The 53,329-nt window shown below is 66.9% G+C and carries 46 protein-coding genes and 2 tRNA genes (1 of these 48 only partly in view); 42 read left to right on the top strand and 6 right to left on the bottom strand.

Going from position 1 to position 53,329, the window contains the following annotated elements; genetic code table 11:
• Positions 1 to 1,043 (top strand): hypothetical protein (locus tag ACTQWE_RS03945; RefSeq protein ID WP_441921263.1); only part of this gene is annotated, 1,043 nt, incomplete at its 5' end.
• A gap of 86 nt (positions 1,044 to 1,129) precedes the next feature.
• Here ACTQWE_RS03945 and ACTQWE_RS03940 read toward each other — a convergent pair.
• A complete protein-coding gene (locus ACTQWE_RS03940; RefSeq protein ID WP_170103490.1) occupies positions 1,130 to 1,315 on the bottom strand; it encodes an FmdB family zinc ribbon protein in 186 nt (61 codons plus the stop codon).
• Between the two features lie 155 nt (positions 1,316 to 1,470).
• On the opposite strand from ACTQWE_RS03940, the gene ACTQWE_RS03935 reads away from it, so the two are divergent.
• Positions 1,471 to 2,820: a thiamine diphosphokinase gene (locus ACTQWE_RS03935; protein ID WP_441855562.1), complete on the top strand. Its 1,350-nt coding sequence runs from the start codon at positions 1,471 to 1,473 to the stop codon at positions 2,818 to 2,820.
• Between the two features lie 117 nt (positions 2,821 to 2,937).
• On the opposite strand, the gene rpmB is transcribed toward ACTQWE_RS03935, so the two are convergent.
• Positions 2,938 to 3,138: a 50S ribosomal protein L28 gene (gene rpmB / locus ACTQWE_RS03930; RefSeq protein WP_090861829.1), complete on the bottom strand. Its 201-nt coding sequence runs from the start codon at positions 3,136 to 3,138 to the stop codon at positions 2,938 to 2,940.
• Between the two features lie 281 nt (positions 3,139 to 3,419).
• Here rpmB and ACTQWE_RS03925 point away from each other — a divergent pair, with 281 nt between their 5' ends.
• From ACTQWE_RS03925 to ffh, 14 genes are all read left to right on the top strand, one after another.
• On the top strand, positions 3,420 to 3,767 hold the full coding sequence (locus ACTQWE_RS03925) for an Asp23/Gls24 family envelope stress response protein (protein WP_090845749.1): 348 nt from the start codon (positions 3,420 to 3,422) through the stop codon (positions 3,765 to 3,767).
• 46 nt (positions 3,768 to 3,813) lie between these two features.
• Positions 3,814 to 5,484 (top strand): DAK2 domain-containing protein, encoded by a 1,671-nt coding sequence (locus ACTQWE_RS03920; RefSeq protein WP_441855564.1) that lies wholly within the window; start codon positions 3,814 to 3,816, stop codon positions 5,482 to 5,484.
• Between the two features lie 16 nt (positions 5,485 to 5,500).
• Entirely contained in the window at positions 5,501 to 7,663 is a 2,163-nt protein-coding gene (recG, locus tag ACTQWE_RS03915; protein WP_441855566.1) for an ATP-dependent DNA helicase RecG, read from the top strand.
• Complete coding sequence (locus ACTQWE_RS03910; protein WP_441855568.1) at positions 7,660 to 8,241, top strand: RsmD family RNA methyltransferase; 582 nt, start codon at positions 7,660 to 7,662, stop codon at positions 8,239 to 8,241. Before recG ends, ACTQWE_RS03910 begins: the two co-directional genes overlap by 4 nt.
• Entirely contained in the window at positions 8,234 to 8,773 is a 540-nt protein-coding gene (gene coaD / locus ACTQWE_RS03905) for a pantetheine-phosphate adenylyltransferase (protein WP_170103495.1), read from the top strand. Before ACTQWE_RS03910 ends, coaD begins: the two co-directional genes overlap by 8 nt.
• A 126-nt stretch (positions 8,774 to 8,899) precedes the next feature.
• Positions 8,900 to 9,397, top strand: coding sequence for an ATPase (locus ACTQWE_RS03900; protein ID WP_090845741.1), 498 nt, complete (start codon positions 8,900 to 8,902; stop codon positions 9,395 to 9,397).
• A 5-nt stretch (positions 9,398 to 9,402) separates the two neighbouring features.
• Complete coding sequence (locus tag ACTQWE_RS03895) at positions 9,403 to 9,972, top strand: YceD family protein (RefSeq protein WP_441855570.1); 570 nt, start codon at positions 9,403 to 9,405, stop codon at positions 9,970 to 9,972.
• 209 nt (positions 9,973 to 10,181) lie between these two features.
• Positions 10,182 to 10,361, top strand: coding sequence for a 50S ribosomal protein L32 (gene rpmF, locus ACTQWE_RS03890; protein WP_090845737.1), 180 nt, complete (start codon positions 10,182 to 10,184; stop codon positions 10,359 to 10,361).
• Between the two features lie 99 nt (positions 10,362 to 10,460).
• Entirely contained in the window at positions 10,461 to 11,456 is a 996-nt protein-coding gene (gene plsX, locus ACTQWE_RS03885; RefSeq protein WP_441855572.1) for a phosphate acyltransferase PlsX, read from the top strand.
• A 73-nt stretch (positions 11,457 to 11,529) separates the two neighbouring features.
• Complete coding sequence (locus ACTQWE_RS03880) at positions 11,530 to 11,781, top strand: phosphopantetheine-binding protein (RefSeq protein ID WP_441855574.1); 252 nt, start codon at positions 11,530 to 11,532, stop codon at positions 11,779 to 11,781.
• A 10-nt stretch (positions 11,782 to 11,791) separates the two neighbouring features.
• Positions 11,792 to 12,496, top strand: a complete 705-nt coding sequence (gene rnc / locus ACTQWE_RS03875) for a ribonuclease III (protein WP_170103499.1) — start codon at positions 11,792 to 11,794, stop codon at positions 12,494 to 12,496.
• 37 nt (positions 12,497 to 12,533) lie between these two features.
• Complete coding sequence (smc, locus tag ACTQWE_RS03870) at positions 12,534 to 16,070, top strand: chromosome segregation protein SMC (protein ID WP_441855576.1); 3,537 nt, start codon at positions 12,534 to 12,536, stop codon at positions 16,068 to 16,070.
• A gap of 1 nt (position 16,071) precedes the next feature.
• Entirely contained in the window at positions 16,072 to 16,977 is a 906-nt protein-coding gene (gene ftsY / locus ACTQWE_RS03865) for a signal recognition particle-docking protein FtsY (RefSeq protein ID WP_441855578.1), read from the top strand.
• 6 nt (positions 16,978 to 16,983) lie between these two features.
• Complete coding sequence (gene ffh, locus ACTQWE_RS03860; RefSeq protein ID WP_441855580.1) at positions 16,984 to 18,363, top strand: signal recognition particle protein; 1,380 nt, start codon at positions 16,984 to 16,986, stop codon at positions 18,361 to 18,363.
• A 673-nt stretch (positions 18,364 to 19,036) separates the two neighbouring features.
• Here the strand turns inward: ffh and ACTQWE_RS03855 are convergent.
• Positions 19,037 to 20,722: a L,D-transpeptidase family protein gene (locus ACTQWE_RS03855; RefSeq protein WP_441855582.1), complete on the bottom strand. Its 1,686-nt coding sequence runs from the start codon at positions 20,720 to 20,722 to the stop codon at positions 19,037 to 19,039.
• 107 nt (positions 20,723 to 20,829) lie between these two features.
• Between ACTQWE_RS03855 and ACTQWE_RS03850 the strand changes: the two genes are divergently transcribed.
• The 8 genes from ACTQWE_RS03850 (at position 20,830) to ACTQWE_RS03815 (ending at position 32,547) form a co-directional block, all read left to right on the top strand.
• Positions 20,830 to 21,672, top strand: coding sequence for a TrmH family RNA methyltransferase (locus tag ACTQWE_RS03850; RefSeq protein ID WP_441855584.1), 843 nt, complete (start codon positions 20,830 to 20,832; stop codon positions 21,670 to 21,672).
• A gap of 84 nt (positions 21,673 to 21,756) precedes the next feature.
• Positions 21,757 to 23,640, top strand: coding sequence for an ATP-dependent zinc metalloprotease FtsH (gene ftsH / locus ACTQWE_RS03845; protein WP_170103505.1), 1,884 nt, complete (start codon positions 21,757 to 21,759; stop codon positions 23,638 to 23,640).
• 483 nt (positions 23,641 to 24,123) lie between these two features.
• Positions 24,124 to 26,937: an isoleucine--tRNA ligase gene (ileS, locus tag ACTQWE_RS03840; RefSeq protein WP_441855586.1), complete on the top strand. Its 2,814-nt coding sequence runs from the start codon at positions 24,124 to 24,126 to the stop codon at positions 26,935 to 26,937.
• A 7-nt stretch (positions 26,938 to 26,944) separates the two neighbouring features.
• A complete protein-coding gene (lspA, locus tag ACTQWE_RS03835) occupies positions 26,945 to 27,460 on the top strand; it encodes a signal peptidase II (RefSeq protein ID WP_441855588.1) in 516 nt (171 codons plus the stop codon).
• 91 nt (positions 27,461 to 27,551) lie between these two features.
• Complete coding sequence (locus ACTQWE_RS03830) at positions 27,552 to 28,571, top strand: RluA family pseudouridine synthase (protein WP_441855590.1); 1,020 nt, start codon at positions 27,552 to 27,554, stop codon at positions 28,569 to 28,571.
• Positions 28,572 to 28,600: 29 nt separating this feature from the next.
• Positions 28,601 to 29,899, top strand: a complete 1,299-nt coding sequence (locus ACTQWE_RS03825; protein WP_441855592.1) for a glycosyltransferase family 2 protein — start codon at positions 28,601 to 28,603, stop codon at positions 29,897 to 29,899.
• A 96-nt stretch (positions 29,900 to 29,995) separates the two neighbouring features.
• Positions 29,996 to 31,510, top strand: coding sequence for an IMP dehydrogenase (locus ACTQWE_RS03820; RefSeq protein ID WP_441855593.1), 1,515 nt, complete (start codon positions 29,996 to 29,998; stop codon positions 31,508 to 31,510).
• 137 nt (positions 31,511 to 31,647) lie between these two features.
• On the top strand, positions 31,648 to 32,547 hold the full coding sequence (locus ACTQWE_RS03815) for a serine O-acetyltransferase (RefSeq protein ID WP_441855595.1): 900 nt from the start codon (positions 31,648 to 31,650) through the stop codon (positions 32,545 to 32,547).
• 13 nt (positions 32,548 to 32,560) lie between these two features.
• Here ACTQWE_RS03815 and ACTQWE_RS03810 read toward each other — a convergent pair whose 3' ends face one another.
• Positions 32,561 to 33,001, bottom strand: coding sequence for a hypothetical protein (locus ACTQWE_RS03810; RefSeq protein WP_441855597.1), 441 nt, complete (start codon positions 32,999 to 33,001; stop codon positions 32,561 to 32,563).
• A gap of 277 nt (positions 33,002 to 33,278) precedes the next feature.
• Between ACTQWE_RS03810 and leuS the strand changes: the two genes are divergently transcribed.
• The 10 genes from leuS to rpoD all read left to right on the top strand — a co-directional run bounded on the left by leuS (position 33,279) and on the right by rpoD (position 47,458).
• Positions 33,279 to 35,843 carry a leucine--tRNA ligase gene (leuS, locus tag ACTQWE_RS03805; RefSeq protein WP_441855599.1) on the top strand — a complete coding sequence of 855 codons (2,565 nt, stop codon included), beginning with the start codon at positions 33,279 to 33,281 and terminating at the stop codon, positions 35,841 to 35,843.
• A 215-nt stretch (positions 35,844 to 36,058) separates the two neighbouring features.
• Positions 36,059 to 36,529: a ribosome maturation factor RimP gene (rimP, locus tag ACTQWE_RS03800; RefSeq protein ID WP_170103513.1), complete on the top strand. Its 471-nt coding sequence runs from the start codon at positions 36,059 to 36,061 to the stop codon at positions 36,527 to 36,529.
• A gap of 61 nt (positions 36,530 to 36,590) precedes the next feature.
• The gene (gene nusA, locus ACTQWE_RS03795; RefSeq protein WP_441855600.1) at positions 36,591 to 37,838 is read left to right on the top strand and encodes a transcription termination factor NusA; all 1,248 of its coding nucleotides are present in this window, start codon (positions 36,591 to 36,593) and stop codon (positions 37,836 to 37,838) included.
• A gap of 54 nt (positions 37,839 to 37,892) precedes the next feature.
• Positions 37,893 to 40,529, top strand: coding sequence for a translation initiation factor IF-2 (gene infB, locus ACTQWE_RS03790; RefSeq protein ID WP_441855602.1), 2,637 nt, complete (start codon positions 37,893 to 37,895; stop codon positions 40,527 to 40,529).
• 4 nt (positions 40,530 to 40,533) lie between these two features.
• Positions 40,534 to 40,947: a 30S ribosome-binding factor RbfA gene (gene rbfA, locus ACTQWE_RS03785; protein WP_373576643.1), complete on the top strand. Its 414-nt coding sequence runs from the start codon at positions 40,534 to 40,536 to the stop codon at positions 40,945 to 40,947.
• A gap of 7 nt (positions 40,948 to 40,954) precedes the next feature.
• Positions 40,955 to 42,058: a DHH family phosphoesterase gene (locus ACTQWE_RS03780; RefSeq protein ID WP_441855605.1), complete on the top strand. Its 1,104-nt coding sequence runs from the start codon at positions 40,955 to 40,957 to the stop codon at positions 42,056 to 42,058.
• Positions 42,059 to 42,997: a tRNA pseudouridine(55) synthase TruB gene (gene truB, locus ACTQWE_RS03775; protein WP_441855606.1), complete on the top strand. Its 939-nt coding sequence runs from the start codon at positions 42,059 to 42,061 to the stop codon at positions 42,995 to 42,997.
• Positions 42,994 to 44,061 (top strand): riboflavin biosynthesis protein RibF, encoded by a 1,068-nt coding sequence (ribF, locus tag ACTQWE_RS03770; protein WP_441855608.1) that lies wholly within the window; start codon positions 42,994 to 42,996, stop codon positions 44,059 to 44,061. The genes truB and ribF overlap by 4 nt, the downstream gene beginning before the upstream one ends.
• Positions 44,058 to 46,040, top strand: coding sequence for a DNA primase (gene dnaG, locus ACTQWE_RS03765; protein ID WP_441855610.1), 1,983 nt, complete (start codon positions 44,058 to 44,060; stop codon positions 46,038 to 46,040). The genes ribF and dnaG overlap by 4 nt, the downstream gene beginning before the upstream one ends.
• A gap of 50 nt (positions 46,041 to 46,090) precedes the next feature.
• Complete coding sequence (gene rpoD / locus ACTQWE_RS03760) at positions 46,091 to 47,458, top strand: RNA polymerase sigma factor RpoD (RefSeq protein WP_441855611.1); 1,368 nt, start codon at positions 46,091 to 46,093, stop codon at positions 47,456 to 47,458.
• Between the two features lie 144 nt (positions 47,459 to 47,602).
• Here rpoD and ACTQWE_RS03755 read toward each other — a convergent pair whose 3' ends face one another.
• Together ACTQWE_RS03755 and ACTQWE_RS03750 are read right to left on the bottom strand one after the other, a co-directional pair.
• On the bottom strand, positions 47,603 to 47,824 hold the full coding sequence (locus tag ACTQWE_RS03755; protein ID WP_441855613.1) for a hypothetical protein: 222 nt from the start codon (positions 47,822 to 47,824) through the stop codon (positions 47,603 to 47,605).
• Positions 47,821 to 47,994 carry a hypothetical protein gene (locus tag ACTQWE_RS03750; protein WP_441855615.1) on the bottom strand — a complete coding sequence of 58 codons (174 nt, stop codon included), beginning with the start codon at positions 47,992 to 47,994 and terminating at the stop codon, positions 47,821 to 47,823. Before ACTQWE_RS03750 ends, ACTQWE_RS03755 begins: the two co-directional genes overlap by 4 nt.
• Positions 47,995 to 48,266: 272 nt before the next feature.
• Between ACTQWE_RS03750 and ACTQWE_RS03745 the strand changes: the two genes are divergently transcribed.
• The 8 genes from ACTQWE_RS03745 to ACTQWE_RS03710 form a co-directional block, all read left to right on the top strand.
• A tRNA-Asn gene (locus ACTQWE_RS03745) sits at positions 48,267 to 48,341 on the top strand.
• 3 nt (positions 48,342 to 48,344) lie between these two features.
• Positions 48,345 to 48,419, top strand: a tRNA-Asn gene (locus ACTQWE_RS03740).
• A 131-nt stretch (positions 48,420 to 48,550) separates the two neighbouring features.
• Positions 48,551 to 49,399 (top strand): ABC transporter permease, encoded by an 849-nt coding sequence (locus ACTQWE_RS03735; RefSeq protein WP_441855617.1) that lies wholly within the window; start codon positions 48,551 to 48,553, stop codon positions 49,397 to 49,399.
• Between the two features lie 23 nt (positions 49,400 to 49,422).
• A complete protein-coding gene (locus tag ACTQWE_RS03730) occupies positions 49,423 to 50,205 on the top strand; it encodes an ABC transporter ATP-binding protein (protein ID WP_170103523.1) in 783 nt (260 codons plus the stop codon).
• A 9-nt stretch (positions 50,206 to 50,214) separates the two neighbouring features.
• A complete protein-coding gene (locus ACTQWE_RS03725) occupies positions 50,215 to 51,276 on the top strand; it encodes a glycosyltransferase family 2 protein (protein WP_441855619.1) in 1,062 nt (353 codons plus the stop codon).
• 2 nt (positions 51,277 to 51,278) lie between these two features.
• A complete protein-coding gene (locus ACTQWE_RS03720; protein WP_441855620.1) occupies positions 51,279 to 52,334 on the top strand; it encodes a glycosyltransferase family 2 protein in 1,056 nt (351 codons plus the stop codon).
• Between the two features lie 210 nt (positions 52,335 to 52,544).
• On the top strand, positions 52,545 to 53,117 hold the full coding sequence (gene pyrR, locus ACTQWE_RS03715) for a bifunctional pyr operon transcriptional regulator/uracil phosphoribosyltransferase PyrR (protein WP_170103526.1): 573 nt from the start codon (positions 52,545 to 52,547) through the stop codon (positions 53,115 to 53,117).
• On the top strand, positions 53,118 to 53,329 hold the beginning of the coding sequence (locus tag ACTQWE_RS03710; protein WP_090845656.1) for an aspartate carbamoyltransferase catalytic subunit. The gene runs 727 nt beyond the window's last position; the window shows 212 of its 939 coding nt (coding positions 1–212); it begins with the start codon at positions 53,118 to 53,120; its stop codon lies off the right edge, out of view.

The raw sequence follows: 53,329 nt of genomic DNA, 5'->3' as shown, positions 1-53,329 counted from the left end.
GTCGCCTGCGGGCGGCGCGCGACGCGGGCGGCGCGCCGTCGGTCGCGGACGTCGCGCTCGTGGGTGCGCTTCCGGAGTGGCTCGCGCGGGAGCTTCTCGCGTCGCTCGGCACCGGCGCGTGCGCGCTTGCGCTCGACGCGATGGAGCCGCCGGCGCCTGCGGTCGCGGCGAACCTGAATCTCAACGCCGAGGACCAGGCGCTCGCGCTGCTCAAGGACGCGGGACTGCGCCCGTCAAGGCTGCCGTGGCCAGGCTGCATCGCCTTGGGCGCGCAGGCTGGGCTTGCGGCGTCCGGGTTCGTGGAGCGAACGGCCGTGCTGCCGGCGGACCCCGCGGCGCAGATGGTGTCGTGGCTCGCGGCGCCTGCCGCGGACGTGGACGCCATGCTCGAGGTGGGCCAGGGTCGCGCGACGAAGACGCTGCTGCTTGCGGGGGCAAACCGGCGGCTGGGAGGAAGCGTCCTTCTCGCCTGCGTGGACTCCGTCGCGTTCAAGTCGCGCCTCGCGCGGGAGCGCGTGCGCACGGGCGGGCTCGGCGGCCGCGCGACGTGCCTGACGCTTGACGCCACGCGGCTGGACGCACCGGACGTGCCGCCAGAGCTGCGCCGGACGTTTGGCCAGGTGTTCGTGGACGCGCCGTGCTCCGGCACCGGCACGATGCGTCGCCACCCAGAGGTCGCGTGGTCGCTCGGGCAGGGGTCCGTGTGCGGCGGCTCGGCCACGCTGCCGGCGCTGCAGCTGCAGATGCTCTCGGCCGCGTCCGCGCGCGTCGCCGCGGGCGGCACGCTCGCGTACTCCACCTGCTCGGACCTCGCGGCAGAGGATGAGGACGTCGTGCGTGCTTTCCTTGCAAGCGATGCGGGCCGCGGCTTTGCGCCGCTTCCCGTGACCGAGGCCCCGTGCGCGACCTTGCTCGGCCCGGAGGCGTCGCGCATCCTGCGCGCCATGACCGGCCGGGACGGCTTCCTGCGCACGGAGGGCGGCCGCGCGCTTGGCCTGGACTGCGACGGGCACTTCCTCGCGCTCATGCGCCGGGTGCGATAGGCGCCGCATGGCATGGGCTCGCGACGCATGAAGAAGGGGCCTCCCGCGAGGGAGACCCCTTATCACAAGCCTGGCGAAAGCCCGGGCTACTTCTTGCCCTTCTGGTCCGTGTTGTAGAAGCCCGACCCAGAGAAGACGATGCCGGACGGCACGAAGACGCGACTGGCCTCGCTTCCGCACTTGGGGCAGTTCACCTCGGGATGCTCGCTCATCGGGTGCTCGACCTCGAACTCGGTCCCGCACGCCTTGCACTTGTAGTCGTAAACAGCCATCTTGCCCTCCGGAAAAGCCTACATAAAACAAACCGCTGCCTGTATCGGCCACAGCCGTTCTTACCCAACGTCGCAAGAATCTAGCACGAAGTTCTGCGCTACGATGGCATTCGTCACGTATTCTGCTATATACCATAACTTTCCTAGGAGGAGACATGCCCTTCTCTGCCGCCATCTTCGACTGCGACGGAACGCTCGTGGATTCCATGCCCATGTGGCACCGCGAGACGGTCGGCCTGCTGAGGCGCCACGGCGTTGCGGACCCCGAGACGGTGTTCTTCGAGAGCGAGCCGCTCCCGCTGCACGAGATGTGTGCCTACCTGCACGAGCGCTACATACCGGACGCCACGGGGGAGGAGCTTGCCGCGGAGCTCCTTTCGGGCGTACGGCGCGGCTACGCGCACGACGTGAGGATGCTGCCCGGCTGCCGCGCATTCCTGGACGAGCTTCGCGCCGCGGGCATACCCATGGTGATCGTCTCGGCCACGTCGCGCCCGGAGCTCGAGGTCGCGCTGGAGGCGCAGGGCATCGCCGGCTACTTCAAGGACGTCATCTCGTGCGGCGGCAGGCTCCGCAGCAAGGAGTACCCGGACGCGTGGGAGGAGGCGCTGCGGGTGCTGGGCACGCCCGCGGGCGACACGTGGGTCTTCGAGGACGCGCCGTTCAGCACCCGCGGCGCGCGCAAGGTAGGCCTGCGCACCGTGTGCCTGTTCAGCCCGCACGGCGACCGCGACGAGGCGGAGTGCCGCGACTCCTGCGACGTGTTCGTGCACGGCTACCCCGAGCTCTCCGTCGCGCTCCTCGGCGACTTCGCGCCCGCCTCGCCTGCGCCGGCGTCTTCTGGCGTGCTGCGTGCGCTCGTGGTCGCCGGCTCGCCCGAGCCCAGCTCCGCGGACCTCGTACGGCGTCTCGCCGCGCGGGCGGACTACGTGGTGGCTGCGGACGCCGGTGCGAACGTCCTGATGGCAGCCGGCGTCGAGCCGGACGTGTTCTGCGGCGACGCGGACTCCGCCGCAGACGACGCCGCCCGGTGGGCGCGCTCCTCAGCCCGGCGAGACATCCGCTTTCCAAGCGAGAAGTACGCGACGGACCTCTCGCTGGCCATAGACTGCGCCCGGCATGAGGCCGCCCGCAGGTCCGCGCGGCTGGAGCTCACGCTCACCTGCGCCACCGGCGGTCGCCCCGACCACGCGCTCGCCGTGGTGGGCCAGCTCGCGCACGCGGCGGACGCCTCGCCGGAGCTCGTGGAGGACGCGTTCACGTGTCGCGTGCTCGCCCCTGAGGGACGTCCCCGCTGGCAGCTGCCCGCGGGCTCCGTGGGCAGGATCTTCTCGGCCGTCGCCGTCGCGGAGGGTACGGTCGCAAGCGAGAGGGGCCTCAAGTGGGAGCTCGACCGCAAGCGTCTGCCGCTCCTGGGTGACGAGGGCATCTCGAACGTGGTCGCGTCAGACGAGGCCGTCGTGGAGTGCGAGGCGGGAAGGCTCGCGGCGTTCCTGCTGCGCTAACTGAGGGCACCGCGGCACGTTGTAGCTGCGGGCCCGTGCGGTCCGCCGTCGCCGCACATGCACAAAAAAGAGGACCTCCGCGGAGGTCCCCAGAAGCTACGCTCTGTGTGGCTGCACTTACGCCTGCTGCGCGGAACGCGCGACGTTGCCCTTCTTGAGGCAGCGGGTGCACACGTTCTTCTTGACGGGCTTGCCGTCCTCGAATACGGTAACGCGCTGGATGTTGGGCTTAAACTTGCGGATGACGGTGCGGTGGGAGTGGCTAATAGAGCGACCAGCAACGGCGTGCTTACCGCAGATATCACAAACCTTCGACATTATTACGACCTCCAACGAGCGGCGCAGTGCGCCTGTAATTTCTCAAGTGCCGTGCTAATATAGCACAGCGCCACGTTTGTGCAAGTTGAAACCCCGCGGTGTTGTGGTGGTTTTGTAGCGAAGCCCCAGGCATCGCGTCGGCGGGCCGCCTCGCATGCCGCTTGGTGGCTCATGCAGTATGCGTGGGAATTAGGCACGTGGCGCCAAGTGCCAACTGCGGTATTATAATGCGAGACTCATGCTCTTACCGAGTACGTGCGGTGTTCGAGAGGAGATTCAACATGGCAAACGTCGTTCCGGGGGCCCTCAAGGTGTCCAACGACTGCATCGCAGACCTTGCCGGGTATGCGGCGCTAGAGTGCTATGGCGTCGTCGGAATGGCCGTGACCGACCAGCAGGAGGGCGTCGCGCGCATCCTCCCCACGTATCGCCTGCGCAGGGGCATCGGCGTCTCCAGCGAGGACGGCAGGGTCGTGATCGACCTCCACGTGGTGGTGGAGCAGGGCATTAACATGAGCTCCGTCTCGGACAACCTCGTGAGCTCCGTCAAGTTCATCCTGAAGAAGATTGCGGAGCTCGACGACGTCGAGGTACGCGTCCACATCGAGGGCATGCGTACCCGCGCCTAGCGGTGGCGCACGCACAACCAGAAGAGGAATTAGAGGTTTCCAGACTATGATTGCCAACGTCGTTCGCAACTGCTTCCCCGTCGCCGCCAAGGTCGTCGCCGACAAGGCGGACGAGATCAACAAGCTCAACGTCTTCCCCGTCCCCGACGGCGACACCGGCACGAACATGTCGCTCACGCTCGGCACCGTCGTGGGCGAGATCGAGTCGCTGCCCAAGGACGCCTCGATGGCGGACATCGCCAAGGCCATCACGCACGGCTCGCTCATGGGCGCCCGCGGCAACTCCGGCGTCATCACGAGCCAGATCCTGCGCGGCGTCGCGGAGGGCCTCGTGAACGCGAAGGGCGCCCAGGCCACGACGGCGGACATCGCGGCGGCGCTCCGCAACGGCGTGAAGGTCGCGTTCAAGGCCGTCCGCAAGCCCGTCGAGGGCACGATCCTCACCGTGCTGAAGGACGTCTCGGCCAAGGCCGACCAGATGGAGAAGAGCAAGGCCACGCCGCAGGAGACGCTGGACGCCATCGTGGTGGAGGCGTACGAGTCCGTGGCGCGCACGCCCGACCTGCTGCCCGTGCTGAAGGAGAACGGCGTCGTGGACTCCGGGGCCTTCGGCCTCGCGACGTTCATCGAGGCGTTCGTGAACGCGTACGAGGGCAAGGCCGGCGAGGTGAGCGACTTCAAGACCACCGTGGACTCCTCGGACGCGAAGGCCCAGGTCGCCAACGTCGTCGACATCGAGATCAACGACGACTGGGCGGGCTCGCAGTACCGCTACTGCACGGAGTTCCTGTTCCACGCGGACAGCCCGGACTTCGACGAGGACGCCAACCTCAAGTACCTCGCGTCCATGGGCGACTGCGAGCTGCTCGTGGGCTCGAACCCCGACTACAAGATCCACGTGCACACCAACAGGCCGGACCGCGTGCTTCGTCACATGCTGCACCGCGGCCAGATCTACAACGTCTTCGTCCACAACATGGACCTCGAGGCGCAGGAGCGCACGGAGTCCATCCGCGAGGACAAGCAGGCCGCGAAGGCGGACGAGCCGCGGAAGCACATGGGCTTCGTCGCGGTCGCGGCGGGTTCCGGCCAGGCGGAAATCCTGAAGTCTCTCGGCGTCGACGTCATCGTGTTCGGCGGCCAGACCATGAACCCCTCCACCGCCGACATCCTGGGCGCTATCGAGAAGTGCAACGCGGACAACGTGATCGTCCTTCCGGACAACGGCAACATCCGCATGGCCTCCGAGGCGGCGGTCACGGCCGTCGAGGGCGTGAACGCGGCCGTCGTCCCCACGAAGAGCGTGCTGCAGGCGTTCGCCGCGATGTTCGTGGCAGACCCCGACGGCGAGCTCGACGCCAACGTAGAGGACATGAACGACGCCATCGCCGAGGTTCGCGACGGCGAGGTCACCACGGCCGTGCGCGACTCCCAGGCCGCCGACGGCACGCCGATCCACGACGGCGACGTCATGGGCATCGAGGGCGGCGCCATCGAGGTCGTCGGCAACGACGTCCAGAAGGTCACCGTGGACCTCATCAACCACATGCAGGAGGAAGAGGAGGGCGACACCCTCACGATCCTCGCGGGCGAGGACCTGGACGACGACGCGTTCCAGAGCCTGCTCGACGCCATCGAGGAGGCCCAGCCCGACCTCGAGATCGACTCGCACCGCGGCGAGCAGCCCCTGTACCCGGTCGTGTTCTCGATCGAGTAGGAAAGAGCTGGCCTAGGTGGGCAGCGTGCCGACAACGGCGGGTGTGGGCGAGAGGCTCTCGCGCACCTGCTCCATGACAGACGACGTCTCGCGCCTCCGCTATGTCTCGGGCGCGAGGCGCTCTGCTGTTGAGCGGCTCGGCATCAGGAGCGTGCGCGACCTTCTCCTCCACATCCCCCACCGCTACCTGGACTTCACGCACGTGACGGACATCGCCCACGCCGACGTGGGCCAGGAGGCGACCGTCGTCGCGACCGTGGACAAGGTGACGCTGAAGCGCCCCCGCCCGAGGATGCAGGTGGTCGAGGTGTACCTGCTGGACGACACGGGCGTGATCGAGGCGACGTTCTTCAGGCAGCCGTGGATAGCGGAGCAGCTGAGCCAGGGCGACGTGGTCGCGCTTTCCGGCAAGGTGACGTTCTCGTACGGCTTCAAGCAGATAAAGGCCCCGTTCTACGAGGTCGTGGGCTCGAATGGGCAGGTGGGTGACTACGCGCGCATCCTGCCGGTGCACCCGGTGGGCGAGGGAGTCTCGGCCGCGTGGATGAGAAGGATCGTGTCCGCCGCGCTCGCGGACGTGGGCGACGTCGCGGACTTCCTGCCGGCCGAGGTGCGCGCCGCGCGAGGTCTCATGTCGATTGCCCGCGCCCTGCGGCAGATACACTTCCCGCTGACGATGGAGTCGAAGGAGGAGGCGCGCCGCCGGCTTGCCTACGACGAGCTGCTGTGCCTGCAGCTGGCGCTCCTCGCGAGGCAGAGGCTCGAGCTTCGCGGCGTCACGCCCTTCTCGCACAGCGTGGACGGGCCCCACATGCGGGCGCTCCTTGCCGCGATGCCGTTCGACCTCACGCGGGAGCAGCGCGCCGCCGCGGACGACATCCTGCGCGACATGGCGTCCGACCACGTGATGAACCGCCTGCTCCTGGGGGACGTGGGCACGGGCAAGACCGCCGTCGCGGCCGTGGCCATGGCCGCGGTGGCGGACTCCGGCACGCAGGCGGCCGTCATGGCGCCCACGTCCGTGCTCGCGGCCCAGTACGCCCAGAAGATCGGGCCGCTTCTGGACGAGGCCGGCGTCACGTGGCGGCTCGTCACGGGCTCGACGGACGCGGACGCGCGCGCGGAGGCCGCGGCGGGGCTCGCGTCCAGCGAGGTGTGCGTCGTGTTCGGCACGACGGCCATCATATCGGACGACCTCGAGTTCCGCCGGCTTACCCTCGTGGTGATAGACGAGCAGCACCGCTTCGGCGTCAGCCAGCGCGCGGCGCTCAGGAGCAAGGGCGCCGGGGCGGACCTGCTGGCGATGACGGCGACGCCCATCCCCAGGACGCTCGCTCTCACGGCGTACGGCGACATGGAGTGCTCGCGCATCCGGCACCGTCCGAAGACGGGTGCGGGCGTCGTGACCACGTGCATCCCTCCGGAGAGCGCCGACCTCGCGTACGGGGCGATCCGCGAGGCGTGCGAGGAGGGCCACCAGGCCTACGTGGTGTGCCCGCTCATAGACGAGAAGGACGACGGCTCCGAGCTGGACGACGTCCCGGAGGCCTCGCGCTCCGCGGCCACGAGGATCCACTCCGCCGAGGCGACGTACGAGGAGCTGTCGCGGCGAACGCTGAGGGGACTTCGCGTGGGGCTGCTCACGGGCAGGATGGGCGCCGCCCAGAAGGACGAGGCGATGGAGGCGTTCCGCCGCGGGGACGTGGACGTTCTCGTGTCGACCACGGTTATCGAGGTGGGCGTCGACGTGCCGAACGCCACGGTCATGCTGGTGTACGACGCGGACCGCTTTGGACTCGCGACCCTGCACCAGCTGCGCGGCCGCGTGGGCCGCGGCGACTGGGAGGGCCACGTCTTCCTGGAGTGCGCCGCGAAGAAGGGCGCGCCCGCCCGCACACGGCTCGCGGCGCTGGAGCGGACGTCGGACGGGTTCGAGCTCGCGGAGCTCGACCTGAAGCTTCGCCACGAGGGCGAGGCGCTGGGGTACCGCCAGCACGGCGGCCCCTCGCTCAAGGTGGTCGACCTCGCGCAGGACGAGGAGCTCATGGGCTGGGCCCGCGAGGACGCGCTCAAGATCTTCTCGCAGGACCCAACCCTTGCCGAGGACGTCCACCGACCGCTTGCGATTGAGCTGCGCGACCGCTTTGGCGCGTACTTCGAGGAGGTTCTGCACGCATGAGGATAGTTGGCGGCATGTGGAGGGGGCGGCCGATCGAGGCGCCGGACGGGCGGGACGTGACGCGTCCCACGACGGACCGTACGCGCGAGTCGATGGCATCCATGGTGCTCTCGGCGTTCGGGCTCGACCTGGGCGGCGTGAGCGTGCTGGACGCGTTCGGCGGCTCGGGCGCCATCGGCTTCGAGCTCCTGTCGCGCGGCGCCGCGGGCTGCACGTTCGTGGACAGGGACCGCGGGGCCGTCGCGCGCATCCGCCGCAACGCGCGGGCCCTGGGCGCGGGCGCGTCCGCGCGCGTGCTGCAGGGCGACGTGTTCAGGCTGGCCGAGCGGGGGCACGTCGCGGGGGCGCCCTTCTCGCTCGTGGTGCTCGACCCGCCGTACGCCGTAGGCTCGCGCGAGGTGGAGCGCCTGGTGGAAGCCCTGCGGGCGGGCGGCATGCTCGCCGGCGGCACCGTCGTGCTGTACGAGCACGCGTCCAGGGAGCCGGGGATCCGCCCGGCGGGCGCGAGCGTCATAAAGGAGAAGAGCCACGGCATCACCACCGTGCAGCTTCTGAGGATGGGGGATGCCCATGAGTGATTCCAGGATAGACCGCGTGGTGGTGCCGGGCACCTTCGACCCGGTGACGTTTGGGCACCTGGACGTGATCGGGCGCGCGCGGCGGCTGTTCCCGCACGTGACCGTGGGCGTCGCGGCCTCCGTGGGGAAGAACGGCACCGGCCCCACGTTCTCGCTCGACGAGCGCGTGGACATGCTGCTCGCGGCGCTTGCGGAGGAGGGCCTTGCGGACGGCGTTGAGGTGCGGCCGTTCTCGGGCCTGCTCGTGAGCTTCTGCAAGGAGGTCGGCGCCGGCGGCGTGGTGAAGGGCCTGCGCGCCATGACGGACTTCGAGTACGAGCTGCAGCAGGCAGACCTCAACAGCAACATGGCACCTGACATCGAGTCCGTGTTCGTCATGTCGAACCCCAAGTACGGCTACGTGTCTTCCTCCATCGTGAGGGAGCTCGCGTCGCTGGGGACGGACGTGTCGTTCCTGGTGCCGTCCGTGGTCGAGCGCCGTCTGGAGGAGCACTACCGCGGACGAGGGGAACGAGGCGCCCGCCGCGAATAATTTGCGTGACGGCGGCAAAAGTGCCGCCGGTTTCGCCCATTGCGGGTAATCTGGTACTATAAGTCGATGCAACCTCGGCAAACGCACGTGCAACGCGAGGTGGCGGCGAATCGAAAGGAGACCCGTATGCAACCGGGTGAGGAAATAGAGAGCCTGGTTGGCGAGCTCGAGCAGATCGTGAGCGAGGGCAAGACCCCGTTCACCGGCGGCGGACAGAAGAAGATCGTGGACGCCCAGGACATCTACGAGATCCTGGATGAGATTCGTCGCGTCTTCCCCCAGGAGTTCGCGGATGCCCGGCGCATCGTCAAGGAGGAGGCCGAGACCCTCGAGCGCGCCCAGCAGCAGGCCGACGCCATCATCGCGGACGCCCAGCAGCAGGCCATGATCCTCGCGGGCGACCAGGAGGTCGTGCGCCTTGCCCAGCAGCAGGCCGACGACATCCGCGACAAGGCCGCGCAGTACGAGCGCGACACCCGCTACAACGCGGAGGAGTACGCGGACACCGTGCTCGCGCACCTGGAGGACAACCTGAAGTCGCTCACCGGCTCCGTCTCGCGCGTGCGCCAGACGCTGGACGAGAACTCCGGCCCCCGCAACCAGACCAACAACGTCCCCTGGTAGGCGCCATGCAGCAGATTAAGCAGATTCTGGACACCCGCCTCGCGAACCCCGGCGACACCATGCCGGTATCGGGCCATGTGGACGAGAAGGGCTACTCCCTCGGCGGTCACGACTTCGTGCTGCCTGACGGCATCGACTACGACCTCGTGCTCACGAACGCCGGCGAGGGCATCCTCGCCACCGGCATGCTGAAGGCGCACGTGGAGGGCACGTGCGACCGCTGCCTGGGCAAGGCGGAGTTCGACGTTGCGGGCGAGGTGGACGAGTACTACCTGTTCAAGGCACCCGCGGAGCCCATGGCAGACGACGAGGACGACGACGTCGACTTCGCCCTGGTGGGGGACGACAGCACGATAGACCTCACGGACGCGCTCAGCTCGGCCCTGTTGATGGAGACGCCGTTCGTGGTACTGTGCCGCGAGGACTGCAAGGGCCTGTGCCCCGTATGCGGCGCGAACCTCAACGAGGTCGACTGCGGGCACGCGGCGCAGGTCGAGGCGGAGCGCGAGCAGGACAGGCTGGACGCGAGCCCGTTCGCGGCGCTCAGGAACCTGGACCTGGGCGACGGCGAGTAGGGTGCCTCTCGGCCCGGCGCGAGACGCCCTGCCGGTGATATGTTGGGCCGGCGTGTGGCAAGGACGTGTCGTAGAAGTTTTTTGACGTGAAGAATTGCTGTTCCGTCGACCAATTGCCCTCGTCGTGGTATAGTCTCTTCTCGTGTGTTTTACGGAAGACCGCTCAGGTGTAAGCGCCTGACAATAAGTGAGTCTAAGAGAGGTTCAAGATGGCAGTACCCAAGCAGAAAAAGGGCCGCGGCGCCACGCACACTCGTCGTTCGGCCAACAGCAAGCTCGCCGCTCCGGCACGCTCCGTTTGCCCGCAGTGTGGCGCACCTAAGCTTCCGCACCACGTGTGCCCCAAGTGTGGCTACTACAAGGACCGCGAGGTCGTTGTCACCGAGTAGTTGCGTTGAAAGACGAGGCCTAGGAGGCCGGTCCCTTCTGGGGGTCGGTCTCCTTTCGTATGCAGGGAATGCGCAGCCGCAGGACCGCGAGGAGGACACATGACAACTATCTGCATCGACGCCATGGGCGGCGACTGCGAGCCCGAGGTCGTGCTTGGGGGAGTGGCGGCCGCGCTCGAGGCCGACGGCGAGCTCAGCGTGCTCGTCGCGGGAAACGAGGACGTTGTCGTGCCGTTCTGCGCGAAGCACGAGCGCGCGAGGGCGCTCGTGACGACGCAGACGATTGAGATGGGCGAGCATCCCACCGAGGCCATCCGCGCCAAGAAGGACTCGAGCATCGTGCGCGGGCTTGCCGCGGTGCACGCGGGCGAGGCGGACGGGTTCTTCTCGGCCGGCTCCACGGGCGCCATCTTTGCGGCCGCCACGTTTGGCGTGGGCAGGATCCGCGGCATCAAGCGCCCGGCCATCGCGTGCCCGGTGCCGGGGCTGGACGGCAGGCACTCCGTGTTTCTGGACATGGGGGCGAACGCGGACGTGCGCCCGGAGATGCTGGTGCAGTTTGCGCACATGGGGCGCGCGTACTCGAGGATCACGCTTGGGGTGGAGGACCCGAAGGTGGCCCTGCTCTCCAACGGCTCCGAGGACACGAAGGGCTCCGAGGCCGTCGTGGCGGAGCACGAGGCGCTCGCAAAGGCGGGCGGCGACACGTGGTTCGCGGGCAACTGCGAGGGCACGGACATCCTGACCGGTCGCTTCGACGTGATCGTGACGGACGGGTTCGCGGGCAACATCGCCGTGAAGACCATCGAGGGCACGGCGAAGTACATCCTGGCCGAGGTGAAGCGCGCGACGCAGGAGTCGAAGCGCGCGCTTCTGGGCGCGGGCCTGCTGAAGCCCTCGCTCAAGAGGGTCGCGGCCGGGCTCTCCGGCGACGAGTACGGCGGCGCGGCGCTCCTGGGCGTGAAGGCCCCGGTGTTCATCGGGCATGGGGCGACGTCCGTGGACGCCGTGAAGCACGGCACGCTGGCCTGCGCCGCTGCCGTGCGCGGCGAGCTTGTGGACAAAATCGCACGCGCGGTGGCCGAGGACCAGTAGGGTTGCCGGGCGGGGTACAATTGGCCCCATAGGCTTTTCTCGCATAGGGAATTTTGCAACGTAAGGAGCGAACATGGAACGCGCCGAGATTACCGAGAAGGTCATCGCCTGCGTCAAGGACTCGCTGGGCCTGGCGGACGACGCCGAGCTCTCCGAGGCGACGACGCTGAAGGACCTGGGCGCCGACTCGTTTGACCAGCTCGAGATCATGGTCGCGCTGGAGGAGGAGTTCGGCATCTCGCTGGAGGACGCCCTTGACGGCGGCGACATAAAGTCGGTGGACACGATCGGCCAGACGGTCGACCTCGTGCAGGCCCAGCTCTAGGGAGCGGCGCTTGAAGATGCATCAGAGGGTCGCGGCGGCGGAGAAGATCTGCGGCCACGAGTTCAAGGACAGGACGCTCATAACTTCTGCAATCACCCACCCCTCGGCCGTGGAGGGGCAGCCCGTGAGCGCCTCCTACGAGCGGCTCGAGTTCCTCGGGGACTCGATCCTGGGCGCCATGGTGGCGACGGACCTGTTCGAAGCGTTCCCGGCCCTGGACGAGGGCGGGCTCACGCGGATGAAGATTTCGCTCGTGAGCGGGAAGACGCTCTCGGAGGTCGCCGGCAGCTTGGGCGTGGGCGACGTCATCGTGTTCGGCGAGTCCGAGAAGGGCACCGGCGCGCGCGGCATGCACTCCGCGCTCGAGAACGTGTACGAGTCCATCGTGGGCGCGCTGTACCTGGACGCCGGCTACGAGGCGACGCACGACTTCGTGCGGCGCACGCTGTCGCCGTACATCTCGCCGAAGCTGGCCGAGAGGCCGATATCGCCGAAGTCGCGCCTGCAGGAGGTGACGCAGCGCGACATGCGCTGCGCCCCGGAGTACAAGCTCGAGGGCGAGGAGGGCCCGGCGCACAAGCCGACGTTCACCTCCGTCGTGCTTGTGGACGGCAAGCGCGTGGGCCGCGGCACGGGCTGCTCGAAGAAGGAGTCAGAGTCCGCGGCGGCGCTCGACGCGCTCGAGCGCATGGGCTACCAGCAGGCAGGGGAGTAGGCGCCGCGGACCGCGGCCCGGAAAGGCCAAGCACGACGTGTATCTGAAGTCGCTCACGCTCAAGGGATTCAAGTCCTTCGCGGACAAGACGCAGCTGGTGTTCGACCCCGGCCTCACGGTCGTGGTCGGGCCTAACGGCAGCGGCAAGTCGAACATATCGGACTCGATCCTGTGGGTGCTGGGCGAGCAGAGCGCGAAGATGCTGCGCGGCCAGGCGATGGAGGACGTGATCTTCTCGGGGTCGTCCGGCAGGCAGGCCGTCGGCCTGGCCGAGGTGACGATCGTGCTGGACAACACCGACCACACGCTGCCGATCGACTTCTCGGAGATCGCGATCACGCGCAGGATGTACCGCTCCGGGGAGTCCGAGTACCTCATCAACGGCGCGCCGTCGCGGCTACGCGACATCACGGACATCCTGCACGACTCCGGCCTCGGCAAGGACACCCACTCCATCATCAGCCAGGGCAAGCTGGACTCCATCCTGGCGAGCCGCCCCGAGGAGCGCCGCGAGCTGGTGGAGGAGGCCGCCGGCATATCGAAGCACCGCCGCCGCAAGGAGCGCTCGGAGCGCAAGCTGAAGGCGATGCAGGACAACCTGACGCGCGCGAAGGACATCGAGCGCGAGATCAACCGCCAGCTGCGCCCGCTGGAGCGCCAGGTGGACAAGGCGCGCCACCACCGTGACGTCACGAGGCAGCTGCAGGAGCTCGAGACAACGCTTCTTGTGGACGACCTGCGGCGGCTGCAGGACCGCTACGGCACGCTCGCCGCGCGCGGCAAGGAGGCGGACGCCGCGATCGAGCTGGCGCAGTACCGCCTGGACGAGAAGAACCGAGACCTCGAGAAGTACCAGTCCCTCCTCGAGCAGAAGGGCATCTTCGTGGGGGACCTGGGCGAGCAGCGCCGCCGCATGCAGGACCTGCTGGGACGCATGGACTCCGACATGCGCCTTCTGGAGGAAAAGGGCAAGAACATGGTGGAGCGCCTCTCCGAGATGCGCATGAACCTGTCTGCCATGGAGCGCCAGTCGCGCGAGGCCGCCGAGGAGCACGAGCGCGTGGAGGGCGAGTACTCAGACGCGCGCGTGGAGGCGGACGACCTGCAGAAGCGCGTGAGCGAGCTTGGGCCCGCGGCTCGCGAGGCGGCGGAGCGCCGGCGACAGCTGGGCAAGCGCGTGGCGCAGCTCACGGGAGACGTGCGTGCGTCGCAGCGCACGGCGGACGCCGAGACGCTCGCGTTCGCGAAGCTGCGCGACCAGATCTCGAACGCCGAGGTCGAGGACCAGATGTTCCAGAGCCGCCTGAAGCAGATCGAGGACGGCGCCCAGACGGCGACGGAGGCGCTCGAGAGCAGGCGCGCGGAACGGGATAGGACGGAGGCGGCGCTGGCAGAGGCCCGCGAGCGGGAGGAAGGCGTTTCTCGGCGCATCCGCGAGTGCAAGGAGGCGGTGTCGAGGGCGCGCTCCGCCGAGGGCGACGCGCGGGGGAGGCTGTCCTCCTCAAAGGCGACGCTTTCCGCCCTGGAGGCCGTGGACCGCCAGACTCAGAACGCGAGCGCCCTTGTGGCGGCGCTCGCGAAGGCGCGGCCGGACGCGATCGAGTGCCGCGTGGCGGACCTGTTCGAGGCGCCGGCCGAGCTGGAGGGCGTCGTGGAGTCGCTTTTGGGCGAGGACCTCTCCGCACTCGTGGCGCGCGACGCCGACGGCGTGGTGGGCCTTGTGGAGGAGGCCCTTGGCAAGAGCGCGAAGGGCGCGGCCACGATCGTGTCGCTCGACGCGGCGCCGGGGACGGCGGACGCTTCAGGTGCCCCGGGCAGGGGCGTCGCGGAGGCGCTCACGGTGAGGGACGGCGCGCACGCCCTGGTGGACGCCCTGCTGGGGGACGTGAGGCTCGTGGACGGCGTTCGCGAGGCCGTGGAGGCGCACGCGGAGGCGCCCGCGTTCACGTACGTGACGCCGCAGGGGGTGACCGTGCTGCCGGACGGGCGCACGACCGTGGGCGCGGCCTCCGGCGCGGAGCAGGGCGCGCTCGAACGCAAACGCAGGATCCGCGCGCTGCGCGAGGCGATGCCGGGGCTCGAGGACGCGCTGTCGAAGGCCGGGGAGTCCATCGCCGTGGCCGAGCGCGAGCTTTCCGATGCGCGCGACGAGAGCGCGCGCGTGAAGGGCGACGTCGCGAGGTTGAACGGCGAGCTCTCTTCTGCCACGTCAGAGGTGGGGCGCCTCGAGGCGCAGCTGAGGCAGGCGGAGAGCGAGCGCGCGCAGGTGAGCAAGAACCGCGCCGCGGCAGCGGAGCGCGCGAGCAAGGCGCGCGAGGAGGTCGAGCGCCACAAGCGAGCCGCCCAGGAGGCGGAGGAGCGCACGAGCGACCTGTCGCGCCAGCTTGAGGAGGCGAGCTCCGAGCGGCAGAGGGCGTCTCGCGAGGAGAGCGAGACGGAGGGCAAGCTCTCCGACGCGAAGCTGAAGCTCGCGACCATAGTCGAGCGCAGGAACCACCTGGCCGTGCGCGAGGAGCAGCTTGCCCGCCAGGTGGCGGACCTGGAGAGGCGGCGCAGGCAGACCGAGGAGAGCTCGCGCGCGCTGGACGTGCTGCGCCTGCGCGTGGAGCCGCTGCACGCGCGCTACGAGGCCGTGCAGGAGCGCGCACTCGCGTGGGCCGCGCGCCTGAAGGACCGTGCCTCTCTTGCCGAGGCGGACTCCGACTCGCTGAAGAAGACCATCGCGGACGCGCGCGAGGCCGTGAACCGCGCCTCGACGGAGCTCGAGGGCGCGAAGACGGCCGCGAGTGACGTGAGGGTCGAGGTGGGCAAGGTCGAGGTCCAGGTGGAGAACGCCATCAACGACATAGTGTCCCGCGGCTACGTGCTCGAGGACGCGCTCGCGCTTCCCGAGCCGGAGGACCGCGCGGAGACGGAGCGCGTCGTTTCTCGCCTGAGGCGCGAGCTCCAAAACATCGGGCCCGTGAACGAGGTCGCGATGGACGAGTACGAGCGCCTGAAGAGGCGCAGCGACTACATCGGCGAGCAGGTGGCCGACCTGGAGCAGGCGCGCAAGGCGCTCACGAAGATTACCGCGGCCATCGAGCGGAAGATGCGCCGGCAGTTCCTGATTGTCTTCGACCAGGTGAACGCGAACTTCTCGGAGATATTCTCGCTCCTCTTCCCGGGCGGCAAGGCCCACCTGGAGATGACGGACCCGGACCATCTGGACGAGACGGGCGTCGAGATCGTTGCGCAGCCGCAGGGCAAGCGCATCCAGAAGATGACACTCATGAGTGGCGGCGAGAAGTCGCTCACGGCGCTTGCGCTCCTCTTCGCGGTGTACCGCACCAGGACGGTTCCGTTCTACGTGTTCGACGAGGTCGAGGCGGCGCTGGACGACTCGAACCTCTCGAAGCTGCTCGACGCGATCGAGCGGCTGAAGGAGACGACCCAGCTGATAGTCATTTCCCACCAGAGGCGCACCATGGAGCAGGCCGACGTGCTGTACGGCGTGTCCATGCAGGCGGACGGCGTGAGCCACGTCGTGAGCCAGCGCCTGGACAAGGAGACAGGAAAGGTGGTCGAGGCCTGACATGGGCATGTTCGACAGTCTTAAGCGCGGCCTTGCGCGATCGCGCGAGGCGCTCTCGGAAGTGTTCTACATGGGCGGCGAGGTGGACGAGGACTTCTGGGAGGACCTCGAGGACCGGCTGGTCATGGGCGACATAGGTGCCGAGGTCGCCATGCAGGTGACCGACGACCTGCGCGAGCAGGCGGCGCGCGAGGGCCTGAAGTCCGCGCGCCAGCTGCGCGACGCGCTCGCGAGGCGCCTGGCCGCGGAGTTCGCCAAGGCGGAGTGCGACCCGTTCGAGGACGTGCCGTCCTGCGTGCTGTTCGTGGGCATCAACGGCGCTGGCAAGACCACGACGGTCGGCAAGCTCGCCGGCGTCGCGAGGTCCGAGGGCAAGAGCTGCCTCATCGGCGGCGCCGACACGTTCCGCGCGGCCGCGATCGAGCAGCTCGAGGTGTGGGGCCAGCGCTCCGGCGTCGAGGTCGTCACGCGCGAGCGCGGGGCCGACCCCGCGAGCGTGTGCTACGACGTGCTGGACCGTGCCGAGAAGGACGGCACCCAGCTGGTGCTTATCGACACGGCGGGAAGGCTCCACACGAGCCCGGAGCTCATGCGCGAGCTGGAGAAGGTCGTGCGCGTGACGCGCAAGCGCGCGAGCATCCCCGTGCGGGTCGTGCTCGTGATCGACGCGACGACCGGCCAGAACGGCCTGAACCAGGCGAAGGAGTTCAACTCGGCGCTCGATCTGGACGGGCTCATCGTCACGAAGCTGGACGGCACCGCGAAGGGCGGCATCGCCGTCGCGATATCGCACGACCTCAGCCTCCCCATCTACCGCATCGGCGTGGGAGAGGGGATCGACGACCTTCAGACCTTTGACGCCATGGACTTCGCCCGCGCACTCGTGGGCGAGGGAGAGGGGGAGTAAGACCTCATGTTCAACAGCCTTTCCGACCGACTCCAGGACACGTTCGGCAAGCTACGCGGCAAGGGCCGACTGACGGAGGACGACATCAACACCGCCATGCGCGAGATCCGCATGGCGCTTCTCGAGGCGGACGTGAACTACCGCGTCGTGAAGAAGTTCGTGGCGGAATGCAAGGAGAAGTGCATGACCGCCGAGGTGCTCGACTCGCTCTCGCCCGCGCAGAACGTCGTGCGCATCGTGCTGGACCAGCTGACCGAGCTCCTGGGCACGACCGAGTCGAAGCTCGTCCTCGCGCAGAACCGCACCCCGAACGTGATCATGCTCGTGGGACTGCAGGGCTCCGGCAAGACGACCGCCGCGGCGAAGCTCGCGTTCCTGCTGAAGCGTCAGGGCCACAGCCCGCTTCTGGCCGCGTGCGACGTGCACCGCCCCGCAGCCGCCGATCAGCTCGAGACCCTTGGCAATGAGATTGGCGTGAAGGTCTATCGCGGCGACGGCAAGGACGCGGTCAAGGTCGCCCGCGAGTCCATCCAGAGCGCCGTAGACGGTTTGAACGACATCGTGATCGTGGACACGGCCGGCCGCCTGCAGATAGACGAGCAGATGATGCAGGAGGCCGTCGACATCAAGAACGCGGTGAAGCCCGACCAGGTCCTCATGGTGGTGGACGCCATGACCGGCCAGGACATCGTGAACGTGGTGAGCGAGTTCGCGAACCGCGTCGACTTCGACGGCGTCATCATGTCCAAACTCGACGGCGACGCCCGTGGCGGCGGCGCCCTCTCGGTCCGCGAGGTCACCGGCAAGCCCATCAAGTTCGTCTCGATGGGCGAGAAGCCCGACTCCCTCGAGGTGTTCCACCCCGACCGCATGGCGAAGCGCATCCTCGGCATGGGCGACGTCGTCAGCATCATCGAGGAGGCCCAGAGGGTAACGGACCAGAAGGACATCGACGACGCCGAGCGCATGCTGCGCGAGGGCTTCACGATGGACGACATGCTCACCCAGATGCAGCAGATCCGGAAGATGGGCGGACTCAAGAAGATCCTGGCATCACTCCCGGGCGGGGAGCGCGCCCTCGAGCAGGCGGGCGGCGCCGTCTCCGACGAGCAGATCACGCGCATCGAGGCCATGATCCACTCCATGACGAAGCAGGAGCGCGCGAAGCCCAAGACCATAAACGGCCAGAGGCGCAAGCGCATCGCAAAGGGCTCCGGCAGGTCCGTCCAGGAGGTGAACCAGCTCCTGAAGCAGTGGTCCGAGATGGACAAGATGATGGGCAAGATGCGGCAGCTCACCAACGGAGGCGGCAACTCCCGCAAGGCGCGCCGCCAGATGACCAACATGATGCGCAACATGGGCATGGGCGGAAAGATGCCGTTCTAGTTCGGTGCGCTCCCAAAAGTTCAGCTGCTATGGCGGACCGGATCTCCCGTTGGGGGGTCGGTCCGTCTTTTGTTGTGAGTGTCACGCAAGGTCATCCGCGGGTGTGCGTGCGGGGGCGCCGGCGCCGCGGGTACGCACCCGGCCCAAGTTCGCACGATTCCGTAAGCTCGCCCCTGGTGTGTGCGGGGGCGGCTGGGACGCGGGTACACACCCGGCCCCAGTTTGCGCGAACCTGCAAGCTCGACCCCGGTGCGTTGCGTAAAAAGGGGTCCCGTGCCACGAAGTCGCGGGTGTGCTTCGCGAAATGCGAGAATCCCCCGGGTGTGCTACGTCCGCGTTTGGTTCGATTCCACATGATCGCAGGTAGGTTGGCCGAGCCATAAATCGTTTAACCATCATGGGGTCACACACCACGGGGTTTCCGCCACGGCGGCCCCAGGGGCGCAACGCACCCGGCCCGAGTTCACACGATCTTGCAAGGTCGCCCCTGGTGTGTGCGGGAACGCCAGTGCCGCGGGTGCGCACCGTGTGTGAGTTCGCACGATTCCGCAAGCTCGCCCCTGGTGCGTGCGGTGCTGGCGGGCCGAGACGCGGGCTTGGCAAAAGAGGCGGTCGGAACCTTATGGATCCGACCGCCTCGCTGGGCTCGCAGCTCGTCCTGCGTAACCTTCTTCTAGGAGTGCACCACCACGACGTCGCCAACCTTAGTCATGTCGTACAGCTGCTTTGCGGCGGCAGCGGGGAGGTTGATGCATCCGTGACTACCGTTGCCCTGGTAGACGGTGCCTCCAAACGTAGCCCTCCACGGGGCGTCGTGGAATGCCACCAGGTTGGTTATGAACGGCATCCAATAGTTCACGTGGCTCGTGTAGTCGGGCTCTCCGTCGTGGTTCTCGTCCAGTCCCTTCAGCGTCTGGTTCGTGCCCTTGTTGCCGTTGATGGAGTAGACGCCGGTGGGGGTTGCGTGGTCCTCGGTCGGGTCACCAGAGACGAAGTCGCTCTCCCAGATCACCTTGCCTCCGTCATAGAAGCGCACGTGCTGCTCGGTGAGGTCGACGTCCAGGTACCTGCTTCCCCAGTCGGCTCCGCCGGGATTCCATTCGGAGGCCTTCTGGGACCACGGCACGTCGAAGCTGGCTTCCTTCGCGCCCTCGATGTTGGACGCGAGCGTGGAGGCGAGCTTGTCGCCGTCGACACTCCATCCGTAGGTTCCCCCGGAGACCGTGACCTGCTTGCCGTCCGCGCGCTGGTACTTGCGCTCCGCGCCGACGGTGTTGAGCGACTCCGCGAGGTCGCCGGAGGCCCACTGCTTGATGGCGTCGGTGTTGAGCGAGACGGACAGGTCGTCGCCGAACGTAATCCATTGCGCGATGGTCTTGGGCTCCACCGTCGTGACGTCCTTGCCGTTAGCGGTGAGCGTCTGCTTCGCGGCGACGTACTTGTTCGCGGTCTCGACGGCCTTGGCGAGCTCGGTGCTCTCGGAGGTGTACTTCGGTTGCACGAGCTCGGACTCGCCAAGCCCGAGGTCGGACTTGCCCTGCAGGATCGCCTTGCGAACAGCCTTCGAGACGGCGTCCGCGTCCACGGCGGTCCCGGCCTTCTCCTTCACGATGACGAACTTGCCCTGCTTCTCGTCGAAGGACGCGGTGGCACTCTGCGGCTGCGTCGCGCTCTGGTTCGCGGAGTCGACAGCCGCCTTCACGATCGCCGCGAGCTTCTCCTTGCTGTAGCTCACGTCCGCCTTCGCCGAGAGGTCGTTTCCGGTGAAGATGCTCACGGGCCATGCCCAGACGTTCACCTTCGACATGGTGTCCGCGGCGTACGCCGAGGTGTCGAACTTAAGGTCGATGTCCTTGCCCGTGAGCGAGAGGCTCACGTTGTCCCCGCTGGCGGAAAGCGAGTAGCTGCTCAGCTTGTCGGACATCTCCTTCGCGACGGCATCCGTGGTCTTGAACGCGACGGACTCGCCGTTGATGGTGGTGTTCGGCATGTAAATGTGGGACCAAAGGGCGCATCCGCCCAGATAGACAGCGCAGACGGCTCCCAAGGCAATCGCCACCGCCTTTCCGTGGCCGCCTTTGCGGCCGCGCGAGGCAGCGCCCTGCTCGTGGATGCGCATCGCCTCCTGGTCAAGGTGCGGGTCATGCGCCGCGACGGCGCCCGTCGCGGGCATCGCGGGTGCCGGTTTCGTGGCGGTCCTTCCCGCCCGGGTCCCGTTTGCGGGCTGGCTGAAGTGCGAGCCGCGCGCTGCCCTGCCAGAGGGCTTGGCTCCTTGCCGCGACGAGGGTTGTACGACCTTCTCGCCCCGCGCGTTGATGACGTCGATGCGCTGGCGCTGAGGTCTCTGCTTGTCGGTCACGTTATGCCTCTGATTCCATGGTCGATGCGGCTCCTTTGGGGCCGCGGATTCTCAGGGTTACAATTCTATCCAAACGGCCCGGCCTCTAACGAATGGTGACGAACTCAATGGCAATTTCACGCATCAAAGACCTCTCCGACAGTCGGCTCGATCCCTACCTGCGCCTTTCCGAGCGTCAGCTCAGGAGCGTCCTTCATCCGGACGAGGCCCTCGTGATACTGGAATCCCTGTTCGTGATCAAGCTCGCGTTCGAGAGGGGGCTGGACGTGGTGTCGGTCCTGGTGGATGAGCGCCACGTGGACGCGCTGGCGTCCGCCGTCTCCGGCCTGGGCGAGAAGGACGTGGACGTCCTGGTTGCGGATAGGGGCCTGCTGAGCCAGGTGACGGGCTTCAACGTCACCAGGGGCTACATGGCGGCCGTGCGCCGGCCGGCCGCGAGGGGCCTTCGCGACGTGCTCGAGGGCGCGCGGTCCGTCGCGGTGCTCGAGGGCCTTGTGGACGTGAGCAACCTGGGGGCGATCTTCAGGAACGCGGCCGCCCTGGGCGTTGACGGCGTCGTGCTCGCGCCGGAGTGCGCAGACCCCCTCAACAGGCGCGCGGTGCGCGTGTCAATGGGGAACGTGTTCCTGGTGCCATGGGCCGTCGCCCCTCGCCCGTGGCCGGGGGCGCTTCTGGGCGAGCTTCGCCAGAGGGGGTTCGAAACGGTTGCGATGGCGCTGGACGAGAGGGCCGTGCGCATGGACGACCCGTCGCTTCGGAACCCGTCGCTTCGGAAGAGCCAGGGGACGGCGCTCTTCTTCGGGACGGAGGGCACGGGGCTCACGCGGCCGGTGCTCGACGGCGTGGACCGGACCGTAATCATCCCCATGGCGCGCGGGGTGGACTCGCTCAACGTAGCGGCAAGCTCCGCGGTTGCGTTCTGGGAGCTGTTTGCGCGCCGTCGTGGCTAAAGACCCTACCTTTGGGTATGAATGGGGAAAGTCGTGCGGCCCGCAGGGTGGCCGCACAGTGCGGACAAACCGATTAGGACGGATATGGACGACAAGAAGAAGCGACAATCGATGATCGTGTACCTGATCATCGCCATCGCGCTTGCAATCGGCCTGCGTGCGTACCTGTACCCCAGCATCACGCAGTCCCAGGTACAAGAGGTGAGCTACAGCCAGTTCATCGACATGGTGGACGACGGGGACGTGAAGACCGTCAAGCTGAACACCGGCGACAGCAAGATCAGGTTCACGACCGACAAGGAGGGCGTGACCTACGAGACCACGCAGTTCCCGAACGACTCGGGGCTCGTGAAGCGCCTGCGCAATGCCGGCGTGAAGTTCTCGGCCGAGATTCCCGACGACAGCGACGACCTGTGGCTGTACATGATCTTGAGCTACATCCTTCCCATCGCGATCATCTTCGGCGGCGGCTACCTCCTGAACAGGAGGCTGCGCAAGCAGATGGGTGACGACGGACCCTCCATGAACTTCGGCGGCGGCTTCGGCATGGGCGGAGGGCTCGGCCGCTCGAACGCCAAGGAGGTCAAGGGCAAGGAGACCGGCGTCACGTTCAAGGACGTCGCCGGGCAGGACGAGGCGAAGGAGTCGCTGCAGGAGATCGTGAACTTCCTCGCCCACCCCGAGAAGTACGCGGCCATCGGCGCCCGCTGCCCGCGCGGCGCGCTGCTCGTTGGTCCTCCGGGCACGGGTAAGACGCTGCTTGCGAAGGCGGTCGCCGGCGAGGCGGACGTCCCGTTCTTCCAGATCTCGGGCTCCGAGTTCGTCGAGATGTTCGTGGGCCGCGGTGCCGCGAAGGTGCGCGACCTCTTCAAGCAGGCCAACGAGAAGGCACCGTGCATCGTGTTCATCGACGAGATCGACACCATCGGCAAGAAGCGCGGCGTCTCGATCAACTCGAACGACGAGCGCGAGCAGACGCTCAACCAGCTCCTGACCGAGATGGACGGCTTCGACAACCACAAGGGCATCGTCGTGCTCGCCGCGACGAACCAGCCCGACGTGCTCGACCCGGCGCTGCTGCGCCCCGGCCGCTTCGACCGTCGCATCCCCGTCGAGCTACCGGACCTCGTGGGCCGCGAGGCGATCCTGAAGCTTCACGCGAACGACGTGAAGATGGAGCCCGGCATCGACTTCGGCTTCGTGGCGCGCACCACGCCGGGAGCCTCCGGCGCCGACCTCGCGAACATCATCAACGAGGCGGCGCTCAGGGCCGTCCGCATGGGCCGCTCCCGCGTGACGCAGGAGGACATCACGGAGTCCGTCGACGTGGTCATCGCGGGCGAGAAGAAGAAGTCCACGGTGCTGAACGACCACGAGAAGGAGGTCGTCGCGTATCACGAGACCGGCCACGCCATCGTCGCGGCCGTCCAGGACGGCAAGACGCCCGTCTCGAAGATCACGATCGTTCCGCGCACGTCCGGAGCGCTCGGCTTCACCATGCAGGCGGAGGAGGACGAGCACTACCTCACGACGCGCGAGGAGTACGAGCAGCGCATCGCGGTGCTGTGCGGCGGCCGCGCAGCGGAGGAGCTCATCTTCGGACACATGACGTCAGGTGCCGCGAACGACATCGAGAAGGCGACGAAGATCGCGCGCGCCATGGTGACGCAGCTCGGCATGTCCGACAAGTTCGGCATGGTGGCGCTCGGCGAGTCCCGCAACCGCTACCTCGGCGGAGGCACGGAGCTCACGTGTTCCGACGCGACGGCGACCGAGATCGACAACGAGGTGACGGCCATCGTGGAGAAGGGCCATCAGACTGCCCTGAAGACCCTGCGCGACAACCGCTTCAAGCTCCACGAGATCGCGCACTACCTCCAGAAGAAGGAGACCATCACGGGCGAGGAGTTCATGAACATCCTCAACCGCGACGACGGCTTCGCACCGAAGTACGGAAGCGAGCAGTAGCCCGGATCCCTCGGCAGGGGGGCGCAGGCGCAGAGACTTAGACGGGGCCCCGCGGCGTGCGGGACCCCGTTTTTGTCTGGACGAGATGGACAGTCCTTCTCGCCCGGCGCTAGCCCCGGGTATGCAGAATGTCAATTTAGTTGTCGGCCCGCGCCACGATTGTTCCGCGAACGGCCGGCAAGTGCTATCATTCGGCGTGCTGCGTTGATGGGGAGAGTACCTTGGACGGGGCGGCCCAGAGAGAGCGGGGACGGTGGGAGCCCGCGGTCGCGTTCAGGGGAAGATCACCCCGGAGCTGCGGTCCGAAAGCCGGTGGCGCCGGCAAGTAGGCGCCGCCGGAGAGACCGCCGACACAGGTCTACCGAGTAAGGCGGAAATCCGCTCGCTGGGTGGTCACAAGCGAAGTGTAATCGGAGCGCTTCGTCCCAGCAGGAGGGACGGGCGCTCCTTTTCGTGGGTGCCCAGGAAAGGGAAGGACACGAGGTGGCAAACAAGTACAAGAAGACGATGAACTTGCCCAAGACCAAGTTCTCGATGCGGGCCGGCCTCGCCCAGCACGAGCCCGAGAGGCTCAAGGACTGGGACGAGAACGACGTCTACGGCCAGCTGCTCAAGAAGAATGAGGGGCACGAGAAGTTCGTGCTCCACGACGGACCCCCGTACGCCAACGGCCCGATCCACCTTGGCCACGCCCAGAACAAGATCTCTAAGGACATCATCAACCGCTACTGGTCGATGCGCGGATACCAGACGCCGTACGTGCCCGGCTGGGACTGCCACGGACAGCCGATCGAGCACAAGGTCGAGCAGATGCTCGGGACCGATAAGTTCAACCAGCTCCCCACGGTGAAGATTCGCGAGCTGTGCCGCAAGATGGCCGTAGAGCAGGTCGACACCCAGCGCCAGGGCTTCAAGCGCCTGGGCGTCCTGGGCGAGTGGGGAAACCCCTACCTCACCTACACGCACGACTACGACGCGACCGACGTGGAGATCTTCAAGGCGATCTTCGACAAGGGCGCCATCTACCGCGGCCGCAAGCCCGTGCACTGGTGCACGCACTGCCACACGGCGCTCGCCGAGGCCGAGATCGAGTACGGCGACGAGGTCAGCCCCGCCATCTTCGTGCGCTTCGAGATGACGACGGTCCCCGAGGGCCTCGAGGCCTACGAGGGCAGGCTCTGGGTCGACATCTGGACGACGACCCCGTGGACCCTTCCCGCCGACGACGCCGTCATCCTGCACCCCGAGGCCGACTACGTCGCGGTCGTCGTGGACGGCCGCGCCGAGATCATGGCGGAGGCGCTCGTCGAGAAGGACTGCGAGAAGTTTGGCTACGAGTCCTTCGAGCTCGCCCGCCGCGCCGACGGCGAGGTGTGGCGCATGTCCGGAACGGACCTCTGCCACAACAAGTACAAGCAGCCGATCTTTGGCGACCAGGGCGTCGAGGGTGAGTTCATCTACGCGGACTACGTCACGCTCGACGACGGCACCGGCATCGTCCACACCGCGCCCGGCCACGGCGTCGACGACTACAACGCGGGCATGCGCTTCAACATCCCCGTCGTGATGCCCGTCGACGACGACGGCAACTTCTACAAGGGCGACGGCATGGGGACCGGCGGCCCGTGGTCCGGCATGAACGTGAACGACGCGAACCCCAAGATCATCGAGTGGCTCCAGGAGCGCGGCACGCTCATCCTGCACGAGGACATCACCCACAGCTACCCGCACTGCTGGCGCTGCAAGCAGCCCGTCATCTTCCGTGCCACGAGCCAGTGGTTCGTCTCGATGGACAAGACCGGCCTTCGCAAGCAGGCGCTCGACGAGCTCGAGAAGGTCAAGTTCTATCCCGCCCACGCCGTTAAGCGCATCGGCTCCATGGTCGAGGGACGTCCCGACTGGTGCATCAGCCGCCAGCGCAACTGGGGCGTTCCTATCCCGGCGTTCACCTGCGAGGACTGCGGCGAGACCGTCATGAACGACGACACGCTCGACAAGGTGATCGAGCTCTTCCGCAAGGAAGGTTCTGACGCCTGGTTCACTGAGGACCCTGCGAGCTACCTGGGCGACGCCTGCGTATGCCCCAAGTGCGGCAGCCACCACCTGAAGGCGAACAAGGACATCCTCGACGTCTGGTGGGACTCCGGCGTCAGCCACACCGCCGTCTGCAAGCACCGCGGCTACCTCAAGTTCCCGGCGGACGTGTACCTGGAGGGCTCCGACCAGCACCGCGGCTGGTTCATGAGCTCGCTCATGACGTCGGTCGGCGCGTACGACAAGGCGCCGTACAAGGCCGTCATCAGCCAGGGCTTCACGCTCGACGGCCAGGGCCGCAAGATGAGCAAGTCGCTCGGCAACGTCATCGACCCGAACAGCGTGTGCGACAACGAGGGCGCCGACGTCCTGCGCCTGTGGCTCGCGTCCGTCGACACCTCCGTGGACGTCCCGTGCGATGACACGATCCTCTCGCACGTCGGCGACGCGTACCGCAAGATCCGCAACACCCTGCGCTTCCTGCTCGGCGAGCTCGAGGGCCAGTTCGACCCGGCGACGGACGGCCTGCCGTTCGACGAGCTCGAGCCGTTCGACAAGCTGACGCTCGCCCACATGTGCGAGGTCCACGACGTCGTGACGAAGGCATACTCCGAGTACCGCTTCAACGTGGTGTACCGCAACCTGTACGACTACGTGACGGAGCTGTCCAACGGATACCTCAACGCCACGAAGGACCGCACGTACTGCGGCGGAAAGGGCACGCACGAGCGCCTGTCCGCACAGACGACGTGGGCGCACATCCTCACGATGCTCGTCCACGACCTGCAGCCCGTCCTCGTGTACACCACGGACGAGATTATGCAGTACCTGCCGGAGTCCATGCGCGACGGCCAGACGTACGCCGCCCTTCTGGACTGGTACCAGAACCCCGTCGACGAGGACGTGTACCAGGGCCTTCTGCCCGCGTACCGGGCGCTCGTCGAGGCGCGCGGCGCGTTCACCAAGGCCTACGAGGAGGTCGCGGCGTCCGGCGTCTTCGAGGAGAAGACGACGCAGGCGGCCCGCGCGGAGCTGACGCTCCCGCAGGAGCAGTACGACGTGCTCGCGCAGACCGGTTGCGACCTGGCGGAGGCCTTCGTGTGCTCCGACGTGTGCATGCACGCCGGCGAGGAGCTTTCCTGCGAGGTGCTTCCCGCCAACGGCGAGAAGTGCCCGCGCTGCTGGAACTGGCGCGAGCTCGGCGAGGACGGCCTGTGCGAGAGGTGCCACGACGTCGTGGCGCAGCTCGCGGACGAGGAGTAGCGGTAGCGTGGTAGCGACGAGCAAGGTTTCGGCAAGGGGCACCCGGGCGATCGTGTTCTGGGTCGCCGTGTGCCTCGTGCTGGTGCTTGACCAGACCACAAAGCTCGCGGTGCGCTCCGTCCTGCGCGTGGGGGAGCGCCAGACCCTCATCCCGGGGGTGCTGGACCTCCTGTACGTGAAGAACGACGGCGCGGCCTTCAGCCTCGGTCGTGGGGCGGGACCGCTGTTCGTGCTCATCGCGGCCGCCGTCGTGTGCGTGGCGTTCGCGTACGTGTGGCGCGAGGACATACCCCTGTCGCTCGTGCTGCCCATCGCGTGCGTCGCGGGTGGCGGCGTCGGTAACATGGTCGACAGGCTGTGCGCCGGCTACGTCACGGACTTCCTCGCGACCTCGTTCGTCGACTTCCCGGTGTTCAACGTCGCCGACATCTTCGTGACGTGCGGCATCGTGTGCGCGCTTGTCGCGTACAACGTGTGGGAGTCCGGGCGCGAGCGCGCCAAAGCGGACGCCGGCGGCAGGTAGCGGGCGCCAAGACACAACGCAAGCCCAAGGCGTGGGTCCGGCTTCGTCCGGGCCCACGCCCGTGCAAAGGAGAGGAACGGGTGAGAAGGACATGGCCGTCATCGTGAACGCCCTCGTGGGCCCGGAGTCAGACGGGCTGAGGCTCGACACGTTCCTCGCGAGCGTGGACGGATGCCCTTCTCGCAGTGCGTGCGCAAAGCTCGTCGCGGCAGGCGAGGTCACCATAAACTCGACGCTCGCGACGTCCAAGAGCGAGACCGTGTGCCTTGGGGACCGCATCCAGGCGCGCCTTCCCGATCCGGAGCCCGAGGACGGGGCGCTCGCGCCCAACCCGTCCATCCCGCTCGACGTGCGCTTCGAGGACGATCACCTCATCGTGCTTTCCAAGCAGGCGGGGCTCGTGTGCCACCCCAGCCCGGGCCACGTGGACGACACGCTCGCAAACGCGCTCGTCGCGCGCTGCGGCTACGGTCACCTCGGCATGCTGCAGGGGGACGACAGGCCCGGCATCGTGCACCGGCTCGACATGGACACCTCCGGCCTCATGGTGTGCGCGAAGGACGACGCCACGCAGAAGGCGCTTCAGGACCTCATCCGCCTGCGCGTGCTCGACAGGCGCTACGTCACGCTCGTGCACGGCTACGTCGCGCCGGACTCCGGTACCATCACCACGGGCATCGCGCGCTCGCGTCGCGACCGGCTCCGCATGACGGTCTCGGACGACCCGGGCGCGCGCGAGGCCATCACGACGTTCCGCACGCTCGAGCACTTCGAGGCCGGCAGGTTCGACGAGGGCTTCTCGCTTCTGGAGTGCCACCTCTACACCGGGCGCACGCACCAGATCCGCGTGCACATGCGTCACGCGGGCCATCCCTGCGTTGGGGACCAGCTCTACGGCCGCGGCGACGACCGCACCAACATGGGGTTGCGTCGCCAGTTCCTGCACTCGTGGCACATCCGCTTTGACCACCCCGTTACTGGAGAGACCATCGAGCTTGCGGACCGCCTGCCCCCCGACCTCTCGTCTGTACTAGAATCGCTACATGACCGCTCTATGGGCCGCACCCAAGCGGGGGAGAAGATCTGTCCCCTGCTCGTGGCAGGGTCCTAGGGCCACCATCAGTTGTGGAAGGATGCCGCGTGGAACTGGCCAGGCTCGGGACGACCCCCATCACAGTCTTCAACAACCTCGTGGGGATCCTCTTCACGCTCGCATACCTCTACCAGGTCTTCTATACCATCTGGGTCATGATTCGCGGAGAGGTGAAGCTGCCCGTCGCGAAGAGGAGCCACTCGTACGCGTTCGTCATCGCGGCGCACAACGAGGAGTCGGTCATCGGCAACCTCGTGCGCTCCATCAAGGCGCAGCGCTACGACGGCCTCATAGACTGCTACGTCGTGGCGGACGCGTGCACGGACCGGACGGCGGAGGTCGCCCGGGAGGCCGGCGCCATCGTGTGGGAGCGAAACGACCTCGCACGACGTGGAAAGAGCTGGGTGCTGGACTTCGCGTTCGACAGGATACTGAACCAGCAGGAGTGCCCGTACGAGGGCTTCTTCGTGATGGATGCCGACAACGTGATCTCGCCGGACTACGTCGAGATCATGAACAAGGCCTTCGACCAGGGGTTTCTCGTCTGCACGAGCTACCGCAACTCCAAGAACTTCGACTCAAGCTGGGTGAGCGCCGGCTACTCGCTCTGGTTCATGCGCGAGTCGCGCTACCTCAACAACGCGCGCATGCTGCTGGGGACGAGCTGCGCAATCTCGGGGTCCGGCTGGCTCGTCTCGGCGTCCATCATCCGCGGGATGCACGGCTGGATGTTCCACACGCTCACGGAGGACCTCCAGTTCACGGCATTCTGCGCTTCTCACAACATCAGGATCGGCTATGCGCCGGCGGAGTTCTTCGACGAGCAGCCGACTGACTTCAAGACGTCGTGGACGCAGCGCATGAGGTGGTCGCGCGGCGGATACCAGGTGTTCTTCTCGTACTGGCGAGACCTCGTGCGCGGCATCTTCAAGGGACACTTCTTCGCGTCGTACGACATGCTCATGACCATGTCGCCCGCGATGTTCCTCACCATCATCTCCGTGTTCGTGAACCTCGCGTACCTCATCATCGGCACGGCGAGCCGCGGCTTCATCGCGACGCAGAGCGAGCTCGGCGCGTGCGTGGGGTCTATCGTGACCACGCTCGTGTCCTCGTATGGGATGTTCTTCCTCATGGGGCTCGTCACTACGATATCGGAGCGCAGGCACATCCATGCGCGTAGCCGCTGGCGAGTGATCGCGAACGTCTTCACGTTCCCCATATTCGAGCTCTCGTACATTCCCATCAACGTGGTGGCCCTGTTCAAGAAGGTCGACTGGGTGCCCGTGAAGCACGACATCGCGGTTAACTTTGATGAGGTGGTGAGTGAGGGCGGCACAAGGTAGTTCGTACCTGCCACAAGGTGCTACAATCGGTCAAATCGTATCGGCGGCGTGAGCAAACGAGTCGACAAACGGCATATGGAGTAAAGGAGATAGCGCATGGCAACGTTCTTCGAGGGGGAATCCCACACCTTCTCTGAGTACCTACTCGTCCCTGGTTATTCCTCTCGGGAGAACATCCCGGCAAACGTCTCGCTCGAGACCCCGCTCGTGAAGTTCAAGCGCGGCGAGGAGCCGGCCATCAAGATGCACATCCCCATGGTGTCCGCGGTCATGCAGGCAGTTTCCGGCCCGCGCCTGGCCATCGCCCTCGCCCAGCAGGGCGGTATCTCGTTCATCTACCAGTCGCAGACCCCGGAGGACGAGGCCGCGATGGTGCGCGAGGTGAAGACGTACAAGGCCGGCTTCGTGGTGTCCGACTCCACGCTCACCCCTGACATGACGCTGCAGGACGTGCTCGACATCCGCGACCGCACGGGTCACACCACGATGCCCGTCACCGCGGACGGCACGCCGCACGGCAAGTTCTGCGGCATTGTCACCTCCCGTGACTACCGCGTCTCCCGCGACGACCGCAACAAGAAGGTCGCGGAGTTCATGACGCCGGCGGCCGAGTGCGTGACGACTGACACGAGCACGTCGCTCAAGATCTGCAACGACATCATCTGGGACCACAAGATCAACACGCTGCCCGTCGTCGACAAGGAGGGCAACCTGTCCTCGCTCGTGTTCCGCAAGGACTACGACTCCCACAAGTCCCGTCCGGACGAGCTGCTCGACGAGCACAAGCGCTACGTAGTCGGCGCCGGCATCAACACGCGCGACTACGAGGAGCGCGTGCCCCTGCTGGTGGAGGCCGGCGCAGACGTGCTGTGCATCGACTCCTCCGAGGGCTACTCCGAGTGGCAGAAGCTCACCCTGGACTGGATTCGCGAGCGCTACGGCGACGCGGTCAAGGTCGGCGCGGGCAACGTCGTCGACGCCGATGGCTTCCGCTACCTCGCTGAGGCAGGCGCGGACTTCGTAAAGGTCGGCATCGGCGGCGGCTCCATCTGCATTACCCGCGAGCAGAAGGGCATCGGCCGCGGACAGGCGTCCGCCCTCATCGACGTGTGCCGTGCACGCGACGAGTACTTCAAGGAGACGGGAGTGTACGTCCCCGTTTGCTCCGACGGTGGCATCGTGTACGACTACCACATGACGCTCGCGCTCGCCATGGGCGCGGACTTCCTCATGCTCGGCCGCTACTTCGCGCGCTTCGACGAGTCCCCGACCCGTCGCCTGAACGTGAACGGCAACTACGTGAAGGAGTACTGGGGCGAGGGCTCCGCACGTGCCCGCAACTGGGCCCGCTACGACATGGGTGGCGCGAAGAAGCTCTCGTTCGTCGAGGGCGTCGACTCCTACGTCCCGTACGCCGGCCCGCTGAAGGACAACGTGGACCAGTCGCTCACCAAGGTCCGCTCCACGATGTGCAACTGCGGCGCGCTCACGCTCGAGGAGCTGCGCGACAAGGCGAAGATCACGCTTGTCTCTTCCACCTCGCTCGTCGAGGGTGGCGCTCACGACGTCATCCTGAAGGACTCCGACTCCAGCACGAACTTCAGGTCGTAGCGCAAACCCGCGTCTAGCCGCGGGCGCCCGACTGATGTAGCATTGACCCACCGCCAACTCATAGTGTGGCGGTGGGTTTTTGTTTGCGACTACGTCCGCATGTGGACCATGGGGTGATAGGTATGAAGAGTTGCGGAGTGGCGGAACGACTGGCCGCCATGAACGTGGAGTACGCTGCCGAGAAGAGCTTCTTCGGCGGCACGCGGCGTCACTTTCCCAGCAGGAGCGCCTGCGTCGAGCTGATCTCGGACATACGCCGCCTGCTGTTCCCCGGCTACTTCGACAACGAGAGCGCAGCGGGCGAGAGCAACGATTACCTCACGCGCGAGCGCATCCTGCACATCGAGCGCGTGCTGCAGGGGCAGGTGCTCGAGGCGCTGCTGTTCGACGACGGCGACCTGAGCCGCGACGAGGCGGGCAAGCGAGCGTCCCACGTGGCGAACGTTTTTCTCGACAGCCTGCCCCAGGTCCTCGAGCTCCTGATGACGGACATCCAGGCGCTCTACGACGGAGACCCCGCGGCAGGAAGTCTCGAAGAGGTGCTCGTCGCATATCCCGGCCTGTACGCAATCTTCGTCTATCGCATCGCCCACGTTCTGTACGGGCTGAACGTGCCCCTCATCCCGCGCCTGATGAGCGAGCACGCTCACAGCAAGACGGGGATCGACATCAATCCCGGCGCGAACATCGGCAAGTACTTCTTCATCGACCACGGCACGGGCGTCGTCATCGGCGAGACTACCGACATCGGCGACCACGTGAAGATCTACCAGGGCGTCACGCTCGGCGCGCTCTCCACCCGCAAGGGCCAGCTCCTCTCGGGAAAGAAGCGTCATCCCACCCTTGGCGACTATGTCACGGTGTACTCGAACGCATCCATCCTGGGCGGCGAGACCGTCATCGGCAGCGGCGCCGTCATCAGCGGCTCAGCCTTCGTTTGCGAGTCCGTCCCGCAGAACGCCCGCGTCATCCTGAACCAGGAGACCATCGTCCACAAGCCGGACGACGCGGAGCCGGCGTGGTGCTACGTGATCTAGGCATACGCGCACATCAGCTGTAGGACCCGTCGTCGGAGCTCGCGGGCCTCACCTCGACGGCGCGCTCGCTCTCGTATGCCATGAGGTCGATGTAGTACTGCTGGGTGTCAGTGTTCCAGTCGTCCTTCGCGTCGTACACCTTGTTCAGCTTCTCCAGCGACTTGCTCAGCGCCTCGAGCTTCGACCGCGTCTTCGTCGCGAGCTCCATGCTCGTGTCGCCGGACGCGGCCTCCTGCTTCTTGTACGCCTCGACGTAGGCGTCGGTGTCGTCCATGACCCTCTTGCCGGCCTTCGCGACCCTCTCGTCGACCTTCGCGGGGTCATACGGCACCCTTACGGAGGCCTCCACGGAGCCGTCGGACCCAGAACCCGGCGAGATAACACCTCCCGAGCACGCCCCAAGCGACAGGGCGATGGCCGCGGCCGACACGATGGCAATGGCGTTCCTTGACATGCGCTTCTCCTTTGATCGGGCGTTTGCTGCGCCATGCAGCCTCCAGGCCAACGAAACCCGTTCAGAAATTGAACAGCAACCGCGCGCGCGGGGTCGTCGCGCAGCGGTGCTAATTGGTCTGCGAGCGGCAGGGCCGCAGCGGTTGGGGCGTCCCGGAGCCTTCGGTGTGGCGACAACGTTTACGCCGCGTAACGCGCCGGCATGCCACGCTGCGCGTTTCGCTATACTAGGGCGTGCTAAATTGCAGCTAGAGGTGTATTGCTAGGAGAGGAACCAAATGGCTGACAACAACGACGCCGCCGAGGGCACGTTCCCGGCGTACGACGCGCAGGCGATAGAGACCAAGTGGCAGAGGATCTGGGAGGAAGAGGACCTCTACAAGACGGACACGGACCCGGCGAAGCCGAAGAAGTACGTGCTCGAGATGTTCCCGTACCCCTCGGGCGACCTGCACATGGGTCACGCGCGTAACTACACCATCGGCGACGCGATGGCGCGCCAGGCCCGCATGCGCGGCTACGACGTGCTGCACCCCATGGGCTTCGACGCGTTCGGCCTCCCCGCCGAGAACGCGGCCATCAAGCACAACACGCAGGCGTCCAAGTGGACGCACCAGAACATCGCCCAGGCCGTCAAGACCATGAAGCGCATGGGCTTCAGCTACGACTACGACCGCATGTTCAACACCTGCGACCCCGAGTACTACAAGTGGGGCCAGTGGATGTTCATCCGGATGTGGAAGAAGGGCCTGGCGTACCGCGCCACGAGCCCCGTGAACTGGTGCCCGACGTGCAAGACCGTGCTCGCGAACGAGCAGGTCGTCGAGGGCAGGTGCTGGCGCTGCGGCTCCGTGCCCGAGAAGCGCAACCTCAGCCAGTGGTACCTCAAGATCACGGACTACGCGCAGGAGCTGCTCGACGACCTCGACAAGCTCACCGGCTGGCCGGAGAACGTGAAGGCGCAGCAGCGCAACTGGATCGGCCGCTCCGAGGGAGCCGAAATCGACTTCCGCCTCGCCGCCGAGGACGGCGTGACCCCCACGGACCGCAAGGTGACCGTGTTCACCACGCGCGCCGACACACTGTTTGGCGTGAGCTTCATGGTTCTGCCGCCCGAGAGCGACCTCGCGGCGGAGCTGGTTGCCGGCACGAAGTACGAGGCCGACTTCAAGGCGCTAAAGGCCGCGACCGAGAAGGTCTCGGCCGTCGACCGCCAGGGCTCGGAGCGCGAGAAGCACGGCGTCTTCACCGGCCGCTACGTCATCAACCCGATCAACGGCCGTCCCGCGCCCGTGTGGGTCGCGGACTACGTCCTCATGGACTACGGCACCGGCGCCGTCATGGGCGTGCCCTGCGGCGACCAGCGCGACTTCGACTTCGCCCGCAAGTACGGCCTGGAGATCGCGCCGATCATCTGCGAGAAGGACGACCCCCTGTACGAGGAGCTCAAGGACGAGAAGGAGCTCCGCGTACGCTCCGTGGACTGGGACAAGGCCATGGTGGCCGAGGGATACCTCGTGCAGTCCGGCGAGTTCACGGGCCTGAAGGGCGGCAAGCACTCCGAGGCGGTCGACGCGATCACCGCGTGGCTGAAGGAGCACGACTGCGGCCGCCCGACGGTGCAGTTCCGCCTGCGCGACTGGCTCATCAGCCGCCAGCGCTACTGGGGCAACCCCATCCCCATGATCCACTGCGACCACTGCGGTGACGTGCCCGTCCCCGAGGACGAGCTCCCGGTCCTTCTCCCCGAGAACCTCGACCTGGGCGCCGGCGACACGCTGGCGGAGTACGCGCCGTTCTACGAGACGACGTGCCCCAAGTGCGGCCGCCCCGCGAAGCGCATCACGGACACGATGGACACGTTCACGTGCTCCAGCTGGTACTACCTGCGCTACTGCGACCCCCACAACGACGAGGCGCCGTTCTCTAAGGAGGCCGTGGACCGCTGGATGCCGGTGGACAACTACATCGGCGGCATCGAGCATGCCATCCTTCACCTGCTGTACAGCCGCTTCTGGACGAAGGTCCTGCGCGACCTTGGCATGGTCGACGTGGACGAGCCGTTCACGAACCTGCTGTGCCAGGGCATGGTGAAGGACGAGAACGGCGACACCATGAGCAAGTCCAAGGGCAACGTCGTGCCGCCCTCAAGCGTGATCGACCCGTACGGCGCTGACACCATGCGCCTGGCGATCCTGTTCGTGGCGCCGCCCGAGAAGGACTTCGACTGGGACCCCGAGGCCGTTGCCGGCGCGAACCGCTTCATCAAGCGTGCGTGGCGCGTGGTGTGGCAGCTCGTCGACGGCGCCAAGGCCGGCGAGGTGGACGGGAAGGCGCTCGACGCGGACGCGAAGGAGCTGAACCGCGTCCTGCACGAGATGGGCATCAAGTGCACGAACGACTTCGACCGTGGCCAGTTCAACACCGCGATCTCTGCGGTGATGGAGCTGACGAACGCCGCGAGCAAGTACGTGAACGACGTGGACGTCGAGAAGCGCGACGGCGCGCTGTGCCACCGCGTCGGCCACGACATCGTGACCATGCTCGCGCCGATCTGCCCGCACTGGGCGGAGGAGCTGTTCCACGAGGCGCTTGGCATGACGGGCTCCGTGTACAACGAGCCCTGGCCCGAGTTCGACGCCGCGCAGGCGAAGAGCGACACCGTCGAGATCGCCGTGCAGATCAAGGGCAAGGTGCGCGCCCGCATCAACGTCCCGGCCGACGCGAAGAAGGACGAGCTCGAGGCGGCCGCGAGGGAGGCCGTAGCCGCGCAGCTCGAGGGCAAGGACATCAAGAAAGTCATCGTGGTGCCCGGAAGGCTCGTGAACATCGTCGCGCTGTAGCGCGTGTCCTGCCGCGCTGCGTCCGCGGCAGCCGCGGACGGCGACGGACGCGCCGGGGTTGCGAAGAAATTGTGTCGGCCCGACGCGTCTGGCGGGCGCGGGGCCGACGTGCTAGAGTTTCTATAGCTTAATCGTGATTGTTCGAGGAAGTGGGGTGGATCTTCTCGCCCCGCTTCCTTTCTGTATGTCGGGCCGCAGCCCGGGAAGGAGGACCCATGGCGTCCACGGATATCGAGAGGGAGCTGCTTGCCGCGCTCGAGGCGGCCGCCCCGGAGCACGGCATCGACGTGGTGGACGTCGAGGTCGTCGGCGCGTCGAAGGCGCCGGTCGTGCGCGTGAGGCTCGACCATGCGGACGAGTCACTGCCCACGATCACGCTGGACGAGGTCACGGCCCAGAGCGACTGGGTGAACGCGGTCATCGACGAGAGGGACCCGTTCCCGGGCTCGTACACGCTCGAGATATCGAGCCCCGGCCTGTCGAGGCCGCTGCGCCGCGCGCACGACTTCGAGCGCTTCGCGGGCGAGGACGTGTCGCTGAACACGTTCGACCGCGAGGGACGAAGGCACTACACGGGCACGCTGAAGGGGCTCGTGGACGGCAGGGTCGTCGTGGAGTGCGACGGCGAGGAGTTCTCGTTCGGGCTTGACGACATCAAGAGCTGCAAGATAAAGCCAAGGTTCTAGGCAACGCGGCCGGTGGGCGCCGGCATTGGATTTCGAATCTTAACTCGTGAGAGGAAGCACCATGGCATCAGAGATGATGGAAGCACTTATGGCACTGTGCCAGGAGAAGCACATCGACGAGCTGTACCTGATCGACCAGCTGGAGCAGTCCCTGGCGAAGAGCTACGCCGAGGTCATGCACCTGCAGGACGGCGCGCGCGTGACGATCGACCGCGAGACGGGCAAGGTCTACGTGTACAAGCTCGTCCCGAAGGAGGAGTCCTGGGACGACGAGACCGGCCTGTACACCGACTTCGACGAGGTGGACGTGACGCCGAAGGACACGAGCCGCACCGCGTACACGCACGCGAAGTCCGTCATCAACGATATAGTGCGCAACGCCGGGCGCCAGCAGATCTACGAGGAGTTCTCGAAGCGCATCGGCGACATCATCACGGGCACCGTGCTGCAGACGACGCCGGACTTCGCCATCATCAAGATCCGCGAGGGCGTCGAGGCGGAGCTGCCGTACTTCGACCAGCGCCGCTACCCGGACGAGCTGAACGAGCGCCCCGCGGGCGAGCGTTACTCCCACCACCAGCAGATCCGCGCGATCATCATCGACGTGCGTGACCCCAACAGCAACCAGCAGCCCGTGCGCGGCGAGCGCCAGCGCCCGTCCATCGTGGTGTCCCGCACCCACCCGGACCTCATCCGCAGGCTGTTCGAGCTCGAGGTGCCCGAGGTCTACGACGGCGTCGTCGAGATCCGCTCTATCGCGCGCGAGGCCGGCGTCCGCTCGAAGGTGGCCGTGAGCTCGCTTGACGACCGCCTCGACCCGGTGGGCGCATGCGTCGGCCCGAAGGGCAGCCGCGTGCGTGCCGTCGTGTCCGAGCTGCGCGGCGAGCGCGTGGACGTGGTGCTCTGGAGCGACGACCCCGCGAAGTGCGTCGCGAACGCGCTGTCCCCGGCGCGCGTCTCGCGCGTGCTGGTGGACGACGAGGACAACTACGCCACGGTCATCGTACCGGACGACCAGCTGTCCCTCGCCATCGGCAAGGAGGGCCAGAACGCCCGCCTGGCCGCGAGGCTCACGGGCATGCACATCGACATCAAGAACGAGTCGCTCGCGCGCAAGGTCATGAGCGAGATGCCCGAGGACGTGGACGTCGTCGCGGAGGAGGGCGAGCACCGCTGCGAGTACACCGGGCCGACCGGCATCCAGTGCCGCAACATGGCGCGCCCGGGCTCGCGCTTCTGCGGCATCCACGAGAAGCTCGCGCAGTACGCGGACTCCACCGTGTCCGACGATCCCGACTCCCTGATCTAGCTGCGAGTCGAAAGAATATGAACGTTTCCCGTCCCACTCTGGAAGGTTGGTTTTATGGCAAAGACTCGTGTGCATGATCTGGCCAAGGAATATGGAATGACGAGCAAGGAGATGCTTGGTCACCTTGCCGAGATGAAGATACCCGCGAAGTCGCCCTCGTCCACGCTCGAGGACGCGTACGTCTCCATCATCCGCAAGAAGCTGAAGCCGATCCTGGAGGCGCGCGCCGCCGAGATCGAGGCGCAGAAGCGCGCCGAGGCAGAGGCGAAGGCGAAGAAGGAGCGCGAGGAGGCCGCCAAGGCCGAGAAGGAGCGCATCGCCGCCGAGAAGCGCCGCGAGAAGGAGCGCGCCGAGGAGGAGAGGCGCCGCGCCGCCGAGGAGGCCGCGCGCAAGAAGGCCGAGGAGGAGCGCCTTGCGGAGGAGAAGCGCCGCAAGGAGGAAGAGGAGCGCAACCGCGTACGCGACAACGCCCCGAAGTCCATCCCGTCCTTCACGAGCCTGCTCGACCAGATCGCCCAGCAGGAGGAGATCCTGAAGGAGCAGGCCGAGGAGCAGGCGAAGAAGAAGGAGGAGAGCAGGGGGCCGCGCAAGGACCGCCGCGGCGAGAAGGGCGCGGAGTCCCAGCACAGGAGCTCCCACAGGGCTCCCGTCGCCCCCGGTGAGATGGAGGGCGAGTCCGATCACTCCGGCAAGGGTCACGGCAAGGGCGGCCGCAAGGGCCAGCGCCGCGGCGGCCAGGGCGAGGACCGCTACAGCCGCATGGCCCGCGAGGCGGAGGAGTACAACCAGGTCCTGGAGGAGGCGCGCGAGGCCGTCGAGGAGGCGACGCGCGAGTCCACCGGACGCCGCAAGAAGCGCAAGGAGCGCAGGAAGAAGCAGCAGGCCGAGAAGGCTGAGGAGAAGCGCATAGAGGAGGCCATCGCAAACGACCAGGACCTGTCCCAGCTCGACACGGTCAAGGTCCCGCAGGGCTCCACCGTCGCGGAGCTCGCCGATCTTCTCGGCGTTCCCGCGAACGACATCATCAAGCGCCTGTTCCTGCTCGGCACGCCGCTCACGGTGACGGAGTCCATGTCCGACGACCTCATCGAGCTCGTCGCCGACGACCTCGGCCGCGAGATCAAGATCATGACGAAGGAGGAGGAGAACTCCTTCTCGTTCTACGACGACCCGAAGGACCTGAAGCCGCGTCCGCCCGTCGTCACGGTCATGGGCCACGTCGACCACGGCAAGACGTCGCTTCTGGACGCGATTCGCCACACCGGCGTCGCCGCGGGCGAGGCCGGCGGCATCACGCAGGCCATCGGCGCCTCGCAGGTGCAGATCAACGGTCGCACGATCACGTTCATCGACACGCCGGGTCACGAGACGTTCACCGCCATGCGTGCGCGTGGCGCGAAGGTGACGGACATCGTCATCCTGATCGTCGCCGCCGACGACGGCGTCATGCCGCAGACCATCGAGTCCATCAACCACGCGAAGGCCGCCGAGGTCCCCATCATCGTGGCCGTCAACAAGATCGACAAGCCCGGTGCCGACCCGACGCGCGTGCGCCAGGAGCTGACCGAGTACGGCATCATCCCGGAGGAGTGGGGCGGACAGAACATGTTCGTCGACATCTCCGCGAAGAAGAAGATCGGCATCGACGACCTGCTCGAGGCCGTCCTGCTCGAGGCCGACGTGCTCGAGCTCAAGGCGAACCCGGACACGTTCGCGTCCGGCAACGTCCTCGAGGCGAAGCTCGACCGCGGTCGCGGCTCCGTCGCGACGCTGCTGGTCAACCGCGGCACGCTGCGCGTGGGTGACGCGATCGTCGCGGGCATGTCCTACGGCAAGATCCGCGCCATGATCGACTCGCGCGGCAACAACGTGAAGGAGGCCACGCCGTCGACGCCGGTCGAGGTGCTCGGCCTGCAGAGCGTCCCCATGGCCGGCGACGAGTTCCGCGTGTTCCAGGACGAGCGCGAGGCGCGCAGCCTCGCTGACGAGCGCGCCCTCAAGGCCCGCATCGAGGAGCAGAACAAGGTCAAGCACGTCACGCTCGAGAACCTGTTCGACACCATGGCCGACGCCGAGGTGAAGGAGCTCAACCTCATCATCAAGGCGGACGTCCAGGGCTCGATCGAGGCCCTTCAGGACTCGCTGGACAAGATGGACCAGTCCGAGGTGCGCATCAACACGATCCACTCCGCCGTCGGTGCCATCACGGAGACCGACGTCACCCTGGCGGACGCCTCGAACGCGATCATCATCGGCTTCGGCGTGCGTCCGGATGCCAAGGCGAAAGCCGCTGCGGAGCGCGACGGCGTCGAGATCCGTACCTACAGCGTCATCTACAAGGCCATCGAGGACATCGACGCCGCCCGCATCGGCATGCTCAAGCCGACGGAGCAGGAGGTCCAGACCGCGACCATCGAGGTCCGCAACACGTTCAAGGTGCCGAAGGTCGGCATCGCCGCGGGCTGCATGGTCCAGGACGGCGAAGTCTCGCGCGACGACCTCTGCAGGCTCGTCCGCGACGGCATCGTCGTGTACGAGGGCAAGCTCGCGTCGCTGCGCCGCTACAAGGACGACGTGAAGTCCGTCAAGGCCGGCTTCGAGTGCGGCATCGGCCTCGAGAACTTCCAGGACATCCACGTGGGCGACGTCATCGAGTCCTACCGCATCGAGGAAGTAGCACGTACGGAGTAGAGACATGAAGCAGAACCAGAATTCCCGACGCACGAACAACCTCGCGCGCGAGAAGCTCGCCAACATCCTCCTGTTCGAGGTTTCCGACCCCGACCTCGCGCTCGTGACCCTCACGGGCGTGGAGGTCTCGGTCGACAAGTCCGTGCTGAAGGCCTACGTCAGCTGCGACCGCGACCGCTACGAGTCCGTGGCGGCCGCCCTCCAGCGGGCGAAGGGCCGCATCCGCAGCCTCTTGGGCCACGCCCTGGGCTGGCGGGTGACGCCGGAGCTCATCTTCCAGATCGACACCACGGCGGACGAGGCCGAGCGCATCGCCATCGCGCTCGAGAACGTTCCGCCCACGCTCTCGGTCGAGAAGGACGAGAACGGCTATCCCCTAGGCGAGGCGCCCGCGGGCGACGAGGAGAGAGGCGAGTAGCCCGGCCATGGGTCTTAGCAAGAACCCCGAGCAGGAGGCGCGCTTCGCGGAGATAGCGCGCCTCATAGAGAAGAGCTCGACCATCGCGATCTGCGCGCACACCAATCCCGACGGCGACGCCCTGGGATCCACCCTGGGGCTCGCCCGGGTCATTGGCATGCGCTGGCCCGAGAAGCGCGTCTGCGGACTGCTGGCGGATGCGGACGACGTGCCCAGGATCTACTCGTACCTCCCGGGCAGCGCCGGACTCGTCCGCGCATGCGACTACGAGGGCGACCCCGACCTGTTCGTCAGCGTCGACCTCTCCGTCGCCCACAGGCTGAACGACGCGGAGCCCGTGATGCGCAGGTCTGCCCGCACGGCGATCATCGACCACCACCCGTGCGAGGAGCCGTACGCCGACGCGAGCCTCATCCGCCCGAGCGCGGCCGCCACGGGCGTGCTCGTCGCGGAGTTTGCCCTGTACCTCGGCGTCGAGATTACGAGCGACGTCGCGCGATGCCTGTACTGCGCCATCGCGACGGACACCGGCCGCTTCCAGTACCAGAACGCGGACCCGGAGGCGTTCTCCGTCGCGTCGCTGCTCGTGGACTGCGGCGCGTCGCCGTCAGAGCTCTCGCTCAACGTGTACCAGAACTTCAGCCTGTCGTTCCTGCACCTCGAGGCGCTCGTGATGGGCCGCATCACGAGCTTCGCGGGCGGAAAGATCACGTACAGCTACGCCACGTCCGTGGACCTGGAGCGCACGGGCGCGAGCCTGGACGAGTGCGACGGCCTCGTGGACGTCGTGCGCAGCGTGTCCGGCTCTGAGGTCGCGCTGTTCCTGAAGGAGGTGCCCGGCGGCAAGGTGCGCGGAAACATCCGCTCGAAGACGGACAAGGACGTCTCGCAGATCGCGAGGCTCCTCGGAGGCGGCGGTCACAAGGCCGCTGCCGGGTTCACGTTCGACGGCGACATCGACCAGGCGCTCGCGGCGGTGCTGCCGCCGCTGCGCTCGCTGTTCGAGTACGTCGACCCGGACGGCACCATCATCGGAGAGCGGCTGGACCCCCGGCTGATCGAGGCTGACCGCGCGGCGCGCAGGGCCGCGCAGGCTGGAAGCGGTGAGTAGTTGAAGCGAGGACAAAGCGGAATAAACTGCCTGCTGGCCATAGACAAGCCGGTAGGCCTGAGCAGCCATGACGTGGTGAACCACGTGCGCAGGGCGCTGGGCGAGAAGCGCGTCGGCCATGCCGGCACGCTGGACCCGCTCGCGTCCGGCGTGCTCGTCGTGGGCGTGGGCCAGGGCACGCGGCTCATGGGCCTGCTGACGGCGGACACGAAGTCCTACGTCGCGCGCATCGCGTTCGGCACGCAGACCGCCACGGACGATGCCGAGGGCGAGGTCGTGCTGCGCAGGGATGCGCCGGCGGACGTCCTCTCGCGCGAGTTCGCGGCCGGCGTCGTGGCCGGGCTCGAGGGCGAGCAGGACCAGGTGCCGCCGTCCTTCTCGGCCATATCGGTCGGGGGCGTCAGGGCGTACGAACGCGCTCGCAAGGGCCAGGAGGTCGAGCTGAAGAGTCGGCACGTGACGATCATGAGTGCTGTGCTTCTGGACGTGGTCGCGGAGGGGCCGGACGGCCAGCCGTGCTGGGACTGCGCGTTCACCGTGTCGAAGGGCACGTACGTGCGCAGCATCGCGCGCGACCTGGGCGCCTCGCTCGGGAGCGCCGCGCACCTGGTGGAGCTGCGGCGCACGGCGTCCGGGGGCATCGGCCTCGCGGACTGCATCGCCCTGGAAGAACTCGAGCGGCGCGGCGCGGCGGCGCTTGCGGAGTGCGCGCTCGACCCCGTGCGGAAGCTGGGGCTTCCCGCACGCGAGCTAACGGTGGACGAGCTTGCGGACGTGCGCTGCGGCAAGCGCGTTACGTGCACGGACGCGGGGCTGCCCGAGGGCGGCCGCGTGTGTCTCACGTTTGGCGACGCCCTGGTGGGCATATGGGAGCGCGAGGGCGAGCGGCTTCGCTGCCAGATCAACTTCCCCTCCGGCGTCACGGGGGTGGCGCGGTGAGCGAGGAGGTCCTGGGCCAAGAGCTGCCGCTTGACGAAGAGTCGCTCGCCGGCCTGGTACGCGGCGGCCTGTTTATGCGCCGCGGGGCTTACGTGCGCCGCGACGTGCGGCATGGCACGGCCTACGTGCGCCAGGGCTCGGAGCTGCCCGCGGGGTGCGACGCCGTCATCTCCATCGGCGCGTTCGACGGGCTGCACGCCGGGCACCGCGCGCTCATTGCGGCGGCGCGGCGCGAGGCGGACGAGCGGGGCCTGCCGTGCGTGGTCGTGTCGTTCGACCCTGACCCGGACGTGCTACTGGTGGGGGAGGAGCCGTCCACCAGGCTCCTTGCCACGGCGGACAGGGTGCGCGCCATCGAGTCCCTGGGCGCGGACGCCGTCGTGGTGCTGCGCTTTGACGAGGAGCTTGAGCAGACCGGCTACCAGGACTTCGTCACGCAGGTGCTTGGCGGGGTCGTTCGCCCGGCCTCAATCCACGTCGGCACCAACTTCAGGGTCGGCGCCGGAGGCAGGGGGGACGTGCGTGCGCTCGCGGCGTTCTGCGACGGCCTGGGCTGCGCCGTGCACGGCCACGACCTCGTGACTCGGGGCGGAAGCCCGGTCTCCAGCACCAGGATCCGCAGCCTTCTGCACAAGGGCGCGGTGGAGGACGCCGCCGGGCTCCTCGAGCGCCTGCACTTCGTGCGCGGCACCGTGGAGCACGGCCGCGGCGAGGGCACCGCGTTTGGCTTTCCGACGGCGAACGTGCGCACTTCTCCCGTGGACTGCATGCCAAGGGCGGGCGTGTACGCGTGTGTGGTGTGCGACGGGAGGACGGCGTGGCCGGCGGCGGTTAACGTGGGGAAGCCGCCCACGTTCAGCGCGCCGGAGGACAACTTCCTCGAGGCGAACCTCGTGGGGTTTGCCGGCGACCTGTACGGAAGCGAGGTGAGCGTCCTCTTCGCGCGGTGGCTGCGCGCCTCCAGGCCCTTCGATTCGACCGAGGAGCTGGAGCGTGTGGTTCTTGGCAACATAGACTGGGTACGAACTAATCTAGGCTCTTGCGGAGTGGGGGTGGACGCTTGATAACGGACGAGGACAAGGAGCGCGTGCGGCAGGCGACGGACATCCTGCAGCTCGTGGGCGAGACCGTGGAGCTGAAACGCCGCGGCGCGGACTATTGGGGCTGCTGCCCGTTCCATCACGAGAAGAGCCCGTCGTTCCACGTGAACCCCACCACGGGACTGTGGAAGTGCTTTGGCTGCGGCGCCGGGGGAGACGTGTTCGCCTACGTCATGAAGCGCGAGAGCCTGGACTTTCCCGACTCCATACGCTACCTGGCCGACAAGGCGGGCATCGAGCTTACGGAGGAGCGCGGCGCCGCCCGCAAGGGGCCGCGGCGCAACCGCCTGATAGAGTGCCTGACCGAGGCGGAGCGGTTCTACAACACCATGCTGCTGCGCGGCCGCGGCGAGGGGCCGGACGCCGGGCGCGCCTACCTGGCCGGCCGCGGCTTTGGCTCGGACGTGTGCCGCCGCTGGGGCCTGGGGTTCGCGGCCGGGCACCAGACGCTCGTGGAGCACCTGCGCAAGCTCGGCTTCTCCATGCAGGAGATCCTGGCTTCGGACCTGGCTCTGCAGGGGCAGGGCGGAAGGCTCCGCGACAGGTTCTTCGACCGCGTGATGTTTCCCATCCACGACGAGCAGGGCCGAACCATTGCGTTTGGCGGCAGGGTCATGGGCGACGCGAAGCCCAAGTACCTCAACACCAAGGAGACCGCGGTCTTCTCGAAGCGCAAGCACCTGTTCGCGTTCGACCGCGCGAAGGAGTCCATGGCCGCCACGGGCACGTGCATCGTGTGCGAGGGCTACACGGACGTCATAGCGATGCACGAGGCGGGGTTCGCCAACACGGTGGCCACGTTGGGCACCGCGCTCACGATGGACCACGTGAAGCTGATAGAGCGCTTCGCGAAGCGGCGCATCATCTGCATGTTCGACGGCGACGAGGCCGGGCAGCGCGCCGCGGAGCGCGCGGTGCAGTACATCGACAAGACGAGCGTCGAGATGCTGTGCGTGGTGCTGCCGGACAACCTGGACCCGATGGAGTTCCTCTCCGCCCGGGGCGCGGACGCGCTTCGGCCCATCTTGGAGGCGGCCCAGCCGCTCATGGACTTCGTGTTTGGCAAGCGGCTCGCCGGCTACGATCTCTCCGTCCCCGGAAAGCGCGTCGCGGCGCTGAACGACATGGCGGGCGTCCTTGCGCCCCTGGGCGACAGCATGCTGCTGGACGGCTACGCGCTGCAGCTGGGCGACATGCTGGGGTTCGACGTGGCGCGGGTGAAGCAGGTCATTCGCGAGCGTGCCGCCACGGAGCGCCGCAAGGCCGGCCAGCGCGACGGGGGAGGGCGCGCGGATGGGCGCCGGCAGCCGGCAGGTGCGTCGTCGCGCGACGTGTCGCCGTACGACGCGCCCACCTACCATGAGGACGGCGGCTATGGCAGCGGCTACGACGACGGCGCGTACGATGCCTACGACGGTCCGTACGCGCCCGCGGACGGAGGCGCTGGGCGAGAAGGGCAGGGCGTGTCGACCGCGGCGCTCTCGAACGACGAGAGGATGCAGTCGGCCGCGGAGCGCGAGCTTCTCGCCATGATCGCGTCGCACCCGGACGTGATGCGCGGCCACGGGGAGCGCATCGCCACGTTCACTTGGTCCGATTCGCGTTATGAGGCCATGGCGTGGGCCATGCTCGCGACCCCCGCGGGCACGCCGCCCGCGGACGTGGTGCGCGCGGCGGCGGGCGTAGTGGCCGAGGCCCCGCAGATACTTGCGGGCGGCAGGCTCGAGGTCACGTCGCGCATGCCCGCCGACCAGCGGGCGAACTTCCTGCTCGACGTCGTGGAGCTGTGGAGCAAGCGCCGCGAGGTGCGCGAGATAAAGGCAAGGCTGCGCCTGTCGTCGTCCACGGTGCCCGACGAGGGGCAGATAGAGCTCTTTAGGAGGGCAACGGAGCTCCAAAAGCGTATTAATGAGCTGTCAAATAGCGTTTCTGCCGTTGTGTAGGCGGCATTTTTGGGTAAACTCCCTATCGCATCTGCGTAGAAAGGAAATACGTGGCTAACAACAAGGCTACCGCCGAGGGCTCCTCGCAGCTGTCTGACGAGCTTGACGGCATCGTCCAGAAGCTCGTGAAGCAGGCGTCCGGCTCCAACAACAGCATCACCGAGGACGACATCCAGCTGGCCATCGCCGAGGTGGACGTGGACGACGACGAGCTTTCGGACATGTACGACGCCATCCGCGCCAAGGGCGTCGACATCGCGAACGCGGAGGACGGCGGCTCCGCCATGGGCGAGTCCGACGACCTCGACGACGAGGACGACGAGGACGAGCTCGAGGACGGGGACGACCTCGACGAGGAGGACGAGGAGCTGGCGGAGGCCCGCAAGGAGGCCCGCGCCGCAAGCGAGATCCTGCGCTCCTCCACCCCTAAGAGCAAGACCCGCAAGCGCTCTTCCAGGGCGCGCTCGCGCCGCACGGATAGCTCGACCGTGATGCTGACCGGCGACCCGGTGCGCATGTACCTGAAGGAGATCGGCAAGGTAGACCTGCTGACCGCCCAAGAGGAGGTCAACCTCGCCATGAAGATCGAGGCCGGCACCGAGGCCTCCAAGAAGCTCGAGGCCGCGGAGAACGGCGAGATCGAGCTCGCCCGCGCCGAGCAGCGTCGCCTCATGCGCATCGAGCAGGTGGGCCTCGAGGCCAAGCAGTCGCTCATCAGCGCCAACCTCCGCCTCACGGTCTCCATCGCCAAGCGCTACGTCGGCCGCGGCATGCTGTTCCTCGACCTCATCCAGGAGGGCAACCTCGGCCTCATCCGTGCGGTCGAGAAGTTCGACTACACGAAGGGCTTCAAGTTCTCCACCTATGCCACGTGGTGGATCCGCCAGGCGATCACCCGCGCCATCGCGGACCAGGCGCGCACCATCCGCATCCCCGTCCACATGGTCGAGACCATCAACAAGCTCGTCCGCGTGCAGAGGCAGCTTCTGCAGGACCTCGGACGCGACCCCACCCCCGAGGAGATCGGCGCTGAGATGGGCATCTCCGCGGACCGCGTGCGCGAGATCCAGAAGATCAGCCAGGAGCCCGTCTCGCTCGAGACGCCAATTGGCGAGGAGGAGGACTCCCAGCTCGGCGACTTCATCGAGGACTCCACGGCCGTCGCGCCTCCGGAGGCCGCGAGCGACTCCATGCTTCGCGAGCAGCTTGAGCAGGTGCTTGATAGCCTCGCGGACCGCGAGCGCAAGGTCATCAAGTTCCGCTTTGGCCTCGAGGACGGGCATCCCCGCACGCTCGAGGAGGTCGGCCGCGAGTTTGGCGTAACGCGCGAGCGCATCCGCCAGATCGAGAGCAAGACGCTGGCAAAGCTGCGCCATCCGTCGCGCTCCGGCCGCCTGAAGGACTACATCGAGGACTAGCGTCCGTGCGCCGACCACATGCGTCATCAGGCGAGAAGGACCCGCTCCCATGCACGGGGGCGGGTCCTTCTCTGCATTGGGCTCGTTACTTGCGACGATGGGGCGGCTACGTCAGCCTGCGCAAGGAATGCGGCGGCGCAAGCGCTAGAACGCGAGGTCCTCGACCATCATCGGCTCGGTCTGGTAGCGCAGCGGCTCAAGCTCGTCCGCGGTGTGGTAGCCGGATGGCGCGGCGAGCACGGTCGGGATGCGCTGCACGATGGTGGCGCAGGGGGCGATGTCGTCCACCAGGATGAAGAGCGTCAGGATCGCGATGTCGGGGGCGCATCCGTCGAGGACGGCGTCCGCGTCGTACGATATCTTCACGCCGAGCTTGACGGGCAGCCCCGCGAAGCTCCCGCGTCCATGCCGATGACGGCGGGGTTCGTGTCGATGGCGCCCACAAGCTGCGCGCCATGCTCGTGCAGGTAGCGAATGGTATACTTCGCCATCTTTCCGCAACCATACTGTACGACCCTGATTGGCCTGCGACCCATAGCAAACCTCCTCGGACGTTCCACCTGTCGGGTGCCGGCGGATTGACGCGCCCGTGCGCTTGTGTGTTATACCGCATTGACCTGCGGATATGTTGGTCCGCTTTTACAATTCGCGTGGCGGCGCATCGGTTGGCGGGCGTGCGTCCACGACTTTGAGGATGAGGACGCGCATGCGTCGGCGCGTTTGTGGAGACTCTTTGGCACAAAAAAATCCGCGATTCTTGCTTGCACGAGACAAGATGTCTGTTATAGTTTCTACCGCACTAAGACATTCCCCGGTGGCGCAGTGGTAGCGCAGCTGACTGTTAATCAGCGTGTCGCAGGTTCGAACCCTGCCCGGGGAGCCATCTTCCCCGGTGGCGCAGTGGTAGCGCAGCTGACTGTTAATCAGCGTGTCGCAGGTTCGAACCCTGCCCGGGGAGCCAGCAGATCAAAGGCCGGAAGAGAAGATCTTCCGGCCTTTCTTGTTGTCTGGCCCTTCTCGCCTGCGCCTTGCCGATTTGGAGTCTCCGCTCTTTGTATGGCGGGGACACGGCTGTGCTAGCATTTTCCTGTCATGCAGACCAACGTTTTCGGAGGCAAATTGAACGCCGAGAAGAATACCGGGGCAGTCTCTGCAAAGGACGCGTGGTACCCACCGTCAAGGCGCGACTGGTTCATCCTGAGGCAGCTCGTCTCCAAGGACTTCAAGCTCAAGTATCGCAGGAGCACGCTCGGCGTCGTGTGGAGCGTGCTGAACCCGCTGCTCATGATGCTCGTCATGGCGGCGGTGTTTGGCTCGTTCATGCGCTACAACGACCCGTCGCTCGGCAACTATGCGGTCTACCTCATCCTGGGAAACACCGCGTTCCAGCTCATGAGCGACGCGACGAACCAGGGCATGTGCTCCATCATCTGGGCGTCGTCGCTGCTGAAGAAGGTCAAGATCAACCGCTACGTCTTCCCCGTGCAGAAGGTGCTGTTTGCCGGCGTCAACTACGGCTTCTCGCTCATCGCGATCGCGCTCGTCATGATCGTGGAGCGCGTGCCGCTCACGTGGACCGCGGTGCTCATGCCTTTCGCGCTGCTCACGCTCGTGGTGTTCTGCATCGGCCTCTCACTTCTGCTCTCCGCGCTCTCCGTGTTCTTCCGCGACGTCATCCACCTGTGGGGCGTCGTGCTCACGGCGTGGACCTACGCGACGCCGCTCTTCTACCCCTTCAAGATCCTGCCGCACTGGATGCAGGTCGCCGAGAAGTTCAACCCCATGTACATCTACATCACCTACATCCGCGACGTCATCCTGTACCACACGGTGCCCTCCGTCGGCATGCACGTTGCGTGCCTGGGGTTCGCACTGGTGGCGCTTGGCATCGGCTACGCCGTGTTCCACAAGAACGAGCACAAGTTCATCCTCTACATCTAGTCCCCGTCAGATCGGTGCAAACTATGGCAAAGCCAATCCTCACGCGTCCCAGCATCCCGCCCGAGGATGCGGAGACCGTCATCGACGTCGATGACGTCTCCATGATCTTCAACATCGCCTCCGAGCAGTTCAACTCCCTCAAGGAGTACTTCATCGCGCTCGCGCGCCACGAGCTCAAGTTCAAGGAGTTTCGCGCGCTCAACCACATCAACTTCAAGGTCAAGCGCGGCGAGGCGTTCGGCCTCGTCGGCACCAACGGCTCCGGCAAGTCCACGATGCTCAAGATCATCGCGGGCGTGCTCGAGGCGTCGGAGGGAACGTGCACGGTGCGCGGCACCATAGCCCCGCTCATCGAGCTCGGCGCCGGCTTCGACATGGAGCTGACCGCGAAGGAGAACATCTACCTGAACGGTGCCCTCCTGGGTTACCGCAAGGAGTTCATCGACGAGCACTTCCAGGACATCGTCGACTTCGCAGAGCTGCAGAACTTCATGGACATGCCGCTCAAGAACTACTCGTCCGGCATGGTGGCGCGCATCGCCTTCGCCATCGCCACGATCACGGAGCCTGACATCCTCATCGTCGACGAGACGCTCTCCGTCGGCGACTTCCTGTTCCAGCAGAAGTGCGAGCGCCGCATCAAGGAGCTCGTCGACGCCGATGACGTCACCGTCCTTCTCGTCAGCCACAACATCGACCAGGTCGAGCGCCTGTGCGACCGCGTCTGTTGGATAGAGAAGGGCCAGGAGCGCATGGTCGGCCCAACCGACGAGGTGTGCGCCGCATACAAGAGCCTCGGAAACTAGGGGGGCGCCATGCCGTCGGCTTCCGTCCTCGTGCCCATCTACAACGTCGAGCGGTACCTACCGGCGTGCCTGGAGTCGCTCCGCGCGCAGGAGGGGGACTACGAGTTCCTCTGCCTGGACGACGGCTCGACCGACGGCTCCGCGAGAATCGCGGCGGAGTTCGCCGAGAAGGACGGGCGCTTCCGGCTGATACGCAAGGCGAACTCTGGCTACGGTGACACGCTGAACCGCGGCCTCGAGGAGGCCCGCGGCGAGTACGTGGGTATCCTGGAGTCCGACGACGTCATGTACCCGGATGCGCTCGAGACACTGCTTCGTGCCGCGAAGGGTGCCAGGGCGGACCTCGCAAAGGGCACGTACTCGCTCTGGTGGTCTGCGGACGGCCGCGACGTGGTGCAGCACGAGGTCCCGCAGCAGCTGCTGGGCAAGGTGGTGCGCCCGCGCGAGCACGACTTCTGCTACCTGCTGAAGCCGACGGACTGGAGCTGCCTGTACCGCGCAGAGTGGCTCTCTCGCGAGGGCATACGCTTCCTGCCCACACCGGGCGCGGCGTTCCAGGACACGTCGTTCATGTTCAAGGCGCTCTGCTCAACGGACCGGGCGGTGTTTCTGGACGTGCCCGTGGTCCACTACCGCCAGGACAACGAGGGATCTTCCATCAACTCGGAAAGCAAGGCGTACGCGGTCTGCGGCGAGTACGACGAGATAGAGCACTGGCTCGCCCTGCATGCCGACGACGCCTTCGCCGACAGGATGCGCCTTGGCTTCCAGGTATCGAAGCTGAACGCGTACCTGTGGAACCTCGACCGCCTGAAGGACGACCTCGCGCCGGAGTTCGCGCACCGCATCGCGAGCGAGTTCTCTGCGTACGCGAGCAGGGGAGAGATCGACTGGCCCGCCTGGGACGCGTGGAAGGCCACGAACCTGAGGGCGATCCTTCGCGACCCGGACCACTACCTCGCCGTCAGGAGCCGCTACCACGGGCCGGGTGCCGCGGCCAAGGCCCGCTTCGCGCTGCACCTCGCGGGGCCGGCCGGCCTCGCCCAGGCGCTTGGCGGCAGGAGGGGATAGCCATGCCGCGCATGTCCATCGTGATTCCCGTGTACAACGCGGAGCGCTACCTTAGGGCGTGCCTCGCGTCCGTGCTGGGACAGACCATGCGCGACCTCGAGGTCATCTGCGTCGACGACGGCTCCACGGACGATTCGCCGCGCATCCTGGACGAGTGCGCAGCGCGCGACGAGCGCCTGCGCGTCATCCACCAGAGAAACGCCGGTGCCGGCGCCGCGCGCAACGCCGGCATGGACCGGACCACGGGGGACGTCCTTCTCTGCGTGGACGCGGACGACACGCTCGCGCCCGACGCGTGCGAGGTCGTTTCGGACTCCTTTGCGCGAACGGGTTGCGAGGTCATGTGCTTCGGCTTCACGTGCGTGCCGGCCGACCGCACGCCGGCGGCCATCGCAAACAGGCTCCGCCCGCGCGACGCGCTCATCGAGGGCTTCCATCCCGAGGTGCTCTTCACCGAGAACGTCAGGCCCTTCTCGTGGCGGTGCGCCCTATCGCGCGAGTTCTGCGAGCGCGTCGGTGCGCGCTACGACGAGGCGCTCACGCTCGGAGACGACCAGTACTTCCTGTTCTACGTGTACCCGCGAGCGCGGAGGATCCTGCTCTGCTCCAGGCAGCTGTACGCGTACCGCATGACCGACGCATCCATGATGCACGCCGCGTCCGCGAGCGGGGCGAGCCTCGCGAAGAAGCTCTCCAGGCACCGCGACGCCGTGGCGGCGATACTTTCGGACTGGAAGTCGAGCGGGTGGCAGGACGTCTGCGCGGGGCGCATGCTCGACTGGGACGTGGACCTCGTGCTCCTGGACGCAAGCGCGCTTCCCGAGGCGGAGCAGACGAAGTTCTGGAGCGACTATCTGGGCGTGCTCGCGGACTACTTTGGAGAAGAGCGGCTGCGCGGCGCCGGCGGCGCCACGGGTGCGGTGCTTCGCGACGTGAGGGGCCGCCTTTCGGGCTCTCGCGCGGGCGCCTGCGTGCGCAGGGGTACCGTCGGCGCGTTCTACCTGCGGCAGCGCGGGCTCGTAAACTGCGTGCGCCGCGTGGTGAGGTCGCGCTTCTAGGCGTGCCTTCCGTTCCTTCGGACGCGCGTTTCGTGTGCGGGTAAATTAGTAGTTGCGTTGGAAGAAATTCCGCGTATATTGAATGCAACCCTTTAAGCACGGTGCGAGACGCCGGCAAGGAACATATGCCCTGCGGGGCCATGAACGCCTTCCTGACGCCTGTGTACCGTGTGCCAACGGGACATTGGCGTCTTTTTTGGAAGGAGTGCCATGGCTGAGAACAAGCCAAAGGCGGTCATCATGGATGGCCAGGCGATGGAGAGGGCCATCACCCGCATCGCCCACGAGATCGTCGAGCACAACGAGGGCTCCGACGACATCGCGCTCGTCGGCATCATCCGCCGCGGAGAAACGCTTGCGACGAGGCTTGCGGACGCGATCGAGGCCATAGAGGGAAACAGGCCGAAGGTCGGCTCCCTCGACATCAGCTTCTATCGCGACGACTTCATGCGCAACGTCGCCCCCGTGCTGCACGGCACCAACATCCCCTTCAACATCGACGGCGCGAACATCGTCCTGGTGGACGACGTGCTGTATACGGGCCGCACCGTGCGCGCCGCGCTGAACGCCCTCACGGACTACGGTCGCCCCAAGACGGTCCAGCTGGCGGTCATGGTGGACCGCGGCCACCGCGAGCTGCCCATCCGCGCCGACTACGTTGGCAAGAACGTACCGTCCTCGCACGAGGAGGACGTGCGCGTGTGCATAGAGCCTCTCGACGATCACAACTCCGTCGAGATCTGGGACATCAACGTCGAAAAGAAAGCTGGAGGTGCGAACTAGATGCTATCCGTCAAGAACCTCATCGACACGTACAGCCTGACCGCCGATGACATCACGCAGATCCTTGACACGGCGGCCGCGTTCGAGTCCGTCAACAATGGCCGCGTGATCAAGAAGGTGCCGGCGCTGCGCGGCCGCACGATCGTGAACCTGTTCCTGGAGCCGTCCACGCGCACGAAGAGCTCGTTCGAGCTGGCCGAGAAGCGCCTGTC

Source organism: Parafannyhessea sp. LCP19S3_B1 (assembly GCF_052121955.1).
In the GTDB taxonomy this organism is placed as follows: Bacteria; Actinomycetota; Coriobacteriia; order Coriobacteriales; family Atopobiaceae; genus Parafannyhessea.
The sequence above is the reverse complement of the archived record's forward strand: the minus strand, read 5'-3'. Positions and strand labels throughout refer to the sequence as shown.

Coding starts and splice junctions, on each gene's coding strand:
- coaD (WP_170103495.1), top strand. CDS start 8,234: ATGAGTGATTCCAGGATAGACCGCGTGGTGGTGCCGGGCACCTTCGAC.
- nusA (WP_441855600.1), top strand. CDS start 36,591: ATGGCATCAGAGATGATGGAAGCACTTATGGCACTGTGCCAGGAGAAG.
- plsX (WP_441855572.1), top strand. CDS start 10,461: ATGACAACTATCTGCATCGACGCCATGGGCGGCGACTGCGAGCCCGAG.
- ACTQWE_RS03920 (WP_441855564.1), top strand. CDS start 3,814: ATGATTGCCAACGTCGTTCGCAACTGCTTCCCCGTCGCCGCCAAGGTC.
- leuS (WP_441855599.1), top strand. CDS start 33,279: ATGGCTGACAACAACGACGCCGCCGAGGGCACGTTCCCGGCGTACGAC.
- rbfA (WP_373576643.1), top strand. CDS start 40,534: ATGAAGCAGAACCAGAATTCCCGACGCACGAACAACCTCGCGCGCGAG.
- ACTQWE_RS03900 (WP_090845741.1), top strand. CDS start 8,900: ATGCAACCGGGTGAGGAAATAGAGAGCCTGGTTGGCGAGCTCGAGCAG.
- ACTQWE_RS03895 (WP_441855570.1), top strand. CDS start 9,403: ATGCAGCAGATTAAGCAGATTCTGGACACCCGCCTCGCGAACCCCGGC.
- ACTQWE_RS03880 (WP_441855574.1), top strand. CDS start 11,530: ATGGAACGCGCCGAGATTACCGAGAAGGTCATCGCCTGCGTCAAGGAC.
- ACTQWE_RS03725 (WP_441855619.1), top strand. CDS start 50,215: ATGCCGTCGGCTTCCGTCCTCGTGCCCATCTACAACGTCGAGCGGTAC.
- ACTQWE_RS03935 (WP_441855562.1), top strand. CDS start 1,471: ATGCCCTTCTCTGCCGCCATCTTCGACTGCGACGGAACGCTCGTGGAT.
- ACTQWE_RS03735 (WP_441855617.1), top strand. CDS start 48,551: ATGCAGACCAACGTTTTCGGAGGCAAATTGAACGCCGAGAAGAATACC.
- ftsY (WP_441855578.1), top strand. CDS start 16,072: ATGGGCATGTTCGACAGTCTTAAGCGCGGCCTTGCGCGATCGCGCGAG.
- ffh (WP_441855580.1), top strand. CDS start 16,984: ATGTTCAACAGCCTTTCCGACCGACTCCAGGACACGTTCGGCAAGCTA.
- ACTQWE_RS03820 (WP_441855593.1), top strand. CDS start 29,996: ATGGCAACGTTCTTCGAGGGGGAATCCCACACCTTCTCTGAGTACCTA.
- ACTQWE_RS03750 (WP_441855615.1), bottom strand. CDS start 47,994: ATGGGTCGCAGGCCAATCAGGGTCGTACAGTATGGTTGCGGAAAGATG.
- ACTQWE_RS03720 (WP_441855620.1), top strand. CDS start 51,279: ATGCCGCGCATGTCCATCGTGATTCCCGTGTACAACGCGGAGCGCTAC.
- rpmB (WP_090861829.1), bottom strand. CDS start 3,138: ATGTCGAAGGTTTGTGATATCTGCGGTAAGCACGCCGTTGCTGGTCGC.
- ACTQWE_RS03850 (WP_441855584.1), top strand. CDS start 20,830: ATGGCAATTTCACGCATCAAAGACCTCTCCGACAGTCGGCTCGATCCC.
- rpmF (WP_090845737.1), top strand. CDS start 10,182: ATGGCAGTACCCAAGCAGAAAAAGGGCCGCGGCGCCACGCACACTCGT.
- ACTQWE_RS03730 (WP_170103523.1), top strand. CDS start 49,423: ATGGCAAAGCCAATCCTCACGCGTCCCAGCATCCCGCCCGAGGATGCG.
- rimP (WP_170103513.1), top strand. CDS start 36,059: ATGGCGTCCACGGATATCGAGAGGGAGCTGCTTGCCGCGCTCGAGGCG.
- ACTQWE_RS03910 (WP_441855568.1), top strand. CDS start 7,660: ATGAGGATAGTTGGCGGCATGTGGAGGGGGCGGCCGATCGAGGCGCCG.
- pyrR (WP_170103526.1), top strand. CDS start 52,545: ATGGCTGAGAACAAGCCAAAGGCGGTCATCATGGATGGCCAGGCGATG.
- ACTQWE_RS03780 (WP_441855605.1), top strand. CDS start 40,955: ATGGGTCTTAGCAAGAACCCCGAGCAGGAGGCGCGCTTCGCGGAGATA.
- ACTQWE_RS03830 (WP_441855590.1), top strand. CDS start 27,552: ATGGCCGTCATCGTGAACGCCCTCGTGGGCCCGGAGTCAGACGGGCTG.
- ACTQWE_RS03940 (WP_170103490.1), bottom strand. CDS start 1,315: ATGGCTGTTTACGACTACAAGTGCAAGGCGTGCGGGACCGAGTTCGAG.
- infB (WP_441855602.1), top strand. CDS start 37,893: ATGGCAAAGACTCGTGTGCATGATCTGGCCAAGGAATATGGAATGACG.
- ACTQWE_RS03925 (WP_090845749.1), top strand. CDS start 3,420: ATGGCAAACGTCGTTCCGGGGGCCCTCAAGGTGTCCAACGACTGCATC.
- ftsH (WP_170103505.1), top strand. CDS start 21,757: ATGGACGACAAGAAGAAGCGACAATCGATGATCGTGTACCTGATCATC.
- ACTQWE_RS03810 (WP_441855597.1), bottom strand. CDS start 33,001: ATGTCAAGGAACGCCATTGCCATCGTGTCGGCCGCGGCCATCGCCCTG.